The organism is Rhizobium sp. SYY.PMSO (genome assembly GCF_046840415.1).
Taxonomy (GTDB): domain Bacteria; phylum Pseudomonadota; class Alphaproteobacteria; order Rhizobiales; family Rhizobiaceae; genus Rhizobium.
The window spans coordinates 1,751,030-1,807,895 of record NZ_CP177349.1; the positions used below are offsets into that span (position 1 = coordinate 1,751,030).

Annotated in this window: 52 protein-coding genes and 1 other RNA gene (2 of these 53 cut by a window edge); 17 read left to right on the forward strand and 36 right to left on the reverse strand. The window is 61.3% G+C overall.

Going from position 1 to position 56,866, the window contains the following annotated elements; genetic code table 11:
- From fucP to ACJJVH_RS08475, 3 genes are all read left to right on the forward strand, one after another.
- On the forward strand, positions 1-1,047 hold the 3' portion of the coding sequence (fucP, locus tag ACJJVH_RS08465) for an L-fucose:H+ symporter permease (RefSeq protein WP_113356666.1). Its footprint begins 237 nt before the window's first position; 1,047 of the gene's 1,284 nt are visible here — the last part of the coding sequence; the start codon falls outside the window, past its left edge; the stop codon is at positions 1,045-1,047.
- Between the two features lie 108 nt (positions 1,048-1,155).
- Positions 1,156-1,779, forward strand: a complete 624-nt coding sequence (gene pncA / locus ACJJVH_RS08470) for a bifunctional nicotinamidase/pyrazinamidase (protein WP_412065080.1) — start codon at positions 1,156-1,158, stop codon at positions 1,777-1,779.
- Between the two features lie 82 nt (positions 1,780-1,861).
- Positions 1,862-2,947: a glycosyltransferase family 4 protein gene (locus ACJJVH_RS08475; RefSeq protein ID WP_412065081.1), complete on the forward strand. Its 1,086-nt coding sequence runs from the start codon at positions 1,862-1,864 to the stop codon at positions 2,945-2,947.
- A gap of 6 nt (positions 2,948-2,953) precedes the next feature.
- Here ACJJVH_RS08475 and ACJJVH_RS08480 read toward each other — a convergent pair whose 3' ends face one another.
- The 3 genes from ACJJVH_RS08480 to ACJJVH_RS08490 all read right to left on the reverse strand — a co-directional run bounded on the left by ACJJVH_RS08480 (position 2,954) and on the right by ACJJVH_RS08490 (position 5,054).
- On the reverse strand, positions 2,954-4,351 hold the full coding sequence (locus ACJJVH_RS08480; protein WP_412065082.1) for a hypothetical protein: 1,398 nt from the start codon (positions 4,349-4,351) through the stop codon (positions 2,954-2,956).
- A gap of 134 nt (positions 4,352-4,485) precedes the next feature.
- Positions 4,486-4,677, reverse strand: a complete 192-nt coding sequence (locus tag ACJJVH_RS08485; protein ID WP_112797941.1) for a helix-turn-helix transcriptional regulator — start codon at positions 4,675-4,677, stop codon at positions 4,486-4,488.
- Complete coding sequence (locus ACJJVH_RS08490; RefSeq protein WP_112797942.1) at positions 4,674-5,054, reverse strand: hypothetical protein; 381 nt, start codon at positions 5,052-5,054, stop codon at positions 4,674-4,676. The genes ACJJVH_RS08485 and ACJJVH_RS08490 overlap by 4 nt, the downstream gene beginning before the upstream one ends.
- 385 nt (positions 5,055-5,439) lie before the next feature.
- Between ACJJVH_RS08490 and panC the strand changes: the two genes are divergently transcribed.
- Together panC and panB are read left to right on the forward strand one after the other, a co-directional pair.
- A complete protein-coding gene (gene panC / locus ACJJVH_RS08495) occupies positions 5,440-6,315 on the forward strand; it encodes a pantoate--beta-alanine ligase (RefSeq protein ID WP_113434797.1) in 876 nt (291 codons plus the stop codon).
- Position 6,316: 1 nt separating this feature from the next.
- Positions 6,317-7,138, forward strand: a complete 822-nt coding sequence (gene panB, locus ACJJVH_RS08500) for a 3-methyl-2-oxobutanoate hydroxymethyltransferase (RefSeq protein WP_412065083.1) — start codon at positions 6,317-6,319, stop codon at positions 7,136-7,138.
- A gap of 7 nt (positions 7,139-7,145) precedes the next feature.
- Here panB and ACJJVH_RS08505 read toward each other — a convergent pair whose 3' ends face one another.
- On the reverse strand, positions 7,146-7,397 hold the full coding sequence (locus tag ACJJVH_RS08505) for a DUF2164 domain-containing protein (protein ID WP_112797946.1): 252 nt from the start codon (positions 7,395-7,397) through the stop codon (positions 7,146-7,148).
- 233 nt (positions 7,398-7,630) lie between these two features.
- Between ACJJVH_RS08505 and ACJJVH_RS08510 the strand changes: the two genes are divergently transcribed.
- Positions 7,631-8,353, forward strand: coding sequence for an AzlC family ABC transporter permease (locus ACJJVH_RS08510; RefSeq protein WP_112797947.1), 723 nt, complete (start codon positions 7,631-7,633; stop codon positions 8,351-8,353).
- 2 nt (positions 8,354-8,355) lie between these two features.
- The gene (locus tag ACJJVH_RS08515) at positions 8,356-8,667 is read left to right on the forward strand and encodes an AzlD family protein (protein ID WP_112797948.1); all 312 of its coding nucleotides are present in this window, start codon (positions 8,356-8,358) and stop codon (positions 8,665-8,667) included.
- A 48-nt stretch (positions 8,668-8,715) separates the two neighbouring features.
- Here the strand turns inward: ACJJVH_RS08515 and ACJJVH_RS08520 are convergent, their stop codons facing one another.
- On the reverse strand, positions 8,716-10,551 hold the full coding sequence (locus ACJJVH_RS08520) for an aminopeptidase P family protein (RefSeq protein ID WP_412065084.1): 1,836 nt from the start codon (positions 10,549-10,551) through the stop codon (positions 8,716-8,718).
- A 343-nt stretch (positions 10,552-10,894) separates the two neighbouring features.
- Between ACJJVH_RS08520 and ACJJVH_RS08525 the strand changes: the two genes are divergently transcribed.
- A complete protein-coding gene (locus tag ACJJVH_RS08525; RefSeq protein ID WP_169644998.1) occupies positions 10,895-11,035 on the forward strand; it encodes a hypothetical protein in 141 nt (46 codons plus the stop codon).
- A gap of 207 nt (positions 11,036-11,242) precedes the next feature.
- Here the strand turns inward: ACJJVH_RS08525 and ACJJVH_RS08530 are convergent, their stop codons facing one another.
- From ACJJVH_RS08530 to ACJJVH_RS08540, 3 genes are read right to left on the reverse strand one after another with little or no spacing between them, the layout of a single operon-like run.
- The gene (locus tag ACJJVH_RS08530; protein WP_112797950.1) at positions 11,243-12,121 is read right to left on the reverse strand and encodes a 50S ribosomal protein L11 methyltransferase; all 879 of its coding nucleotides are present in this window, start codon (positions 12,119-12,121) and stop codon (positions 11,243-11,245) included.
- A gap of 20 nt (positions 12,122-12,141) precedes the next feature.
- A complete protein-coding gene (locus tag ACJJVH_RS08535; protein WP_412065085.1) occupies positions 12,142-13,290 on the reverse strand; it encodes an FAD-dependent oxidoreductase in 1,149 nt (382 codons plus the stop codon).
- 7 nt (positions 13,291-13,297) lie between these two features.
- Positions 13,298-13,900: an SCO family protein gene (locus ACJJVH_RS08540; protein WP_113356655.1), complete on the reverse strand. Its 603-nt coding sequence runs from the start codon at positions 13,898-13,900 to the stop codon at positions 13,298-13,300.
- A gap of 445 nt (positions 13,901-14,345) precedes the next feature.
- Between ACJJVH_RS08540 and ACJJVH_RS08545 the strand changes: the two genes are divergently transcribed.
- Positions 14,346-14,810, forward strand: coding sequence for a chemotaxis protein CheW (locus tag ACJJVH_RS08545; protein WP_047633896.1), 465 nt, complete (start codon positions 14,346-14,348; stop codon positions 14,808-14,810).
- Between the two features lie 267 nt (positions 14,811-15,077).
- Here the strand turns inward: ACJJVH_RS08545 and ACJJVH_RS08550 are convergent, their stop codons facing one another.
- Positions 15,078-15,572, reverse strand: a complete 495-nt coding sequence (locus ACJJVH_RS08550) for a CreA family protein (protein ID WP_112797956.1) — start codon at positions 15,570-15,572, stop codon at positions 15,078-15,080.
- 391 nt (positions 15,573-15,963) lie between these two features.
- On the opposite strand from ACJJVH_RS08550, the gene ACJJVH_RS08555 reads away from it, so the two are divergent.
- Entirely contained in the window at positions 15,964-16,500 is a 537-nt protein-coding gene (locus tag ACJJVH_RS08555) for a GNAT family N-acetyltransferase (RefSeq protein WP_412065086.1), read from the forward strand.
- Positions 16,501-16,542: 42 nt separating this feature from the next.
- Here ACJJVH_RS08555 and ligA read toward each other — a convergent pair whose 3' ends face one another.
- The 9 genes from ligA to aqpZ form a co-directional block, all read right to left on the reverse strand.
- Complete coding sequence (gene ligA, locus ACJJVH_RS08560) at positions 16,543-18,693, reverse strand: NAD-dependent DNA ligase LigA (RefSeq protein ID WP_112797962.1); 2,151 nt, start codon at positions 18,691-18,693, stop codon at positions 16,543-16,545.
- Between the two features lie 121 nt (positions 18,694-18,814).
- Positions 18,815-20,488, reverse strand: coding sequence for a DNA repair protein RecN (gene recN, locus ACJJVH_RS08565; protein WP_113356653.1), 1,674 nt, complete (start codon positions 20,486-20,488; stop codon positions 18,815-18,817).
- 12 nt (positions 20,489-20,500) lie between these two features.
- Positions 20,501-21,370 (reverse strand): outer membrane protein assembly factor BamD, encoded by an 870-nt coding sequence (locus ACJJVH_RS08570; protein ID WP_412065087.1) that lies wholly within the window; start codon positions 21,368-21,370, stop codon positions 20,501-20,503.
- A 295-nt stretch (positions 21,371-21,665) separates the two neighbouring features.
- Positions 21,666-22,622: a UDP-3-O-acyl-N-acetylglucosamine deacetylase gene (lpxC, locus tag ACJJVH_RS08575; protein ID WP_112797968.1), complete on the reverse strand. Its 957-nt coding sequence runs from the start codon at positions 22,620-22,622 to the stop codon at positions 21,666-21,668.
- 330 nt (positions 22,623-22,952) lie between these two features.
- Complete coding sequence (ftsZ, locus tag ACJJVH_RS08580) at positions 22,953-24,701, reverse strand: cell division protein FtsZ (RefSeq protein ID WP_112797970.1); 1,749 nt, start codon at positions 24,699-24,701, stop codon at positions 22,953-22,955.
- A gap of 103 nt (positions 24,702-24,804) precedes the next feature.
- A complete protein-coding gene (ftsA, locus tag ACJJVH_RS08585; protein ID WP_112797972.1) occupies positions 24,805-26,136 on the reverse strand; it encodes a cell division protein FtsA in 1,332 nt (443 codons plus the stop codon).
- Positions 26,133-27,065, reverse strand: a complete 933-nt coding sequence (locus ACJJVH_RS08590; protein WP_113371360.1) for a cell division protein FtsQ/DivIB — start codon at positions 27,063-27,065, stop codon at positions 26,133-26,135. Before ACJJVH_RS08590 ends, ftsA begins: the two co-directional genes overlap by 4 nt.
- Entirely contained in the window at positions 27,053-27,979 is a 927-nt protein-coding gene (locus ACJJVH_RS08595) for a D-alanine--D-alanine ligase (RefSeq protein ID WP_113356650.1), read from the reverse strand. The genes ACJJVH_RS08590 and ACJJVH_RS08595 overlap by 13 nt, the downstream gene beginning before the upstream one ends.
- 300 nt (positions 27,980-28,279) lie before the next feature.
- On the reverse strand, positions 28,280-28,966 hold the full coding sequence (aqpZ, locus tag ACJJVH_RS08600; protein ID WP_112797977.1) for an aquaporin Z: 687 nt from the start codon (positions 28,964-28,966) through the stop codon (positions 28,280-28,282).
- A 256-nt stretch (positions 28,967-29,222) separates the two neighbouring features.
- Between aqpZ and ACJJVH_RS08605 the strand changes: the two genes are divergently transcribed.
- Positions 29,223-30,554, forward strand: coding sequence for an MFS transporter (locus ACJJVH_RS08605; protein WP_412065088.1), 1,332 nt, complete (start codon positions 29,223-29,225; stop codon positions 30,552-30,554).
- 91 nt (positions 30,555-30,645) lie between these two features.
- Here the strand turns inward: ACJJVH_RS08605 and murB are convergent, their stop codons facing one another.
- The 17 genes from murB to ACJJVH_RS08690 all read right to left on the reverse strand — a co-directional run bounded on the left by murB (position 30,646) and on the right by ACJJVH_RS08690 (position 49,239).
- The gene (murB, locus tag ACJJVH_RS08610) at positions 30,646-31,620 is read right to left on the reverse strand and encodes a UDP-N-acetylmuramate dehydrogenase (RefSeq protein ID WP_112797981.1); all 975 of its coding nucleotides are present in this window, start codon (positions 31,618-31,620) and stop codon (positions 30,646-30,648) included.
- The gene (gene murC / locus ACJJVH_RS08615; protein WP_112797983.1) at positions 31,617-33,032 is read right to left on the reverse strand and encodes a UDP-N-acetylmuramate--L-alanine ligase; all 1,416 of its coding nucleotides are present in this window, start codon (positions 33,030-33,032) and stop codon (positions 31,617-31,619) included. The genes murB and murC overlap by 4 nt, the downstream gene beginning before the upstream one ends.
- Complete coding sequence (murG, locus tag ACJJVH_RS08620; protein ID WP_412065089.1) at positions 33,029-34,150, reverse strand: undecaprenyldiphospho-muramoylpentapeptide beta-N-acetylglucosaminyltransferase; 1,122 nt, start codon at positions 34,148-34,150, stop codon at positions 33,029-33,031. Before murG ends, murC begins: the two co-directional genes overlap by 4 nt.
- A gap of 180 nt (positions 34,151-34,330) precedes the next feature.
- Positions 34,331-35,485 carry a putative lipid II flippase FtsW gene (ftsW, locus tag ACJJVH_RS08625; protein ID WP_112797987.1) on the reverse strand — a complete coding sequence of 385 codons (1,155 nt, stop codon included), beginning with the start codon at positions 35,483-35,485 and terminating at the stop codon, positions 34,331-34,333.
- 1 nt (position 35,486) lies between these two features.
- Complete coding sequence (gene murD / locus ACJJVH_RS08630; RefSeq protein WP_412065090.1) at positions 35,487-36,899, reverse strand: UDP-N-acetylmuramoyl-L-alanine--D-glutamate ligase; 1,413 nt, start codon at positions 36,897-36,899, stop codon at positions 35,487-35,489.
- Between the two features lie 7 nt (positions 36,900-36,906).
- Positions 36,907-38,028, reverse strand: a complete 1,122-nt coding sequence (gene mraY / locus ACJJVH_RS08635; RefSeq protein ID WP_112797991.1) for a phospho-N-acetylmuramoyl-pentapeptide-transferase — start codon at positions 38,026-38,028, stop codon at positions 36,907-36,909.
- 11 nt (positions 38,029-38,039) lie between these two features.
- Entirely contained in the window at positions 38,040-39,500 is a 1,461-nt protein-coding gene (locus ACJJVH_RS08640) for a UDP-N-acetylmuramoylalanyl-D-glutamyl-2,6-diaminopimelate--D-alanyl-D-alanine ligase (protein ID WP_113371364.1), read from the reverse strand.
- Positions 39,497-40,960 (reverse strand): UDP-N-acetylmuramoyl-L-alanyl-D-glutamate--2,6-diaminopimelate ligase, encoded by a 1,464-nt coding sequence (locus ACJJVH_RS08645; protein WP_412065091.1) that lies wholly within the window; start codon positions 40,958-40,960, stop codon positions 39,497-39,499. Before ACJJVH_RS08645 ends, ACJJVH_RS08640 begins: the two co-directional genes overlap by 4 nt.
- Before the next feature lie 66 nt (positions 40,961-41,026).
- Positions 41,027-42,778 carry a peptidoglycan D,D-transpeptidase FtsI family protein gene (locus tag ACJJVH_RS08650; protein WP_113434783.1) on the reverse strand — a complete coding sequence of 584 codons (1,752 nt, stop codon included), beginning with the start codon at positions 42,776-42,778 and terminating at the stop codon, positions 41,027-41,029.
- Positions 42,778-43,299 (reverse strand): hypothetical protein, encoded by a 522-nt coding sequence (locus ACJJVH_RS08655; RefSeq protein WP_112797999.1) that lies wholly within the window; start codon positions 43,297-43,299, stop codon positions 42,778-42,780. The genes ACJJVH_RS08650 and ACJJVH_RS08655 overlap by 1 nt, the downstream gene beginning before the upstream one ends.
- 1 nt (position 43,300) lies before the next feature.
- A complete protein-coding gene (rsmH, locus tag ACJJVH_RS08660; protein WP_412065092.1) occupies positions 43,301-44,326 on the reverse strand; it encodes a 16S rRNA (cytosine(1402)-N(4))-methyltransferase RsmH in 1,026 nt (341 codons plus the stop codon).
- 14 nt (positions 44,327-44,340) lie between these two features.
- Positions 44,341-44,781 carry a division/cell wall cluster transcriptional repressor MraZ gene (gene mraZ, locus ACJJVH_RS08665; RefSeq protein WP_412065093.1) on the reverse strand — a complete coding sequence of 147 codons (441 nt, stop codon included), beginning with the start codon at positions 44,779-44,781 and terminating at the stop codon, positions 44,341-44,343.
- Between the two features lie 429 nt (positions 44,782-45,210).
- Positions 45,211-45,609, reverse strand: an RNA gene (gene rnpB, locus ACJJVH_RS08670) — RNase P RNA component class A.
- A 67-nt stretch (positions 45,610-45,676) separates the two neighbouring features.
- A complete protein-coding gene (locus tag ACJJVH_RS08675) occupies positions 45,677-46,870 on the reverse strand; it encodes an NAD(P)/FAD-dependent oxidoreductase (protein WP_412065094.1) in 1,194 nt (397 codons plus the stop codon).
- A 78-nt stretch (positions 46,871-46,948) separates the two neighbouring features.
- The gene (locus tag ACJJVH_RS08680; protein WP_112798005.1) at positions 46,949-47,506 is read right to left on the reverse strand and encodes a transglycosylase SLT domain-containing protein; all 558 of its coding nucleotides are present in this window, start codon (positions 47,504-47,506) and stop codon (positions 46,949-46,951) included.
- A gap of 267 nt (positions 47,507-47,773) precedes the next feature.
- Entirely contained in the window at positions 47,774-48,535 is a 762-nt protein-coding gene (locus ACJJVH_RS08685; protein ID WP_112798006.1) for an N-acetylmuramoyl-L-alanine amidase, read from the reverse strand.
- Positions 48,532-49,239 carry a TerB family tellurite resistance protein gene (locus ACJJVH_RS08690; RefSeq protein WP_412065095.1) on the reverse strand — a complete coding sequence of 236 codons (708 nt, stop codon included), beginning with the start codon at positions 49,237-49,239 and terminating at the stop codon, positions 48,532-48,534. Before ACJJVH_RS08690 ends, ACJJVH_RS08685 begins: the two co-directional genes overlap by 4 nt.
- Before the next feature lie 273 nt (positions 49,240-49,512).
- Between ACJJVH_RS08690 and ACJJVH_RS08695 the strand changes: the two genes are divergently transcribed.
- The 3 genes from ACJJVH_RS08695 (at position 49,513) to ACJJVH_RS08705 (ending at position 52,745) form a co-directional block, all read left to right on the forward strand.
- Positions 49,513-50,724: a pyrophosphate--fructose-6-phosphate 1-phosphotransferase gene (locus ACJJVH_RS08695; RefSeq protein ID WP_412065096.1), complete on the forward strand. Its 1,212-nt coding sequence runs from the start codon at positions 49,513-49,515 to the stop codon at positions 50,722-50,724.
- A 100-nt stretch (positions 50,725-50,824) separates the two neighbouring features.
- A complete protein-coding gene (locus ACJJVH_RS08700; RefSeq protein ID WP_112798203.1) occupies positions 50,825-51,460 on the forward strand; it encodes a LysE family translocator in 636 nt (211 codons plus the stop codon).
- 133 nt (positions 51,461-51,593) lie between these two features.
- Positions 51,594-52,745, forward strand: a complete 1,152-nt coding sequence (locus tag ACJJVH_RS08705; protein ID WP_412065097.1) for a transglycosylase SLT domain-containing protein — start codon at positions 51,594-51,596, stop codon at positions 52,743-52,745.
- Between the two features lie 127 nt (positions 52,746-52,872).
- Here the strand turns inward: ACJJVH_RS08705 and ACJJVH_RS08710 are convergent, their stop codons facing one another.
- Positions 52,873-54,261, reverse strand: a complete 1,389-nt coding sequence (locus tag ACJJVH_RS08710; protein ID WP_112798014.1) for a serine hydrolase domain-containing protein — start codon at positions 54,259-54,261, stop codon at positions 52,873-52,875.
- Positions 54,262-54,452: 191 nt separating this feature from the next.
- Here ACJJVH_RS08710 and ACJJVH_RS08715 point away from each other — a divergent pair, with 191 nt between their 5' ends.
- The 3 genes from ACJJVH_RS08715 to ACJJVH_RS08725 all read left to right on the forward strand — a co-directional run.
- Positions 54,453-55,700, forward strand: coding sequence for a DUF3419 family protein (locus ACJJVH_RS08715; RefSeq protein ID WP_412065098.1), 1,248 nt, complete (start codon positions 54,453-54,455; stop codon positions 55,698-55,700).
- A 50-nt stretch (positions 55,701-55,750) separates the two neighbouring features.
- The gene (locus ACJJVH_RS08720) at positions 55,751-56,371 is read left to right on the forward strand and encodes a class I SAM-dependent methyltransferase (RefSeq protein WP_412065150.1); all 621 of its coding nucleotides are present in this window, start codon (positions 55,751-55,753) and stop codon (positions 56,369-56,371) included.
- Positions 56,372-56,585: 214 nt separating this feature from the next.
- Positions 56,586-56,866 carry the 5' end (the start) of a GH25 family lysozyme gene (locus ACJJVH_RS08725; RefSeq protein WP_412065099.1) on the forward strand. 511 nt of this gene lie beyond the right edge of the window, so 281 of the gene's 792 nt are visible here — the first part of the coding sequence; its start codon is at positions 56,586-56,588; its stop codon lies off the right edge, out of view.

A 56,866-nucleotide genomic window follows, 5' to 3' on the forward strand; every position in this document is an offset into this window, starting at 1 on the left:
CCGGCCGGAGCGCTGGTGAAGCGTATCACCTATAAGTGGGGCATCGTCGTCGGCCTTGCGATTGCGGCCGTTGGCTGCGCCCTCTTCATCCCGGCCGCCAGCTATCGCGTCTATGCACTTTTCCTGGGCGCGCTCTTCGTGCTCGCCACCGGCATCACCATCCTGCAGGTCGCCGCCAACCCCTATGTTACCGTGCTGGGACCGCCGGATACGGCCGCCAGCCGCCTGAACCTGACGCAGGCCTTCAATTCGCTCGGCACGACGATTGCCCCTTATTTCGGCGCGATGCTGATTCTGTCCGCAGCAACCGTCGCCGCCGCCAACGCTACCCCTGAACAGCTCGACGCCATGCGGCTTGCCGAGGCCGGCGCCGTAAAGTTTCCCTATCTGCTTCTTGCCGTGGCTTTTCTGGTGCTCGCAGCCGTCTTCGCGGCTCTCAAGCTTCCCGAAGTCGAGGATGAGGAAACCGTCGAGCCGATGCGCGGCGGCGGCTCCGCCTGGCAATATCGCCACCTCGTGCTCGGCGCTGTCGGCATCTTCGTCTATGTCGGCGCCGAAGTCAGCGTCGGCAGCTTCCTCGTCAACTTCCTCAGCCAGCCCGACATCGCCCATCTCTCCGAAGCCGATGCCGCCCACTACGTCTCCTACTTCTGGGGCGGCGCGATGATCGGACGCTTCGTCGGCTCGCTGATCATGCGTCAGATCGATGATGGCAAGGCGCTCGCCTTCAATGCCGCCATCGTTATCGTGCTGCTGCTGATAACCGTGTTCACCACCGGCCATGTCGCCATGTGGTCCGTGCTGGCGATCGGCCTGTTCAACTCCATCATGTTCCCGACGATCTTCAGCCTGGCGCTGCACGGCCTCGGCAAATATACGAGCCAGGGTTCGGGCATCCTGTGCCTGGCCATCGTCGGCGGCGCGGTCCTGCCGGTCATTCAAGGCAGCCTTGCCGATACGATCGGCATTCACCTCGCCTTCCTGATGCCGATCATCTGCTATGTCTACATCGCCTTCTACGGCCTCAAGGGTCACAAGCCCGCATAGCCGAAGCAGTCGCGCCCCGCTCGGTTCCTCCGGCGGGGCGCAAAGGGCTTGATCCGAAGCGCTCCGCTTGGCATCGTGCGGTGCAACAATGACGGAAGGATCGGCCCCATGAAAGCACTGCTGCTCATCGATATCCAGAACGGGTTCTGCCCGGGCGGCAACCTGCCCGTGCCGGATGGGGATCAGGTGGTGCCTGTTGCCAACACCCTCATCGACAGCGGCAAATACGACCTGATCGTCGCATCGCAGGATTGGCATCCGGCCGGCCACGGCAGCTTCGCTTCCGCCCATCCCGGCAAGAAGCCCTTCGAGATAGGCACGCTCTCGGGCAAGCCGCAGATGATGTGGCCCGACCATTGTGTCCAGAACACAAAGGACGCCGAGTTCCATCCCGGGCTCCATGTCGGCGCGGTCGATTTCATCCAGCAGAAGGGTCACAACCCCTCGGTCGACAGCTATTCCGCCTTCCGCGACAACGATCAGGCTGCCCTCACGGGCCTGGCGGCCTTTCTGCGCGGCAAAGGCGTCACCACGCTCGACCTCTGCGGGCTGGCAACGGATTACTGCGTGAAGTTTTCGGCGATCGACGCTGTCGAGATGCTGCCCGGTGTCGCCGTCCGCTTCATCGAGGATGCAAGCCGCGGCATCGATCCGGCCGGCGTCAGGGCGGCGATCGACGAAATGCGAACCCGCGGCGTCGCCATTATCCGCAGCCGGGATGCACTTGCCTAAAATCGCACGCGCCGGGCTAAACCTTCTCTAAACAAAATGATGCAAGCTGTTCCCGATCAAAGAAGTATCGGGAATCCTTCGCGTGCAGTCGATTGTCATCAACGGGCGTTTCCTCGGCCAGCCGCTATCCGGCGTGCAGCGCTTCGCGCGCGAACTGACGCTAGCGCTCGACCGCAAGATCTCCGCCGGCACCCTCCCCGCCTCGTTGAAAGACACGCGCTGGCGCCTGGTCGTACCGCGCGATACACCCGTCGATCTCGCACTCTCCGCCATAGAAATCGATCGCTTCGGTTCCGGCCCCGGTCACGTCTGGGAGCAGACATCGCTGCTTTCGCGCTCACGCGGCAGCCGCCTGATCGGCTTCGGCGGCAGCGGCCCGCTCCTGCATCGGCGTCAGGCTGTCGTCATCCATGACGTGACGATCTTCCGCCATCCGCAATCCTTCAAGCGCAGCTACCGGCTCCTGCACGGCGCGCTCGGCACCGTGCTGACGCGCACCGCCAAGATCGGCACGGTCTCCGAATTTTCGCGGCAGGAACTCGCCTCCGTCTTTCGGGTTTCTTCCGCGGGAATCGACGTCGTCTACAACGCCGTCGATCATTTCGCCGCCATCGAGCCCGATGAGGCCGTCATGCAGCGGCTTGGTCTGAAGACGAACGGCTTCTTCCTGCTCGTCGGCACGATGAAGCCGAACAAGAACCTCGATTTCGCCATCCGTGCCTTCGAGGCGCTCCATGACGAAAACCAGAAGCTGGTGGTCGTCGGCGGCTCCGCGCCGACCGTGTTCAAATCCGAAGGTCAGCAGTCAAACGGCAGCTTGCTATTTCCCGGCCGGCTCAGCGATGCCGAAATCGCCGCACTGGAGCGACACGCGACGGCTTTCGTCTTTCCGAGCCTCTACGAAGGCTTCGGAATCCCGCCTCTGGAAGCGATGACGCAGGGTTGCCCGGTGCTTGCGGCCGACATCCCCGCCGTGCGCGAAGCCTCCGGCGATGCCGCGCTCTACTTCGACCCCTCCACGCAGGATGAGCTCATTGCCGCCATGCGCAGAATCGCGGCGGACGACGCGCTGCGCGAGGATCTACGCCGCCGCGGCTACCAGAACGTCACGCGCTTCTCCTGGGACGGCAGCGCCAACCGCGTCCTGTCCATTCTGGAAGACCTCTGAGAAATTTCACGGCCGGGCCTGCGGCCGGATCATCTTGACGAAGTAGCTGTAGAGGCCGAGCAGGCAGAAGAAAGCGCCCCCGACCACGCCGACCGACACCGATGTCCAGAGCGAATAGCCGAAACCGGCGGTCGCCAGCACCGGCATGGCCAGCCCCATGGCGGAGAGGATGACGGGTGGCCAGACGAAATCGAAGGAAAGCGACGTCATGATCCGCACCCCGATCGCCAGGGCGCACAGGGCGCCGATCATGCCGCCGGCCATGAGCGCCGCATCGCTGAAAGACCCGAGATAACCGCCAGCCAGCACCCCGGCGTTCAGCAGCAGGCAATCCAGAGCCGCGAGCACGAATATCGCCAGAAGCCGATGCTGCAGATGCGCCGGCGTCGGCAGCATGTTGAACGTCAGCGCCCGGCATGCGGCCAGACCGATGACGAACGGTGCCGCGGCCAGAAATCCGCTGCGCAGGCCGGCGGAAATGACGAACTGGCCGACAGGTTGCAGCAACGCGAAAATCCCGGCCGCAGTCATCAGCGTTAGGCCTGTGAGCAGCGAATAATACTCTCCGAGCTGTCGTCTGAAAATCGGTGTGGCGCCTTCACGATCATACGTCGCGACGACGTCGGGATACTGGATCGCCTGCAAAGCCGAAACGATCAGAACGAAAGGACGCTGCAGCAGATCGAGCGCCAGCAATGCTCCGGCCGCAGCCCCCGCTCCGAGCATGGCGGTGAGGATCGCTTTCAGTCCCAATGGCGTCAGAATACCGATGACCGATGCCGAGGCGGCAACGCTGCCATAGACGAAATGCTTGCGAACCAGCGGCGTCTCGAAACGAGCCGCCTCGCTCAGAGTGTTGCGGGTCAGGAACATGGCCAGGAGACCGTAGACGAGATAGCCGGCCATCAGGCCAATGACCGTGCATGTGAAATTCGGGGCAACGGCGGCGCCCGCGAGCGTGCCGGCGGCCAGAATGGTGGCGCGCGAGCCCTGCAGCCGCGAGAAGACGCGAAACTCCTGGCGGAAGCGAAGCATGGTCAGATGCAAGTCGCTGCCACCCTGGAAAATGGCGACCAGGCCGCCAAGCACGGCGATCTCCGCCGGCACCGAAAAGACGATCGAGGCGAAGGCGGCAATCAGGCAGACCGCCGAACAGACAGCGAATTCGACGCTCAGCGCCCTGCGCTCCAGCGCTTCGCTTCCAGCTCCCTGCCCGGGATAGAAACGACTGCAGGCAAAACGGACCCATTCGAAACAGAAAATCGCTGCGAACTGACTGATCGAAATGAACAGCGAATAGGCAGCATAATCCGCCGGAGTGAGCAGATGCGCGACCGCGATCAGCAGCCCGAAAGCGACTGCCGCCTGATAGAAATATGCCGCCAATGCCACGATCTTCGCCATGTCGGCAGCTAACAGCAAAAGATTGAGGAAAGCGCTAATCCGGAACGGATAATGCGGGATTTGAAGCGCCGATCCCGCATGCACGATAACCTGTCAGACCACCCGGCGACGAACGCCGTCCGCGGGCCGAAAGATCATCGCTCTTCGAATATCTGCTCGATCGGCAAACCGAAGACCCGGGCGATCACAAAGGCGAGCGGCAGGCTGGGGTCGTAGCGCTCGTTCTCGATGGCGTTGACCGTTTGCCGGGAAACATCGAGCATGGCGGCAAATTCGCCCTGCGACCAGCCACGCTCGACGCGCAATGACTTAAGCCGGTTTTTCATCGATAGCGCCGATGGCTGATGATGCCGCCAATGATCCAAAGCGTCGACATGAGAGGCCACACGGCAAACATCGACAGCTTCGGATAGCCGACATTCTCAAGGAAACCATAGCTGAAAGTAATCAGCGCCGTACCGGCAAAGGCCAGTGAAAAGGCTTCCAGCTGAATCCTGCGCTGCAATTCGTCGATCCGCCGAAGGTGGCGCAGAATTGACATGGCCACCAGGAAGGCCGGCAACATCGGCGTCAGCGACAGGATCGTTTTCCAGACTGGATTTTCGACCATGCCATGATCGATGAGCCAGACCGACATCGTGAGCGCGGCGCCATAGGCGAGCATGCTGGCTCCCAATTCCACCAGATAGCGATATCTTGTCATTTCGACCTCCTGTAAAGCATGCTTTACATATCGCCATGGCAAGGCAGCTGTCAAGTATGCTTTACATATCGCTATCGACGCTTCGCGATAAGCGACTGCCGACAAAGGACAAGAAAGCCCATCAACCGCCCCTTGGACAACATCGGAGAAAGCAGTCCCGAGGCGGCAACGAAAGCCGTCTTGATCATGCCGGCCACGGCGTCATCACCGGGCAGCTTTCCGGCTGGGAGGATATGGTCGAGCCGTGTCGAAGTCCTCCCCGGTCCGTGATTGCAGTGCAATGCCATCGAATTGCTTTTTTGCACTGCACACGTTAGAAGGACCCGTAAAATTCAGGGAGAAAACGGGCAGTGTACGGCGGCGCAGCCTGGGGAGGAGTGCCAGCATGGAGATCATCGACACGATAGCCGGCCTGCGCGAGCGGCTCGGCGAACACCGCAGGAGCGGCGGGAAAATCGGTCTCGTGCCGACCATGGGCTTCCTGCATGCCGGCCATATGGAACTGGTGTCCCGCGCCAAGGCCGAGAACGATATCGTCGTCACATCCATCTTCGTCAATCCGCTGCAATTCGGCGCGAATGAGGACTTGGCAAAATATCCGCGCGATCTCGAGCGTGACAGCGCCATGCTGCGCGAAGGCGGCGTCGACTTTCTCTTCGCCCCCGGCGTCACGGACATGTACCCGCGACCGATGGAAACCGTTGTCGACGTGCCGAAACTCGGTATCGAGCTGGAAGGCGCGGTTCGCCCCGGCCATTTCGCCGGTGTCGCCACGGTCGTCACCAAGCTCTTCAATATCGTCCAGCCCGACAACGCCTATTTCGGCGAGAAGGATTACCAGCAGGTAGCGATCATCCGCCGCATGGTGGAGGATCTGGCGCAGCCCGTTCGTGTCGTGCCGGTGCCGACCGTCCGCGATACGGATGGCCTGGCGCTATCCTCGCGCAACGTCTACCTGTCGAAAGAAGAGCGCGCCGCAGCCGTCATCGTCCCGAAGGCATTGGCGGAAGCCGAAAGGCTTTACGAGCTCGGCGCAAACGATCCGGCAGCACTGGAAGAAGCGTTGCGCGTCTTCATCGGCATGGAACCGCTTGCAACAGCCGAAGTCGCCGCGGTTCGCGATCCCGACACGCTGGAACCTTTGGCAGAGCTGCAGGGTCGCCCTGTCCTCATCGCGCTCTTCGTCCGCATCGGCACCACCCGCCTGCTCGACAACCGCGTTATCGGCCGAGAACAATCCGGCAACGAAAAGGCAGCGTGAGATGAGCACCGTCGGACAGACCAGACGCATGACACCCGCCGCCATCGAAGCGATGAAGGGCACGCGTCCCATCGTCAGCCTGACGGCCTATACGACGCCGATCGCCCGCCTGCTCGACCCGCATTGCGACCTGCTGCTGGTCGGCGATTCCCTCGGCATGGTGCTCTACGGTATGGAAACCACCGTCGGCGTCACGCTGGAGATGATGATAGCCCACGGCCAGGCCGTCATGCGCGGGACAAGACATGCCTGCGTCATCGTCGACCTGCCCTTTGGCTCCTATCAGGAATCGAAGGAGCAAGCCTTTCTCAGTGCGGCCCGCATCCTGAAGGAAACCGGCTGTGACGGTGTGAAGCTGGAAGGCGGCGAGGAGATGGCCGAAACCGTTGCTTTCCTGACCAGTCGCGGCGTTCCCGTTTTCGGTCACGTCGGGTTGATGCCGCAGCAGGTGAACACGACCGGCGGCTATCGTTCACTCGGACGCACGAACAAGGAAGCCGACAAAATTCGCCGCGACGCCAGGGCGATCGCCGAGGCCGGCGCCTTCGCAATGGTGATCGAAGGCACGATCGAACCGCTTGCCCGCGAGATTACCGCCGCGATCGCCGTTCCCACCATCGGCATCGGCGCGTCTGCCGCCTGTGACGGGCAGATTCTCGTCTCCGACGATATGCTTGGCCTGTTCAACGATTTCAAGCCGCGCTTCGTCAAGCATTTCGCAGAGCTGGCGCCCCTGATCTCCAAAGCAGCCGAAGCCTATGCCGAGGATGTGAAGGCCCGCAGCTTCCCGGCTTTGGAGCATACGTTCCAGCCGAAGAAATGAGGCTGCATCAGCCCTTGGCCGGCTCCTTCTCCAGCAGATAGATTGCCTCGCCGAAATCCTCCATCTTGCTCACCAGCGCGGCATGCGCATCGCGCAGGCCCTGATTGTAGTAATACGGCCCGATCTCGGCCGTGAAGAAATCCAGCAGGAATTCGGCGGGCAGCGTGCCGATCTGCTGGTCGAGCTCGTCGGTGAAATATTGCTGAAGGCGGGCGACGACGGCCGCCTTCTCTTCCTTCGAAAAAGTGATCTTCTTCATCTCCGTCTCCCGTTATCGACCGCGTCCGCGCTACCGCTTCAACGAAATCAATTGATCCATCAAGGAAATTCAATTGCCGGTTTTGTATGCACGGCTTACTGCTCCGGCCATTGAGCGGCGGGGGAGCCGATGCGCGGGGCTGCGACCTTGGTTAAAGAGATGATTTGCGCCGCGGACTGCGAAGACAGCAATTCCGGCATATGCCGGATTTTCCATGAAGGACAGAGCGGACCATGAGTCGCGCGGAATTTCTAGACGGATTGAAAGGTGGCATTGCCGTCGGGCTCGCCGCAGCGCCTTTCGGAGCGCTTTTCGGAGCGCTCGCGCGCGATCAGGGCATGTCGCTCGGGGAGCTGACGTTGATGAGCGGCACGGTCTATGCCGGCGCCAGCCAGATGGTCGGGCTGGATCTCTTCGGCCATAACGTCCAGGCATGGCTCATCGTGCTGTCGATCCTGGCGGTGAACTTCCGGCATGTGCTCTATTCGGCGGCGATTGCGCGCTATATCAGGCATTTTTCCGCAGTGGAGAAATTCCTGACCTTCTTCCTGCTGGTCGATCCGCAATTTGCCGCGACAATCCAGCGCCATGAAAGCGGCAAGCCGGTGACGTTCGCCTGGTACATGGGCTTTGCCGCCATGGTCTACATTCCCTGGGTGCTGATCAGCCTGATTGGCGGCCTTCTCGGCAGTCTGATCGGCGATCCGAAGGCCATCGGTCTCGATATCCTGCTGCCGATCTATTTCCTCGGCATCGTCATGGGCTTCCGCAAGCGCGACAACTTCCTGCCCGTCGTGGCCGCCAGCGCCGTCGCATCCGCCATCGCCTATCGTTATGTCGGCTCGCCCTGGCATGTCAGCATCGGCGCCCTCGCCGGCGTTGCGCTTGCCGCAGTGCTGCCGCCGGTAAAGGCGAATCGCAAGCCCGACATCGCTCACGAAAACCACGAGGTCTGACCATGCTCGATTTCGATCCGCACATGGTCCTGCTGATTGCGGCCGCAGCCGTGGTGACTTTCCTGACGCGCGTCGGCGGCTACATCCTCATCGTCAAGATGACCCGCATTCCCCCGCGCGTCGAAGCGGCACTGAATGCCGTGCCCGCCGCCGTGCTGACGACCCTCGTCGCGCCCGCCTTCTTCATCGGGGGATGGGATACCAAGGTGGCGATGCTCGCTGCCCTTCTCGTCGGCCTGCGCTACCCCTCGACCTATATGCTGGTGGCGGGATGGATCGTCGTCATGGCGTGGCGCCATTCCATTGGCGCCTGAAAAACAGGACGCCCACCCCACTTTCGAGAGCGGGATGGGCGATGATTCTCAGTGGTTGAGCTCCAGCGTGGCATTTTCCAGCCAGGCCCGGACATCATGATCGTGGATCAGCGGCATGAGCGCCTCGCGCGTCCGGACGTGGTATTCGTTCAGCCAGTGCAACTCCTCATGCGTCAGTAGCTCGACAAGCACGAGACTGCGGTCGATCGGGCAGAACGTCAGGGTTTCGAAGCCCAGCATCGGCATGTCGCCGCCCTCGATTTCCTCCGGATCGCGAATGTAGATCAGGTTTTCGATACGGATGCCGAAATGGCCGGGGCGATAGTAGCCCGGCTCGTTGGAGAGGATCATGCCGGGAAGCAGCTCCTGCACTGCGAGACGCGCGATGCGCTGCGGCCCCTCATGAACGGAAAGATAGGAGCCGACGCCATGGCCCGTGCCATGCGCGAAGTCGACACCGGCCTTCCAGAGCGCGATGCGCGCCAGCGGATCGAGATCGCAGCCGCGCGTGCCCTTCGGGAAGCGCGCCGTGCTGATGGCTATCATGCCCTTCAGAACCAGCGTGAAAAGACGCTTCTGCTCCTCCGGGACGGCACCGATGCCGACCGTGCGGGTGATATCGGTGGTGCCGTTGATGTATTGCGCGCCGGAATCGATCAGGAACATCTCGCCGGCCTGGATCAGCCGGTCGCTTGCCGTCGTCACGCGATAGTGCATGATAGCCGCGTGCTCGCCGGCGCCGGAGATCGTATCGAAGGAAATGTCTTTCAACGGGTTCTGCATGCTTTCGCCGACGCGGGCGCGGCAGGCTTCCAGCCGTTCGGCAGCGGCGATTTCCGTCACCGTCCCCGGCTTGCTCGTCTCCAGCCAGTAGAGGAACTCGACCATGGCGGCACCGTCTTGCAGATGAGCGGCCGCCGATCCATTGATTTCGGCGGCATTCTTGCAGGCGCGCGGCAGCTTGGCAGGGTCGTTGCCTTCCACGACCTCGCCGCCCTCATGCCGGATGATGTCCGTAAGCGCATAGGAAGCAAGATCCGGATCGACAAGAATGCGCCCGCCATTCGCAGATACAGCGGCCAGCCGCCTGACGAGTTCGGAGGGCGGCAGCTGCTTGCAGATCTGGGTCAGATAGGCTTCGGCCTCGACCTTGGTCTTGCGCTTGTCGAGAAACAGCTCGGCTTCACCATCCGCATAGATGATGGCGCGCGCCAGAGGATGCGGCGTGTGCGGCACGTCGCTGCCGCGGATATTGAAGATCCAGGCAACCGACGAGGGATCGGTGATCAGCACCGCCTTGAGATTCTTCTCCCTGAGGCCATTCGAAATGGCCGCAAGCTTGTCCCTCGCCAGTACGCCGGCCTGGCCGATATCCTGAATGATGACCCCGCCGAGCGGTTCCGCCGGCCGATCCTTCCAGAGCTTGTCGAGCGGATTGTGCGGCAGGAATACCAGCTTGCCGTCGATCTCGGCCAACGCCTTTTCCAGCCGGCGCACTTCGGCACCCGTATGCAGCCACGGGTCGATGCCGAGCCGGAAGCCTTTCTTGGCGTGGCGCGGCAACCAGACATGTGGCGGTTCGTTCACCAGATCGCCGCCGGTGAAGACGCTGCGATCCACCTGCTCGGCAAGCTGCGTCACATAGCGGCCATCCACAAACACCACGGCCTGGCTGTGTGTCACAAGCGCAACACCCGCCGATCCAGTGAAGCCCGTGAGCCATGCGAGGCGCTCCGAGCATTTGGGCACATACTCGCCCTGATATTCGTCGGCACGCGGCACGAGGAAGCCGTCAATGCCAAGATCGCCGAAGGCGGCGCGCAAATTGGCGACCCGTTCGCGACCGAATTGCGGGGTGGAAGTGACGTCGAAAGACTGAAACATGGCCTGATCCAAAACTGGTGGAGAATCCGTGAAACTGAATGCTGCCAGTATGTTAGAGCATGATGGGCGGAAGTGCGACGTGATTTTCAGTCAGCGAGACGATATGCGCGGCAAAGGGCATATCGCGCCGTTCCAGGGCGTCACATCTCAGTATCTCGCCGTTAACGAATCCGCCCATTTCATGAGCATCACTCGGCAAATATGACATCTTCGCGGCACGAAACATGCATGGAACGCATAGCTCCCATGAAATCACCCCCCTGCCAAGCCAAAAGACGAATCGCTATATCCGGCGCATCGAACGGGTTCACGAAGAACCAGCACAAACCAAGGACTTAAGACAATGCCTATCACCCGCTCCGCTTATGTTAGCCCGGCGCTGGCTGGCGAGCGTCGCACCGTACGCCACTCCGTCGGCTCGCTTCGTCAGCTCGAAGTCGAAACCGCAAAGGCAATCGGCGCCAGCCGCGGCGGCCGCCGCTAAGAAGTTTACGAGCTACGCGTTCTAAGCCGATCGCAATCCGGTTCTCCTCCTCCCTCCCGGATCGCGATCAGAACGCTAGAGCCCGCTTGAGCACTCTCCTCCTCCACACGCTCGCGGGCAAAGATTGGCGAAAGCCGATCTTCAAGGCGGTGCTTCGGCACCGCCTTTTTTATTTGCCTGCAACCGGATCGGCGGGGTGAGACCGGCTCAAGGCCGGTCAAGATGGATTGTCACCCAGCCATTGCGCCAGATGGTGCGGACATGGCGCAGCTTTGCGCCGTTATAGGCGGCAAGGACCTTCCAGCGCTGCTCGGCCAGAATGCCCGACAGAATGACCGAGCCGCCCGGCGCCAGATGGGCAACCAGCTGCGGCGCCATTTTGATGAGCGGACGCGCAAGAATATTGGCGATGATCAGGTCGAAGGGACCGTGACGGGAAAAAGCCGTGGAATGAAAGCCCGGCGCGGTCTCAAGCGTGATGCCCGAAGCGATTCCGTTGCTGCGGACATTGTCCCGGGCGACGCGAACGGCAACCGGATCGATATCCGTCGCCAGAACCGGAATAGCGCGCAGCTTGCGCACGGCAATCGCCAGAACGCCGCTGCCGGTGCCGAGATCGAGCGCGTTGCGCACGCGGCGGCTGGCGACAACCTTCTCGATCGTTTCCAGGCAGCCAGCCGTCGTCCCGTGATGGCCGGTGCCGAAAGCCTGCCCGGCTTCGATCTCGATAGCGATATCGCTCGAGCCGACCTTGTCGCGATCGTGCGAGCCGTGCACGAGGAAACGGCCGGCGCGCACCGGCTTCAGCCCTTCCAGCGACTTCGCGATCCAGTCGATATCGGGAAGGACTTCCCTTTCAATGGCAAGTTCGGGGAAGACAGGCTTCAAAAGCGCTTCGAAACGACCACGGACCTCATCCTCGTCCACGGCATACAGATAGATCGAGGCCTCCCAGACATCGTTCTTCTCGTCGACTTCCGTCGTCGCAATCGGAAACTCTTCATCCTCGAACACCGGCGTCATCAGATCCAGAATCTGCTCGGCCTTCTTCTCGGTCGTCGTCACATACAGGCGAATTTCACTCAACTCGTCGCTCTTTCTCGTTCCTATTCGGCCCAGTCGATCCAAGGCGGCCTTGGCGTGTCGTAGCCGGCTACACTCCGAAGCAATGTCCGACGCGCCGGGCCGAAGCGCAGGAGCAGCGGCGCAAAGAGATTGCGTGCTGCAATCGCCAGCGGATTTCTCATCGTCACCAGCCGCGTCAGTCCGTAGGTCTGCTTCAATACCTGTTTCACGGCAGGAATTCTGAGGCCCGAATACTCTTGTTCGCGGCCTTCCGCAATGAGCCAGGCGAGCCAGCAGGCATCTTCGATACCGAGATTCATGCCGCGCGCGCCGGCCGGCGAATGAATATGCGCGGCGTCGCCGGCCAGGAAAACATTGCCCCTGGCGATAGGCTCGACATGACGGAAGTGAATGCGGAACTGCGAGGCCCAGGTCTTTTCCGCAACGGCGGCCGGATGAACGATACGGCTTTCGAAATCCTCCAGCGTCGAAATATAGCGGATGGTGTCGGCCGATACCGGCAGGCGCGCAATCAGGCCGGGATCGAAGATCGAGACTTCGCCATAATGCGTATCGACCGGGCCGGAATAACGAAAATCGGCGAGATAGAAGAAAGCCTCCAGCGCCTCGCCGGGGAAGCCGGCGCCGAGCGCCTTGCGAACGACCGAATGCGCGCCATCCGCGCCGATCAATATATCGGGCAGAACCGTTTCCATGGTGCCGTCCCCGCGCCGCAGCACGACCTCCGGCTTGTGAACGTCGGCTATGGTTTCCGCTACGACCGCAGTCCGCCATTCGGGCGCGATGCCGTGAGCCGCAAGCGCCTCTATCAGCAGCCGTTCGGTGGCGCCCTGCGACAAGGCCCGAATGGCGCTGAAGCGGCCTTTTACGTTTCGGGTATCCAGCTGAACGAGTATCCTCTCGCCCGAGCGAGCGCGAAAACGCTCGATCGGCTGCGCGGCGGCGACAATGCGCCCTGCAACGCCCGACGGAGAGAGCAGCGTCAGCGTACGGGCATTGACGCCAAGCGCCCTGCTCTCCTCCAAAGGGATCGGGCCGGCGCCAGCGTCGACGATGCGCGGCGCGAAACCACGCCGGGCAAGCTCAAGGGCCGCAGTGAGACCCACCGGCCCCGCTCCAGCGATCAATATGGATCTGGACCTTCCCTCTCCGTCGATCCTTTCGGCCATGCAGGCCCTATCCCTTCTTGATCAGGTTCTCCAGCTTCTTCACCGCCACGTCAGGATCTTCTTCATAGGCGATGGTTCCGGCAAAGCGGCCCGCCGAGTCCAGCAGGAAAACGGAAGCGGTATGATCCATCGTATAGTCGCCGTTCGGCTGCTTTTCGTCCACCGGCACCTTCTTGGCATAGACGCGGAACCCTTTGACCATGTCCATGACCTTGGCTGGATCGCCGGAGATGCCTGTGATGCGTTTGGAGACGTTGGACACATACTGGTCCATGATGGCAGGCGTATCGCGATCGGGATCGACAGTCACGAAATAGGCATTGAGCTTGCTGCCGTCGGGATCGACTTTCTGCAGCCAGCCGTTCAGTTCGAACAGTGTCGTCGGGCAGACATCCGGGCAATGCGTATAGCCGAAGAAAACGGCCGAAGGCTTGCCGCGCAAGGCTTGCTCGCTGATTGGCTGACCGCTTTGCGAAACGAGCGTGAAGGGCACGCCATAAGGGCCGGATGCCGCCACATCAGGCGCCTTGCCGCCGCCAAAGCTCAGCCAGCCCAATATACCGGCCACGATCAGCACCGCCACCCAAACCACAATTCGCACGCTTTTCATGACCGCCATTCCTCGCCAATCCGGCGACCGCGCCTGCAAGGCGGCACGCTCGACCTCCTAGCCGATGTAACGACTCGGCGCGGAGGACGCAATTCAAGAAGATGTTCAGAGAAGGCCGAAAACGTCGCAGCCCGCCATCCGGGATCTCTCATTGCCCGATCGCAAGGTTTCACACTCTTCCCGGCTCGAACAACAAATCTGCATGGATGTTAAACCAATCCTAACCAGTCCGGGCGAACATTCCTGCAAAAGTCGAGCTCGACTTCGCCCGCCGCCTGAAAACGCGGCAAACCTCTTTACTCCAGAAGGGCATGACGCCCGCCGGAAAGCCAGGCGCCTTGCGCCGAAGCACCGAACGCTGCGCTGCCCCAAGCCGCTCCAGCCGATCACTTTTTTCAATCGAGAGCGTCGCTTGCCGGCGATGCCAACCGGGAAATCCTCGAACATGACGAACGCCATCAAGCAATCGGGCGCCTATCTGGAAATCGTCTCCTTCCACCTTGGCGATCAGGAATTCTGCATCGACATCATGGCCATCCGCGAGATCCGCGGCTGGGCGCCGGTAACGCCGATGCCGCATACGCCGCCTTACGTGCTTGGCCTCATCAACCTGCGCGGCGCGGTGATCCCGGTCATCGACATGGCCTGCCGCCTCGGCATGAAGATGACGGAGCCTTCCGAGCGTTCCGCGATCATCGTCACGGATATCGCCGGAAAGCTCGTCGGGCTCCTGGTCGAGCAGGTATCGGATATGATGTCCATCAAGAGCGAGGATCTGCAGCCTGCACCGGAAATCATCCCGGAAGCGCAGCGCGCCTTCTGCCGTGGCATCGTGGCGCTGGAAAAGACCATGGTCTGCTTTCTCAACCTCGATACAGTCATTGCGGATCAGCTGGCACAAGCCGCCTGATTTCAACAGGTTGGCGCATAAAAGAAGATCGCCCCGGAGCTCGGCTCCAGGGCGATCGTTTTTTATATGACCGGCCTTGGCAGGGGTGTAGCCATAGTGCCGGTTTGCAGGCCGTGAACAGGGGCGAGAGTCGCCTCGCTGTTCGTCTCCAAAATTGCATCAAAAAGATGCAAACCGGAAGCAACCAGAAGGAATTCGACAACCCAAGAGTAAGACTTTTTTTGGTATTATTCTTCTACCTGGCATATATGAGGCACCACAATACCACTACTTCGGCTTGCCGCTCTTCCATGTGACCTGCTGGCCGAACAGGGGGATGGTCGAAATGGCCATTTTGGCGGAACCGTTCGTCAACTGGCGCGAATGGATGAGGTAAACCAGCGTGTCGTTCTTCTTGTCGTAGATTCTGGTGACGACCAGCTTCTTCCAGATGAGCGACAATCCGGCGCGAAACACCTCCTCGCCACTCTGCGACAGGCTGATATCGCCGATCTCGATCGGGCCGGTCTGGCGGCAATCGATCGAATTGTTGGAAGGATCTTCGAACCAGTTGCCCTTGCGCAACCGGTCGATAACGCTGCGATCGAAATAGGTTACATGGCATGTTACGCCCGAGACTTCCGGGTCCGGCACGGCATCGACCAGAATATCGTTGCCCGTCCAGTCCACGCCGACCTTGCCGACAATTTCGGCGGAAGCGGTAACGGGTGCAAGGGCCAGAAAAGACGCTGCAATGGCGGCAAAAATTTTGGGTGAACCCATCGATCATCCTCCAACAATAGCCGCAGGGAGCGAAAGCGGCATCGCTAAGGTAAGATGGCCGATGAGCGATGCAAGATAGGCTGGCTTCCCATAGTGTGCAGACAAGCTCTTGAATGGGGAAAACAGCGATGAGCGGCGCCGTCACTTTGCTTCAAGGCCGAGCAGCACTCCCGAAAATCCGGCAGAAGCGATTGACAACGCTCACGCCCCATCGGATCATCCGCGCATGATCGCGAACCGCACCATCACGATGCAGCTTCACACCATCTCACCCTTTGCGGGGCGAGTGGACGGCGTGTTGCATTGAGTTAACCGCGATCCATCTCAACCCTGCCGAGGCGAGCAGGGTTGAAGCCTCCTTGCTCTCCTCATCGATATCCAAGGAGAGTCCATGTCCTTCGAAGAGCAAGAACCCGTCAGGCGACGATCAGGCGCAGCAGGTCCCATCGAGATTCGTGCGGCGCGCCTGTCCGATGCCGAAGCCATCGCGGCGATCGCCAATCTCCCCGGCTTTCGCGCCGGCACCTTGCGCCTGCCCTTTCAAAGCGTCGAGGAAACGCGGCAATGGCTGGACAAGCATGATCCCGCTGCCGTCAGGCTCGTCGCCGCGCTTGACGGTCAGATCGTCGGCAATGCCGGCATGCAACGCCTTGCGGGACGGAAGATTCACAGTGCCAACATCGGCATGGGCGTGCACGACGATTTCACGGGCTGCGGCATCGGCTCCGCGCTTCTTGCTGCGCTCATCGACACCGCCGACAACTGGCTGGCGATCAAGCGCCTGGAACTCACCGTCTATGTCGATAACGCGCCGGCGATCAGGCTCTACGAGAAATTCGGGTTCGAAACCGAAGGACGGCTGCGCGCCTTTGCATTCCGCAACGGCGACTATGTGGATGCATTCACGATGGCGCGCCTGACATTCTGAAACGATACTGGCGGCGGATCGTCAGCCCGCCGCCATCCATTATCAGCCGATCAGGTCCAGCCACTCGTCCTCGGTCATGACCTGGACGTTGAATTCCCGAGCCTTGTCCAGCTTCGAGCCTGCGCCAGGCCCTGCGACGACGATATCGGTTTTCTTCGAAACCGAGCCGGATACCTTGGCACCCAGGCTCTCCGCCTTCGCCTTGGCCTCGTCGCGGGTAAACTTTTCCAGTGAGCCCGTGAAGACGACCGTCTTGCCGGCAACCGGGCTGCCGGACGTCACCGGCTGCTCGGCCTCCTGCGGCTGAACCTCTTCCAGCAGCTTTGCGATGACCTGCGTATTGCGAGGCTCCTTGTAGAATTCGACGATGGCGCGCGCCACGACCTCGCCGATGCCCTCGATATTATTGAGGTCGTTCCAGGCATCGCCCGCAAGCGGAGCCGCTTCCTTCATCGCGGCCTCGAAGGCTTCGTAAGTGCCGTAGGAGCGGGCAAGCAGCTTGGCCGTCGTTTCGCCCACATGGCGGATGCCGAGCGCGAAGATGAAGCGATGCAGGGCGATCCGCCGCCGCTCGTTGATTGCGGCATAGAGCTTTCCGACGCTGACCTTGCCGAACCCGTCGATATTTTCCAGCTTCGTCAGCGAAGCCTGCTGTCGCCGCTCCAGCGTGAAGATGTCGGGCGCGGTCCGCACCTGCAGTGCGGGGTCTTCGCTTTCGAAGAAAAAGTCGATCTGCTTCGAGCCCAGCCCCTCGATATCGTAGGCGTTTCGCGAGACGAAATGCTTGAGATGCTCGGTCGCCTGCGCGCGGCAGATAAAGCCGCCGGTACAGCGGGTGACGGCATCGACCTTGCCGGTCTTCTCGTTGATGTCGCGCACCGCATGGCTACCGCAGACAGGGCAGACTTTCGGGAATTCGTAAGGCACGCTGGACGCGTCGCGCTTCTCCAGTACGACATCGACGATCTGCGGAATGACATCGCCTGCCCGCTGCACGATCACCATATCGCCGACGCGGATGTCGCGGCCGTCGCGGATGGACTCGCCCTTGTTGCCGATGCCCTTGATGTAATCGGCATTGTGCAGCGTCGCATTGGTCACGACGACGCCGCCGACGGTGATCGGCTCCAGTCGCGCGACCGGCGTCAGCGCCCCCGTGCGGCCGACCTGGATGTCGATATCGACCAGACGTGTGAATGCCTGTTCGGCCGGGAATTTATGTGCCGTCGCCCAACGCGGCGAGCGCGAACGAAAGCCGAGGCGAGCCTGGAGTTCCAAGCTGTCGACCTTGTAGACGACGCCGTCGATATCATAGTCGAGGTCGGGCCGCCGCAGGCCGATTTCCTCGTAGTGGCCGAGGATGTCGGCCACCGAATTCAGCCGTTCCATGAGCGGATTGACCGGGAACCCCCAGGATTTGAAGACCTGCACCATGCCGTATTGCGTGTCAGCCGGCATGTCCGACATCTCGCCCCAGGCATAGGCGAAGAATTTCAGCTTGCGGCTGGCCGTCACCTTCGCATCGAGCTGGCGCAGCGAGCCTGCGGCCGTGTTGCGCGGGTTGACGTAAGTCTGCTTTCCTTCAGCCTCCATCTGCGCATTGAGCGCCAGGAAGTCGCTCTTGGCCATATAGACCTCGCCGCGCACCTCGACCACCGCAGGCGCCCCCGCAGGCAGGGTCTGGGGGATTTCCTTGATGGTTCTGATATTGGCGGTAACGTTTTCGCCGGTCGTACCGTCGCCGCGCGTCGCGGCATTCACCATGCGGCCATTCTCGTAACGGATGGACATCGAAAGCCCATCGATCTTCGGCTCGGCGGTGAAGGCAATCGAGTTGTCGGGAAGACGTCCAAGGAAGCGATAAACACCGGCGACGAAATCCTCCACGTCCTCCTGCGAGAACGTGTTGTCGAGCGACAGCATCGGCCTTGCATGCACGACTGGCGCAAAGGTCTCCGACGGAGCGGCCCCGACCCGGCGCGACGGGCTGTCGGCGCGAATCAATGCGGGAAACCGCGCTTCGATGGCATCGTTGCGCCGCTTCAGCGCATCGTAATCCGCATCCGAAATCTCCGGCGCATCCTTGCTGTGATAAAGCGCATCGTTGCGCGCGATCTCCGCGGCCAGATAGGCAAGCGCTGCCGCCGCTTCCTCTTCGGTCAAGTCCTCGACGGGTTTCTGTTCGGTGCTCATGAATCTACACTCCCCGATTTCGGAGATGTTTTAGAGTACTTCCCGGAAAAGTGGGAAGCGGTTTTCAAAATGGCATGTGTAAAAACAAAGGGAAAACCGGGCGATGCCAAGAGCCCTGAGGTCAGCCGTTTCCGGCCAGCAAACGCTTGGCCGCCGCCCTCGCCTCTTCCGTGACCGAAGCGCCTGCGAGCATGCGGGCGATTTCCTCGGTGCGGTCCTTCGGCTCCATGGTCGCGACCCGCGTGGAAATCTTTTCCGAGCCATCCGCAACCGGTCCCTTGGAAATCAGCAGATGCGTGGCAGCGCGTGCGGCGACCTGCGGCGCATGCGTGACGGAAAGCACCTGTACGCGGTCGGAGAGGCGCTTCAGCCGCTGGCCGATCGCATCCGCGACCGCACCGCCGACGCCGGTATCGATTTCGTCGAAGACGAGGGTCGGTGCCGAGCCGCGGTCGGCAAGCGCTACCTTCAGCGCCAGCAGGAAGCGCGATAGTTCCCCCCCGGACGCGACCTTGGTGATCGGCCCGGGACGGGTGCCGGGGTTGGTCTGCACATGGAATTCGACGATATCGATGCCGTCGGCCGTCCCGGCCTCCGGATCGCTGGTGATCTCCACCATGAAGCGCGCCCGCTCGAGCTTCAGCGCCGGCAGCTCCGCCATGACGGCCCCGGCAAGCGCCTCTCCGGCATGGTGGCGCTTCTGCGACAGGCTGCGCGCGGCAGCATCATAATCCGCCTTGGCCGCGGCGAGCTCGGCGTCCAGCCGCACCAGCCTCTCTTCACCGGCATCGACATCGGCAAGATCGGCAACCATGCGCTCCGCCAATGCCGGCAGTTCAGTGACCGGCACCGAGTATTTTCGCGAGGCTGCCCGCAGCGCGAACAGGCGCTCTTCGACCCGCTCCAGTTCGCGCGGATCGTATTCCGTTTTACGGAGCGCAGCCTCCACTTCCATCTGTGCGTTGGAGAGCTGGTCGAGAGCGGCATCGAGCAGCGCCACGGTGTCTTCCAGCAGGCCCGGCGCCTCATGGCTCTTGCGCTCGAGCCTGCGCACCAGCGATGCGATATGCGGCACGGGCGATGCATTGCCGTTGAGGAATTCCGAAGCTTCGGCGATATCGCCGGCGATGCGCTCGGCCTTCATCATCCGCGAGCGTTTTTCGGCCAGCTCGTCCTCTTCGCCGTCCTGCGGCGAGAGCTTTTCCAGCTCCTCGACGGATGCACGAAGATAGTCCGCTTCGCGCGCGGCCTTCTCCACCTGGTCCCTGTGCTTCTTCAGCGTGCGATCTATATCGCGCCAGACCTTGTGAAGCCTGCCGACTTCCTGCGCGTCTTCGGCAAGACCGGCGAAAGCATCCAGCAAGGTGCGATGCGCGTCGGTATCGACGAGCGCGCGGTCGTCATGCTGGCCGTGGATCTCGACGAGAAGCTGCCCGATCTGGCGCATGAGCTGGACGCTGAGTGCCTGATCGTTGACGAAAGCCTTGGTGCGGCCATCGGCGGACTGGACCCGGCGGAAAATCAGATCGCCATCGTCGTCGAGACCGTTTTCGCGCAGGAGCTTGCGGGCCGGATGCTGCATGCCGACATCGAAAACCGCAGTGACCTGGCCGCGATCCTCGCCATGGCGCACGAGACCGCCATCGCCACGCCCGCCAAGGGCCAGCGACAGGCTGTCAAGCAGGATGGATTTGCCCGCGCCCGTCTCGCCGGTCAGCACCGAGAGCCCGGATTCGAAGGCAAGATCCAGCCGCTCGATCAGAACGATATCGCGGATCGAAAGCTGGATCAGCATCTGCGCTCAATCTCACGTCCCGAGAAGAAGTTTCTTGCCCGCTCTGGAAATCCAGGAACCCGAGTTCTCGCTCGGCTCGACGCCACCCTTCTGCAGCAGCTGATAGGAATCCTTATACCAGCGGCTGTCCGGATAATTGTGACCGAGAACGGCGGCTGCCGTCTGGGCTTCGGGCACGATACCCATTGCATAGTAAGCTTCGACCAGGCGCGCCAGCGCTTCCTCGATCTGGTTCGTCGTCGGATACTGTTCCACCACCACGCGGAAGCGGGAGATGGCGGCGAGGTAATCCTTGCGCTCCAGGTAGTAGCGACCGATCTGCATTTCCTTGCCAGCCAGCTGGTCGCGCGCAAAGCGGATTTTTTCCTGCGCGTCGCTGACATATTGCGACTTCGGATAGGTATTGACGAGCTTGGTCATCGCCTCGATCGTCTGCTGTGCCGCACGCTGGTCCTGCGTCACGTCGACGATCTGCTTGGCAAAGGACGAGCCGACGAGATACTGAACGTAATCGGCATCCTCTGAGCCCGGATATTGCTTCAGGTAGCTGTTGCCCGTCTGCACGGCATCGTCATATCGGCCGGTGCGATACTTGACGAAAGTGCTCATCACCATTGCCTTGCGCGCCCATTCGGAGAATGGCTGCTGCTGGTTGATGGCATCGAACTTGCGCCCGGCCTCCGTCATGTTGCCTGCCTTGATATTGGCAAGACCCTGGTTGTAGAGCATTTCCGGCGGATCCGTATCGACGCCGAGCTTGGTGATGTCGATGTCCTTCTTCGTATTGCAACCTGTCACCACCGCACCGGTACCGGCCAGAAGGAGCGATACGAGCAAAGCCCGTGCTGTGATATTCATGCGTTCAGACCTTGCATAACCCATCGGATGACTGTCCCACTAACCGTCGTTGCGGAGACGGCGTTCTCTCGCTGGCGTTTCTAGCCGCAAAAACACCATCAGGGCAACGCATTGATGATGCATTAACGCATTTTTGTGGCAAAGGCCGCATATAGGCAGCCTTTAATCACTGTTTTGACAGAGGATTCTCATCCAGATCCGCACTGTCTGCCTGCCTTGCCGGCTCGCAAGGCCCAAGAGCAAATCATGCGAGTCGCCCGCCAAAAAAAGAGCCGCCCCTCATCGGAGCGGCGGCTTTTCTCATCTCAGCCCCGAACGATCACGCCGACCAGGGAGCGAATTCGGGAGCGTTGACCGCGACGAAATCGCGGCTGTGAACGCGCTGACGCGGAGCCGAGGTTTCAACCACGTCATAAGCCGTGGAATCGCTGAGCAAGGCCTTCAGAGCGTTCGCATTCATGCGATGACCGCCGCGATAAGAGCGGTAACAGCCGATGAATTGCGCGCCGGCCAGCGCCAGGTCGCCGACGGCGTCCAGCGTCTTGTGACGAACGAACTCATCCTTGGCGTAACGCAGGCCTTCGACATTGATGACCGTGTTGTCGTCGGAAATGACGACGGAGTTTTCCAGCGACGACCCCAGCGCATGACCCGAAGCCCAAAGGCGCTCGACATCGCGCATGAAGCCGAAGGTACGGGCACGCGACAATTCGGTCTTGAAGGTCTCGGCGGTCAGGTCGCCTTCCCACTTCTGGCGGCCGATCAGCGGGCATTCGAAATCGATCTCGACTTCGAAGCGCGTACCGTCATAGGGACGGAATTCGCACCAGGAACCGCCAGCCTCGATCCGCACCGGCTTGTTGACGCGGATATAGCGGCGCTTGACGCCGAGCGACTTGATGCCAGCCTGCTCGATCGCCTCGATGAACGGATAGGAGCTGCCGTCCATGATCGGCATTTCCGCACCCGTGACTTCGACAACGACGTTATCGAGGCCGATCGCATAGATGGCAGCCATGACGTGCTCGACTGTCGCGACCGAGCGCGCCGGAGAAAAACCGAGAACCGTGCAGAGGTCGGTATTGCCGACCTGAGAGGAAACGGCGCGCAGCTCGGTCACGTCGCCATTGTCGTGCAGACGCTGGAAAACGACGCCGGTGCCGGCTTCGGCCGGATAGAAAGTGATCGACACGTTGGCACCGGAATGAACGCCGATACCCGAAAGTGTCACGGGGTTTGCAATGGTGGTCTGAAAACCAAGCAATCCGATTGCCATGTAATTCTGCCTTCGTCTGTCTGATCCTGGCCGGACGGTCATCTTCGGACGCTGCCCTTCATCGCCGGTTCAGTCTGTTAACTACGCCGCGCACGTCACATACATTCATGATCGAATGTGATTCCGCAGGCTTGCTTGGTATCTACATACGCGCCGGGGCATCGCATTCCAAATCACTGTTTCTTTCGTTTTGTTACGAAAGCAGTCAGTTGAATTCGTTGGATAATTTCAGATACGACAACAGGTCTAAAATAAGGAAATCCGGGGCCTTTCGGCCCCGGATTTCATCAGGATGGTTAGCAACCTATTAAAAGGCCGCTTCGCATCAGGTCAGTTCGACTGGCGGCGCAGGAAGGCCGGAATCTCGAGCTGGTCGTCCTCGTGGCTCGTCATCCGTGCCTGCGGAGCCTGGCGACCGTGATCGTCGAGGTTGCCGCGACGCGGAGCGTAGAGGCTTGCTTCCGGCGACGGCGCACGGCGCTGCTGCGGAGCCGGTGCGTTGGTCGGAGCCATCATATCGTCGAACGCCGGGTCTTCCTCGCGACGGCCGAGCGAATTGGTGATTCGCTTCAGCAGGCCCATCGGACCCCGTTCTTCGGTAGCCTGAGCAACGGCCGGCTGGGCGCGGTGTTCCATTTCGGCCTTAACGACCGGCGGGAAATCCTCGACCTTCGGCATGCGGACCTGCTCGGGAGCCTGCCGGATGATCGGCTGCTGATGCATGACCGGCGCCTGCTGCTGAGGCTGCGCTTGCGGCTGAACCGGAGCCTGACGAACCGGCTGGGCTTCCGGAGCGGCTGCGAAGATGCGGCTCTGCGGACGGAAGTTGTCTTCCGGCGCTGCGGCTTGCTGCATGGCCGGCTGCTGCTGGACGGGAGCCTGGCGGCTCATCTGGATTTCCAGCTCACGCTCGAGATCGGCCTCTGCCGCACGAATGGTCTGGGCAACCGGGTCCACGGTACGGGGAGCCGGAGCGGCAGCCTGTGCGGTATGGGCCTGCGCGACGTGGGCAGGCTGAGCTGCGGCCGCTGCCGGAGCGGCGGCCGCGGAGGGACGCATAACAGGCTTGGCAGCCGGGCGGAATTCCATGCCCCTGTCGGATGCTTCGTTCATCGCACGGTCGATGCCCGTTGCGACGACGGAGACGCGGATGATGCCTTCCAGCGATTCGTCGAAAGTGGCGCCGAGGATGATGTTGGCGTCCGGATCGACTTCTTCGCGGATACGCGTTGCGGCTTCGTCGACTTCGAACAGGGTCAGATCGCGACCGCCGGTGATCGAGATCAGCAGGCCCTGTGCGCCCTTCATCGAGGTCTCATCGAGCAGCGGGTTGGCAATGGCGGCTTCGGCAGCCTGCATCGCGCGGCCCTGGCCGGAAGCCTCGCCGGTGCCCATCATGGCGCGGCCCATTTCGCGCATGACCGAACGGACGTCGGCGAAGTCGAGGTTGATGAGACCTTCCTTCACCATCAGGTCGGTGATGCAGGCAACGCCCGAATAGAGAACCTGGTCGGCCATCGAGAACGCGTCGGCGAAAGTCGTCTTGTCGTTGGCGATGCGGAAGAGGTTCTGGTTCGGAATGACGATCAGCGTATCGACCGACTTCTGAAGTTCCTGGATGCCCTGCTCGGCGAGACGCATGCGGCGGCCGCCTTCGAAATGGAACGGCTTGGTGACGACGCCGACGGTCAGGATGCCCTTGTTGCGGGCGGCCTGTGCGACGACCGGCGCGGCACCCGTACCCGTGCCGCCACCCATGCCGGCGGTAACGAAGCACATATGCGTGCCGTTCAGGTGATCGATGATTTCATCGATGCACTCTTCGGCGGCTGCACGGCCGACTTCCGGCTGCGAACCGGCACCGAGACCTTCCGTGACGTTGACGCCGAGCTGGATGATCCGCTCCGCCTTCGTCATGGTCAGTGCCTGCGCATCCGTGTTGGCGACGACGAAATCGACGCCCTGCAAGCCTGCCGTGATCATGTTGTTGACGGCATTGCCGCCGCCGCCGCCAACACCGAAGACGGTGATTCGCGGCTTAAGCTCGGTGATATCTGGCTTATGCAGCTTGATAGTCATTGTACCCGTTCCTTCTCTTTATGGCCGCATCGCCACGCCGGCCAATTCACTCGATTTCACTTGCCTGACGCTTGCCCCGGAATGACTTTCCGGGATCAGGCACTCAAAAACTTTCCTTCAGCCATTGGCCGACACGGCCAATCCGGCTGTTGTTACCCCCAAGCGACGAGAGCAGACCGCTGCTCGGCGCATGTGTCTCCATGTCCGCGACCTGCGGATAAATCATCAGACCGACCGCCGTCGAAAAGGCCGGCCCCTTGGCCGCCGTCGGCAGGCCGGACACACCCATCGGACGGCCGATGCGAACGTTGCGGGCAAGAACGCGGCGCGCCACATCGGGCAGGCCGGTCAGCTGGCTGGCGCCGCCGGTGAGGACGACACGCTTGCCGACGATCGGGCTGAAGCCCGAACGCTGGATGCGATCGCGAATGAGCTCGAGGGTTTCCTCGATGCGAGCCTTGACGATGCGCGACACCAGGGCCTTCGGCACCTGCGTCGGCTGGTCACGCTCGTCCTCGCCGATCGGCGGGATGGAAATCAGTTCGCGCTCTTCCGAAGAATTCGCCAGCGCCGAGGCGTGGACGACCTTCAGCCGCTCCGCATCCTCGATGCGGGTGGAAAGGCCGCGGGCAAGATCCGTGGTGACGTGATGACCGCCAAGGCTGACGGCATCGGTATGCACCAGCTTACCCTCGGCAAAGACCGAGATCGTCGTCGTGCCGCCACCCATATCGATCGCGGCGCAGCCAAGCTCGACCTCGTCGTCGACGAGAGCGGCAAGGCCGCTGGCATAAGGCGTCGCCACCATGCCCTCGACCGAAAGATGGGCGCGATTGATGCAGAGTTCGAGGTTTCGCAGAGCCGCGCGTTCCGCCGTCACCACATGCATGTCGACGCCGAGCGCATCGCCGAACATCGCCAGCGGATCGCGAATGCCGCGTTCGCCGTCGAGAGAATATCCGGTCGCCAGCGAGTGCAGCACGGCGCGCTCCTGACGGATCGACTGCTGGCAGGCTGCGGCGAGAACCTTCTTGAGATCGTTGGCCTCGACTTCCTGCCCGCCGAGATCGATGGTGGCGGTATAGATGTCGCTGCCGAGACGACCGGCCGAAACATTGACGATCAGGCTGTCGACGGTGAGACCCGCCATGCGCTCCGCAGCGTCGACGGCAAGGCGGACGACACCCTCCAGCGCGTCGAGATCGGCGATGACGCCGGTCTTGATGCCGCGCGAGCGCTGATGGCCGATGCCGATGATCTCGATATTGTGCGTGCGGTTGGGAAGAACCTGACTTTCCTCGCGCGGCGTCAGACGACCGATCATGCAGACGACCTTGGTCGAGCCGATGTCGAGCACCGACACGATATGCGACCGCTTCGAAGAAAGCGGTTTCAACCGAGGCAGGCCGAAATGAGACGAACCGAATAAGCTCATGTATCCTGCCCTGCTTTCTTCAAAGCCTTGTTTCTCGCATCGACGGCAGCCTGACGGCGAACCGCGGCATCCGGGGTTAATTCAATCGCGGTGCGATCATCGAGACGAAGATCGACCGCAGCGATATCGCGCTGCAGAAGGCTTTCATCCTTGTCGAGCTTGGTCAGCCGCGCGAGCGCACCATCGATATTGTCTTCCGGCAATTTGATGATCACGCCGTTGTCGAGATAGAGATCCCAGCGGCGGCCGGCGACGCGCACGAACGCCTTCACATGGCTGCTGACATCCGGCCACTTGGCAAACTCGCCCTCGACTGACGCGGCTGCGACTTCCGCATCGCGGCCGACGAAGAGCGGCAGCTTTGCGAATTTATTGTCGCGCAGCGGAGCGATGACACTGCCGTCCTTCTGGATCAGCGAAAGCTCGGAGCCGTGCTGCCAGATGGCGTAGGCCTTGCGTTCCTTGAGCTTCACCTCGACAGCCTTGGGGTAGACCTTGCGAACTTCCACACTTTCGACCCAGGGCAGGTTCGCGATCTTCTGCCGGGCCGCATCGGCATCGAGAGCAACGAGCGACGTCGTGCCATCGAGGCCGAGAAGCTGCAGGATCTCGATTTCCGACGTCTCGTCATTGCCCGAGACCTTCACGTCCTCGATGGCAAAACCGGCAGCCGAGGTGGTTGCCTCGGCAACGGCCTGCGTGTGACCGCCGGCCGACATGCCGTAGAGACCCGTCGCAGCGAGCAGTGCGAAAGCGGAAACCGTACCCGTGTGAGACGGAATATTGACGCGACCCGAACCAAGGCTGACCAGGAAACGGACGACACGGCGCAGCGGACGCGGCAAAACGAAGGCGTCCTCGACATCATCGATGGCAAGCGGGACGCGATGGCGGGATCGCCTAATATTTTTGAGCGTCAGCGCAAACAAGACGCGTCCTCCACCATCCACCGGAGAAATTCACCAAAAGAGTAGCCGGCATGAGCGGCCATTTCAGGCACCAGGGAGGTAGGAGTCATGCCGGGCTGGGTATTGACCTCCAGCCAGACAAGTTCGCCCTCTTCGGAAAAGCGATCGTCGAAGCGAAAGTCGGATCGACTAACGCCGCGGCAGCCGATAGCTTCATGCGCCCTTAACGATAATATTTGTATCTTTTGGTAAAGATTCGGTGAAATTTCCGCCGGCAAGACATGTTTTGACCCACCCTTGGCGTACTTGGCGTCATAATCATAGAAGCTGTGGCCGAGCGGTACGATCTCGGTAACACCGAGGACCTTGCCGCCCATGACGCCGCAGGTCAGCTCCCGCCCATAGACATAACGCTCGACCAGCACCTCGTCGCCATAACGCCACTCCGCCGACGTCACGATCTGCGGCGGATGCGCCTGATCTTCCTTGACGATCACGACACCGAAACTGGACCCCTCGCGCACCGGCTTGACGACATAGGGCGGCTCCATGGGGTGCTCGCCGACGATATCGAAGCGGTTCATGACCATCGAGCCCGCGACCGGAATACCGGCCGCCGCAGCAACCGTCTTGGCGCGCGACTTGTCCATAGCAAGCGCCGAGGCAAGCACGCCGGAATGCGTGTAGGGGATCTGCAGGTACTCCAGAATGCCCTGGATCGTTCCATCCTCGCCGAAGGGACCATGCAGCGCGTTGAAGACGACGTCCGGCTTCAATTCGGCCAGGCGGCTGGCGACATCATGACCCACGTCAACGCGGGTAACCTGAAAGCCCTCGGCTTCGAGGGCATCGGCGCATGCCTTCCCCGAAGAAAGGCTGACAGGCCTTTCCGAGGAAAATCCGCCCAGAAGGACAGCCACATGCTTGCCACCCATTAACTACCCCCGACTTCACGGTCTCTGCTCTGCTTTTGCGGGACCTCGCCTGATCGCGATTCTCGCCGCTTTTCAATAGGCCGATTAGAACGACATTAAGGTTAATGAAGCGTTTACTTTCGTTAACTTTCGGCCGCCCCGCCGATGGTCGAATGGTTCGAATCAAATCGGCTTAAAGAATTCTGCCATTGGAATCAGAGAGTTGCTACTTTTGAAATTGCTACATTTAGATTTTTTTAAACAAAGAGCCCCGCATCGAGGGATCGATGCGGGGCTGAAGGCCTTGAAATCAGGCCTCTATCACTCGCTGTCGTCGACCAGTTTCCAGACGAGCCCGCCCAATGCACCGCCGACGATCGGCGCGACCCAGAACAGCCAAAGCTGCTGCAGCGCCCAGCCGCCGACGAACAGGGCCTGCCCCGTCGAACGGGCGGGATTGACCGACGTATTGGTGATCGGGATCGAAATCAGGTGGATGAGCGTCAGCGCCAGGCCGATGGCGATCGGCGCGAAGCCGGCAGGCACCTTGCTGCTCGTCGAGCCGAGAATCACGACGAGGAAAAACAAGGTCAGCACGATCTCGGCCACCAATGCCGAGACCATCGAATAGCCGCCCGGCGAATGTTCCCCGTAACCGTTCGCAGCAAAGCCGCCGAGTTGGAAATCGGCCTTGCCGCTGGCAATCAGATAAAGCACGGCGGCAGCGGCGATGGCGCCGATGACCTGCGCGACGATATAGGGAACAAGCTGCCCGCCAGGAAAGCGGCCAGCCACCGTCAGGCCGACCGAAACGGCCGGATTGAAATGCCCTCCCGAAATGCCCCCCACGGCAAAAGCCATGGTCAGCACTGTCAGACCGAACGCAAAAGCAACACCTAGAAAACCGATACCCAGGCTCGGAAATGCCGCCGCAAAGATTGCGCTGCCGCAGCCGCCAAATACGAGCCAGAATGTCCCAAGAAACTCAGCTATGAGTTTTTTCTGCATTAACCCCTTCTCCTTTGCCCTCAACCGCAGCGAAAATCAGCCATCTATGAAAAAGATTCCGGGAAGGACACGCCGGAGGTACGCCCACTCAACGGCAAACGATCGCCCAATTGCTCACGAATCGACAATTGCGGCTAAATAATAGCACGCAACCGCTGATTTCTTGCGCGTTTGACGTTTGCGTCGAACAAAAATTACGCTAAGGACACCCCTTACCTAATAAGCAAACCTTAGCACCTTCTAAAATGGTGGGATCATGACTGACGCGATATCTCCTTTATCGCCGCCCCCCTCGTCATCGAACAGCGCTGTTGCGAACTCCCCGGCACGCGTTCTGATCGCGAGTCTCATCGGCACAACGATCGAGTTTTTCGATTTCTATGTTTATGCGACGGCGGCGGTTATCGTCTTTCCGAAGCTCTTCTTCCCCGCAAGCGATCCGACCTCTGCGACCCTGCAGTCCTTCGCTACCTTTTCCATCGCCTTCTTCGCGCGCCCGATCGGGGCGATGATCTTCGGTCACTTCGGCGATCGAATCGGCCGCAAGGCGACGCTCGTCGCGGCTCTGATGACCATGGGCCTCTCGACGGTCGTCATCGGCATGCTGCCGACCTATGAATCGATCGGCGTCCTCGCACCGGTGCTGCTGGCGCTTTGCCGCCTCGGCCAGGGTCTCGGCCTCGGCGGCGAGTGGGGCGGCGCGGTGCTGCTCGCCACGGAAAACGCCCCGGAAGGCAAGCGCAGCTGGTACGCCATGTTCCCGCAGCTCGGCGCTCCCATCGGCTTCATCCTGTCGGCCGGCCTTTTCCTGATCCTGCGCGAAAGCATGGATGACGCGGCCTTCCTCAACTACGGCTGGCGCGTTCCCTTCCTGATCAGCATCGTGCTCGTTGCCGTCGGCCTCTATGTCCGCCTGAAGATCACGGAAACTCCGGAGTTTCAGCGCGCGATCGAGAAGGAAGAACGGGTTTCTGTCCCGATCGCCGTCATCTTCCGCTCGCACTTCCGCAGCCTTGTCCTCGGCACCATCATAGCCGTCGCGACCTTCGTGCTGTTCTATCTGATGACGGCCTTCACGCTGAGCTGGGGCACCCGGCCCCCGGGCAACGGGCCGCTGCCGGCAGGCCTCGGCTATTCTCAGGGCCAGTTCCTCGTCGTGCAACTCGTCGGCGTCGTGTTCTTCGGCTTGATGATTCCACTGTCCGGCCTGCTGTCGGACCGCTACTCGCGCCGGCTGGTTCTGATCCTGACGACCATCGGCATCCTCATCTTCGGCCTGTTCTATTCGTCGCTGCTAACGGCCGGCCTTGCCGGTGCCTTCGCCTGCTCGATCATCGGTCTGGCCCTGATGGGCTTCACCTATGGTCCGATCGGTGCGGCATTGGCGGCCCCCTTCCCGACGACCGTGCGCTATACAGGCGCCTCGATGACCTTCAATCTCGGCGGCATCGTCGGCGCATCCCTGGCCCCCTACATCGCCACATGGCTCGCGACGACCTACGGCCTCGTCTATGTCGGCTATTACCTGGCCGCCGCAGCGATACTCTCGCTGATCGGCATCCTGCTCTCGGGCAATGACGAAGTCTGAGAAAACAGGCATAACCAATTGAAAAGGCCGGGTGAAAACCCGGCCTTTTTGTTGAATCGAATTATGAGGTCACGCCGGTTACAGCAGTAGCCTACTCGGTCGTAACGCCTTGGAACGGACGGACTTCCCGGCCCGGCATGAAGCAGCCAAGGCGCTTGATTTCCCATTCCAGCTTGACGCCGGACTTCTCGAAGACCTCGCGGCGCACCTGCTCGCCGAGATACTCCAGGTCGTAGCCTGTCGCCTGCTCCATATTGATCATGAAGTTGCAGTGCAGCGACGACATCTGGGCACCGCCGATCACGAGGCCGCGGCAGCCGGCTTCATCGATCAGCTTCCACGCGGAAAGTCCTTCGGGGTTCTTGAAGGTCGAGCCGCCGGTCTTTTCCCGAATCGGCTGCACCGTTTCGCGATGCGCGCGCACCGCATCCATCTCGGCGCGAATTTTGGCCCGATCCTCGGCATAGCCTTCGAAAAGGACATGCGTGAAGATCAGCTCTTCCGATGCGTCCGAATGGCGGTAGCTGTAACCCATTTCGGCATTGCTGAGCACATGCTTGCCGCCCTTGCGGTCGACCGCATGAACCTCGACGACCCGATCGCGGGTCTCCGCACCGTTGGCGCCCGCGTTCATCCGCGCAGCGCCGCCGATGCTGCCCGGAATACCATAGTAGAAGTGGAAGCCGCCGATGCTGTTGTCCATCGCCATGGCTGCGACATGCTTGTCCGGGCAAATGGCGCCGGCCAGAATGCGATTCTCGCCGGCAAGCTCGACCGAGCCGAAGCCCTTGGCCGACAGCCTGAGGACGACGCCCGGAATGCCGCCGTCGCGCACCAATATATTAGACCCCACGCCGACCACCGTCAGCGGCACCTCTTCCGGCAGGATCTTCAGGAAGGCGATGAGGTCGTCCGTGTCATGCGGCTGGAACATCAGCTCCGCCAACCCGCCGGCGCGGAACCACGTCACACGATCCATCGGCGCGTCCGGCGTCAGCCGGCCCCTGATGTCCTTTACACCGTCGCCGAGCGACGCCAGAAGCTTTTCTCCGTTTACCTGTTTCATGCGGACTTACCCGAGAGGCCTTCCAATTCCTTTGGCAATGATGCTGCCCAATATGTGATGCTGCCAGCCCCCAACAGAACCACAAAATCACCCGGTCGTGCAATCTCCGCAACCATGGCGGCAAGATCTTCCTGCGATGGCAGGTAGCGCGCGTCGCGATGGCCGCCGGCCTTGATGCGCGAAACCAGCGTCTGCGAATCGACGCCCTCGATGGGGTCCTCGCCCGCGGCATAGACCGGTGCCAGGAAGATGCTGTCGGCATCGTTGAAGCACGCGGCGAATTCCTCGAACAGGCTCGACAGGCGCGTAAAGCGATGCGGCTGATGCACGGCGATGATGCGGCCCTTGCAGGCTTCGCGCGCCGCCTTCAGCACCGCCTTGATTTCGACGGGGTGATGGCCGTAGTCGTCGAAGACCTTGACCCCGTTCCATTCGCCCGTCAACGTGAAGCGGCGCTTGACGCCACCGAAGGACGCCAGCCCCTTGGCGATCGCCTCGCTGGAAATCCCGAGCCGGTTGGCAACGGCAACCGCGGCCGTCGCATTGGAAATATTATGGCGGCCCGGCATCGGCATGACGAGATCCTTGATGTGGATCACCTTGCCGGTGCGGCGCCTGCGAATCTCGACATCGAACAGCGAGCGCGTGCCGTCGATGCGCACATTCGAAAAGCGCACGTCCGCCTGCGGGTTTTCGCCATAGGTGATGACCTTGCGGTCCTCGATGCGGCCAACGAGCGACTGCACTTCCGGATGGTCGATGCACATCACGCCGAAACCGTAGAAGGGCACGTTCTCGACGAACTGCCGGAAAGCGGCACGCACGGCATCGAAATTGCCATAATGGTCGAGATGCTCCGGATCGATATTCGTGACGACGGCGATATCGGCGGGCAGCTTCAGGAAGGTGCCATCCGATTCGTCGGCCTCGACCACCATCCACTCGCCGGCTCCCATGCGCGCATTCGTGCCATACGCATTGATGATGCCGCCGTTGATGACGGTGGGGTCGAGCCCACCGGCTTCCAGAAGCGTCGCCACCAGCGAGGTCGTCGTGGTCTTTCCGTGCGTGCCGCCGATGGCGATCGCATTGCGGAAGCGCATCAGCTCGGCGAGCATTTCGGCTCGGCGCACTACCGGCAGCAGCTTTTCGCGCGCGGCCATCAGTTCCGGATTGTTCTTCTTGATGGCGGTGGAGACGACGACGACTTCGGCATCGCCGAGGTTTTCCGCCTTGTGGCCGATATGAACCGGAATGCCCTTGTCGCGCAGCCGCTGCACGTTGGCGCTTTCCGATTGATCGGAACCCTGCACGCGATGGCCGAGGTTATGCAGCACCTCGGCTATGCCGCTCATCCCGATACCGCCGATACCGATAAAATGCACAAGGCCGATTGCCTTCGGCAGCTTCATGCGCCTGCCCCCTTGAATTGCTGAATTGAACGTCCCGCGGCAATAGCCTCAACCATGTCGGCAAGCAAGTTTGCCGCATCCGGCCTGCCCGCCTGCTTGGCGGCGGCGGCCATCTTTGCGAGTTTTTCCGGCATGGTCATGGCGCCGCGCAGAATGGTGGAAAGCTTCTCGGAGGTCAGCTCCGACTGCACGATGACCTTGACGCCGCCCGTCGCCGCCAGCGCGGCGGCATTGGCCGCCTGATCGTGATCGAGCGCATGCGGATAGGGCACGAGGATCGCCGGGCGGCCGATGACGGCAAGCTCGGAAACCGTCGAAGCTCCGGAGCGGCAGAGAACGAGATGCGCGGCACCGATACGCTCCGCCATATCGTTGAAGAACGGCGCGACATCGGCGCCCATATCAAGCTTTCTCGTGCAGCTGTTGACCGTCTCCATATCCTCGGGGCGCACCTGCTGGGTGATCCGCAGGCGCTTGCGCAGCGGTTCTTCAAGCAGGCTGATCGCCGTGGGAACGGCCTTCGAGAAATACTGTGCGCCCTGGCTACCGCCGAAGACGACCAGGTTGAACGGGTCTTCCGGGCCGGACGGCACATAAGGACGTTTGGCAGCCTCGATGACGGCCGGGCGCACGGGATTACCCGTCGTCACCGTCTTTTCGGCGAATGCGCCGTTTTCGGTGAGGAAGCCGCCCGCTATCGCGCGAACGCGCGTTGCCAGCATCTTGTTGGCCCGGCCCATGACCGCATTCTGCTCATGCAGCATGGATGGCACACCCATGCGCGTCGCAGCCAGAAGCGGCGGAACGGTCGGGTAGCCGCCGAAGCCGACGACGCAGACGGGCCTGATCCGCTGGATCAGCTTGCGAGCCGCGCGCATGCCGGTCCACAGCGTCCAGAGGGCCTTCGCGACTTTCAGCGGGTTCTTCGAGCCGATCGTTGCCGAGGGCACGACATGAATCTCGTCAGCCGGAAACTTGCCGGCATAGCGTTCGGCACGGCTGTCGGTAACGAGGTGCACGGAATAGCCGCGCTCCTTCAGCTTGTAGGCCAGTGCCTCGGCCGGAAATACGTGACCGCCGGTTCCGCCGGCGGCAAGAAGGACAATGCCTTTACTCATAATTTCGCTCCCGCGAACACCCCGCTAGCCGGGGCATCTCCCTGATATAGGAAGTCGCCATGGCCGCGTCATCGGCGCGGGCCAAGCCCCCCTCATAGCCCGCCGCCTCATGAAAAGCGACCGCAGAATGAAGGGCAGGCAGGCGATGGCACGAGCAGATGGCGGATAGTCCCAAGACGATCACTCCGCCGGCAATCCGTGCGTGACGCGGAACATGGTGCGATCCTGCGCACGCTTTTCCGGCCTGTGACGCGTGAGCGCCAGGATGAAGCCAGCCGTTACGCAGATCGCGGTCATCGACGAGCCGCCGTAGGAAATCAACGGCAGCGTCATGCCCTTTGCCGGCAGGAGCTGCAGGTTGACCCCGATATTGATGATCGACTGAATGCCGATCTGCAGAACGAGACCGGCGACGGCAAAGCGGTTGAAATCATTCTTTTCCTTATAGGCATGCGACAGGCCGCGCAGCACGAGGAAGGCGAAGATCAGCACGAGCACCATGCAGAAGATGGCGCCGAATTCCTCGGCCGCAACCGAGAAGATGAAGTCCGTATGCGCGTCCGGAATGATGCGCTTGACAGTACCTTCGCCGGGGCCGACGCCGAACCAGGTGCCGTGAACGATCGCTTCCTTGGCGGTGTCGACCTGGAACGTATCGCCCTCACCCGTCAGGAACTTGTTCACGCGTTGCGCGACGTGATCGAAGACGTAATAGGCGGTCACGAAACCGCCGGCGCCAAGACCGCCGAGCACGATGATCCAGAGCCAGGGCATGCCCGCCATGAAGAACATGCCGCCCCAGACAGCGGTGGTCAGGATGGTCTGGCCAAGGTCAGGCTGCGCCACGAGCAACGCCACGACGATGCCGAAGAGGATGATGGCGAAGAGGTTGCCCGGGATTTCCGGCTGGCGAGCATGCTCGGAAAACAGCCAGGCGCAGACGACGACGAAGGCGGGCTTCATGAATTCCGAAGGCTGGATGGACAGCGAGGCAATATTGACCCAGCGCCGGGAACCCTTGACTTCGACACCGAAGAACAGCGCGAACAGCATCATCGCCAGTGCCACGATCAACAGGATGACCGCCGTCCTTCGCACCTGTCTGGGCGTCATGAAGGAAATGCCGATCATCGTCGCAATCGCCGGGACGAGGAACAGCGCGTGGCGCTTGACGAAGTGGAACGGCTCGAGCCCGATGCGCTCCGCCACGGCGGGCGACGCCGCGAAGGACAGCATGAAACCGATGCCGATCAACAGGATGAAAAGGGCGAGAAATACGCGGTCGATGGTCCAGAACCACTCGGCCAAGGCCCCACGTTCAACGCGGCTTACCATATCATTTGCCTCCAGCTGCTGAACCGATCAGCATGGTGACGCCATCGATCGCCGCAACATGGCTGACGAAGGCGTCGCCCCTGACCTCGAAATTCTTATACTGATCGAAGCTTGCGCAAGCCGGTGACAACATCACGGCCGCAGCCTCGTGTTCGTCGCCGTCCGCATCGGCGGCGGCATGCGCGACGGCACGCTCCAGCGTGCCGGAAATTTCATACGGCACCCGGTCGCCGAGTGTCGCGGCAAAGGCCGGTGCCGCCTCGCCGATCAGATAGGCCTTGGCGACTCGCGAAAAGAGCGGCGCCAGGCTGGCGATACCGCCCTCTTTCGGCAGGCCGCCGGCGATCCAGTAGATATTCTCGTAGCTCGAAAGCGCGGGCGCCGCCGCATCCGCATTGGTCGCCTTGGAATCGTTGACGAAGACGACCCGGCCGCGCCTTCCGACAGGCTGCATGCGATGCTTGAGGCCGGGGAAGGACTTCAACCCGGCCCGAATCTCGTCGGCGGAGACACCGACCGCTAGGCAGGCGGCAATCGCCGCCGCAGCGTTCTGTGCGTTATGACCGCCGCGCAGGGTCTGGATGCCGTCGAGATCGGCAATCTCGCTCGCGGCACCGCTCGATGCCTGCATGATGCGGCTGCCCTCAGCATAGAGACCATCCGCCAGAGCATGCCGGCGCGAAATCCGCATTACCTTTCCGCCCGCCCGCTCGACGCGGTCGGCAATCAGCGAAGAATAGCTGTCGTCGACACCCACCACGGCAACGTCGCTGCCCGCGACGAGCCTTTCCTTGATATCGGCATAATGCTGCATCGTGCCGTGCCGGTCGAGGTGATCGGGCGTCAGGTTCAGCAGAATGCCGGCCGAAGGATCGAGCGTCGGCGCCAGATCGATCTGATAGGAAGAGCATTCCACGACATAGAAGCGTCCGGCTTTCGGCGGATCGAGCGTCAGCACGGCCGTACCGATATTGCCGCCAAGCTGCGTGTCGCGCCCGCTCGATTGCAGGATATGGGCGATCAACGCCGTCGTCGTCGATTTGCCGTTCGTTCCGGTAATGGCGATGAACGGGCAGTCCGGGGCATGCGCCCGCCGTTCCCTGACGAAAAGCTCGACATCGCCGATAATCTCGACGCCGGCCGCGTGCGCGAGATCGACGGTCCAATGCGGTTTGGGATGCGTCAGCGGCACACCGGGCGACAGGACGAACACCGACAGGCTGTTCCAGTCGATCGTCCTGAGATCGGCAACCGCTATTCCCTCGGCAGCCGCCTTGGCCGCGCTGTCCGGATTGTCGTCCCAGGCCGTGACCTCGGCGCCGCCGGCGACGAGGGCGCGCGCCGTCGCAAGGCCCGAGCCGCCAAGACCGAAGAGAGCGACCTTCTTTCCTTTCAGCGTGGTGACGGGGATCATCTCTGCCTCACCGCAGCTTCAGGGTGGACAGGCCGACCATCGCCAGGATGACAGCGACGATCCAGAAACGCACCACGACCTGGCTTTCCGTCCAGCCCTTCTTTTCGAAGTGATGATGGATGGGCGCCATCAGGAAGACGCGACGCTTGGTCATCTTGAAGAAGCCGACCTGGATGATGACGGAAAGCGCCTCGAGCACGAAGAGACCGCCGATGATCGCCATGACGATTTCGTGCTTGGTGGCAACCGCGACCGAACCGATCATGCCGCCCAGCGCCAGCGAACCGGTATCGCCCATGAAGATAGCCGCAGGCGGCGCATTGAACCAGAGGAAGCCGAGGCCAGCGCCGATGACCGCGCCGAGGACGACCGCCAGTTCGCCCGTGCCGGGCACGAAATTGATCGCCAGATAGTCGGCAAAGACGAAGTTGCCGGCGAGATAGGAAATGACGCCGAAGGAGGCGGCGGCAATCATCACGGGCACGATTGCAAGCCCGTCGAGACCGTCCGTCAGATTGACGGCATTGCCGGCGGCGACGATGACGAAAGCCCCGAACAGGACGAAAAACATGCCGAGATTGAGCAGCAGGCTCTTGAAGAAGGGAAAGGCGATCGACGAGCCGAAGGTGGAGCCGGCGGGGCCGGAGGACAGCGCCGTCGTCATCATGAAGTAGACGGCGATAGCGGCGATGACGAATTCGATGCCGAGGCGGGCGCGGCCGGAAAAGCCCTTGTCGCTCTGCTTCGTGACCTTGAGATAGTCGTCATAGAAGCCGATCGCGCCGAAGCCGAGCGTCACGAGCAGCGTGGCGACGACATAAACGTTGGCGAGATCCGCCCAAAGGAGCGAAGAGACGACGATGCCGGCAAGAATCATCAGACCGCCCATGGTGGGCGTGCCGGCCTTCTTGAAGTGCGTCTGCGGTCCGTCGGCACGAATCGGCTGCCCCTTGCCCTGGCGCACGCGCAGGGAGGAGATGATTCGCGGCCCGAAAAGAAAAACGATCAACGCTGACGTGAACAGAGCGCCGCCGGTACGAAACGTGATGTATCTGAACAGATTGAGAAATCTGAAATGAGTAGTGAAAAAATGAACGTGGTCCGACAGTTCGGCAAGCCAGATCAGCATAAGAGCCCTTTCTAAAGCCCCTGATGGGCGTGAGGGCCCGTGTCGGAAAATGCGGGAAACTTGTCAAGCAAGCCCGCCACGATCTTTCCAAACCCCATTCCCAGCGACGATTTCACCATCAACACGTCGCCGGAAGCGACTGAATTGAGCGCGAATTCCGAGAGTTCCTCCGTCGTCTCACGATATTCGACATGAACACTTTCGGGCAGCTCATCCCTCAAAGCCGCCATCTCCGGACCGGCCAGCCAGACATGCTCGATACCGGCCGCAAGCAACGGGCCGGCAAGATTTGCATGCACGCGCTGGGCATAATCCCCCATTTCCAGCATGTCGCCGAGCACGGCGATCCGCCTGCCCTGCCGTCCACCAGGCCCCGCATGGGGCGACGTGGTCGCCAGCAGCGCGATTGCCGCGCGCATGGACGCAGGATTGGCGTTATAGCTTTCGTCGATCAGCGTGAAGTAGCCGTTGGCGATTGCGCGCTTGTGGCGCTGTCCCCTGCCCTTTTCCGGCCGCAGATCCGCCAGGGCATCGATGGCGCTGTCGAGATCGGCCTCCATGAGCATGACCGCGCCGAGGACGGCAAGCGCATTTTCCGCGATATGGCGGCCCGGCGCGCCAAGCGCCACCTCCATGGTCTCGCCGCCGATCGTCAGCCAAAGCGTGGAGTTCTCTTCCGAAGCGTTGAATTCGGCCAGGCGAACATCGGCCTTGGCATGCTGGCCGAAGCTGTGCACATGCTCGATACCGGCCGCCGTCGCAGCCCGCTCCAGCATCTCGAACTGATCGTTGTCGTGATTGAGAATGGCATGACCGCCCGGCACGACACCCTCGAAAATTTCCGCTTTCGCAGCCGCGATTTCGCCGATGCTGTTGAAATTGCCGAGATGAGCCGGCGCGATCGTGGTGATGATCGCCACATGCGGCTGCACCATCTGGACGAGCGGGCGAATTTCTCCGGGATGGTTCATGCCGATCTCGAAAATACCGAAATCCGTATCTTCCGGCATGCGCGCCAGAGTAAGCGGAACACCCCAGTGATTGTTGAAGGAAGCGACGGAGGCATGCACCTTACCCGACGGGGTGAGTGCCCGGCGCAGCATCTCTTTCGTGGTCGTCTTGCCGACCGAGCCCGTGACGGCGACGATCTTGGCCTGCGTACGCTGGCGCGCCGCCACACCGAGCCGCGCCAGCGCCGCCAGCACGTCATCCACCACGATCTTTGGAACGGTCAAGCTGCCCATCGCCGGCAGACGCGCCTCGCTGATCACGATAAACGCCGCACCGTTCGCCATAGCCAGATTGGCATAGTCATGGCCATCGACGCGATCGCCCTTGATAGCGAAAAATGCCTCGCCCGGCTTGATGGAACGACTGTCTATGGAAATGCCCGTAATGCCTTCCGGCAGCGTTCCGAAGGAGCGGCCGGAGATTGCGGCGATCAGATCCTCAGTTGTCCATAGCCAGTTCAAGACGCCAAACCCTCCAGTGCTTTGCGCAATTCGGCATGATCGGAGAACGGCAGCGTGATGCCGCCGATCGTCTGACCTTCCTCGTGCCCCTTGCCGGCGACGATCAGCGTGTCGCCGGATTTCAGCAGGTCAACGGCCTTGCGGATCGCTTCGGCCCGATCGCCGATTTCCGTCGCGCAGCCAGCGGCCGCCATGATCTCGGCGCGGATCGCGGCCGGATCTTCCGAGCGCGGATTGTCGTCGGTAACGATAACGACATCTGCCAGACGGCAGGCGATCTCGCCCATGATCGGACGCTTGCCGCGATCACGATCCCCGCCGCAGCCAAAGACGACGACGACGCGGCCCGTCGTGAACGGGCGTACGGAATTCAGGACGTTTTCAAGGGCATCCGGTTTGTGGGCGTAGTCGACATAGGCCAGGGCGCCGTCATGCGTGTGGCCGACAAGCTCGAGCCGGCCCGACGCGCCGACGAGTTTCTCAAGGGCCGCCATGGCAACCGGCGCCGCAACGCCCGTGGAAATGGCCAGACCGGCCGCAACGAGAGCATTGGCGATCTGGAAATCGCCGGCGAGCGGAATATGAACCTCGAAGATGTCGCCGCCGATATGCACCTCGGCGATCTGCTTGTGACGGAAGTGCTCGACGCGCTTCAGCGTCAGAAAATTGCCCTTGCGTCCGACGGTGCGAACGTCCTGCCCGGCATCGCGCGCGGCCGAGATTGCCTGGGGAGACCAGGCATCGTCGGCAAAGATGACGGCTGGCGAGCCCTTCGGCAGCAGATCCCGGAACAGCCGCATCTTCGCGGCCATATAGTCCTCGACCGTCGGATGATAATCCATGTGGTCGCGGCCGAGATTGGTGAAGGCGGCCGCAGCGAGCCTCACGCCATCGAGCCTGAACTGATCGAGGCCATGGCTGGACGCTTCCATGGCCGCGTGGGTAACACCCTCGTCGGCAAGCTCGGCAAGCAGCTTGTGCAGCGATACCGGATCGGGCGTCGTCAGCGCGCCATACTCGTTGCGGGTCGGCGAAACGACGCCTGTCGTGCCGATCATGGCGGCCGGATGGCCGGCATGATCCCAGATCTGCCGCGTGAAGGAAGCGACCGAGGTCTTGCCGGCAGTGCCCGTCACGGCCACCATCGTATCCGGCTGCCGCCCGAAAAACCGCGAGGCGGCGATGGAAAGAAACCGGCGTGGCTCGGAAACCTGCAGCAGCGGTACATTGCCGGCATCGGCCCCATGGCCAGCAATCACGACGGATGCCCCGCGCGAAACGGCATCGGCGATGAAACTCGCTCCGTCGGCCTTCGTGCCGGCCACCGCGACAAACGCCATGCCGGACGACACGTTTCGGCTGTCGGCGGAGATCCCGCTTATCTCAAGATCGCCAAGCGCCCCGCCAATTTGTGTGTTGAGTTCCGGAAACGCGTTTCCGGCAATATCCCGCAAGTTCATCGAATGTACTTTTCGCCTTCTCGATCAGTCCGCCCCTCGCGAATCGACGTGTGTATTGTTTCACGCTTAATAAGACACCAGCAAGGCCGAGTTGCCGTTTCCAAAACTTGGCTGAATGCCGAGGATCGGCGCCGCCCGGGCGATGATGTCGCGCGCAATCGGTGCTGCCGTATAGGCCGAGATCGTGCCGCCGTGCTCACCGGTCTTCGGCTCGTCGCAGAAGGTCATGATGATGTATTGCGGATCGTCGATCGGGAACACGGCCATGAAGGTGTTGAAGTTCAGCGTGTGCGAATAGCGGCCGTTGACGACCTTGTCGGCCGTACCGGTCTTGCTGCCGACGTCGTAGCCCGGCACGCGGGCAGCACGGCCCGAACCCTTCGAACCGTTGAAGTCGAGCAGGAAGCGCACATCGTCGCTCGTGCTCTTCTTGATGACGAGCTTGGCGATATCGTCCGCCTCGTCGCGGGTACGCGGCAGGAAGGTCGGCTCGATCAGCTTGCCGCCGTTGACGAGCGCCGCACCGGCCACAGCCGTTTGCAGCGGCGTCGTCGAGACGCCGTGACCGAAGGAAATCGTGATCGAGTTGATCTTTTTCCACACGCGCGGCTGCGATGGCATCTTCACCTCGGGCAGCTCGGTCTGCATCTTGCTGAGCAGTCCGATGCGGGTGAGGAATTCCTTGTGCGCATCGATGCCAACGAGGTCGGCGATCTTGGCCGTGCCGATGTTGGAGGAGTACTGGAAGATTTCCGGAACCGTCAGCACGCGATGCTGGCCGTGGAAGTCGTGGATGGTGAAGCCGCCGATCCGGATCGGGTTCGTGGCGTCGAAGGCGTCGCGTAGCCTGACCTTGCCGGAATCGAGCGCCATGGCCATCGTGAACGTCTTGAAGGTCGATCCCATTTCGAACGTGCCGTTCGTCATGCGATTGAGCCATCCCTCGGCAGCGCCCTCGTTCGGATAGTTCGGATCGAAATCGGGGGCGGATGCCATGGCCACCACCTCGCCGGTATGAACGTTGAGAACGGCCGCCCCAGCCCCCTTGGCCTGGAAGTTCTTGACGGCGTTGACGACCGCGTCATGGACGATGTCCTGCACCCGCAAATCGACGGAGAGCTTCACCGGCTGCAGCGGCTGATCGTTGGTCATGCCGGCTGCGGCAAGATCGGCAAGCCCCAGGTCGTCGATATATTTCTCCATGCCGGCAACGCCGCGGTTGTCGATATTCACGTAACCGAGAATATGGGCGGCGGTGGAGCCGCCGGGATAGAAGCGGCGCTTCTCGGGGCGGAAGCCGATGCCGGGAATGCCCAGTGCCAGGATCTGGCTCTGCTGCTTCGGCGTCAGCTGCCGGCGAAGCCAGGCAAAATGCGAGGATTTTGTCGAGAGCTTCCTGTAGGTGGATTTGGCATCGAGGTCCGGCAGAACCTTGCGCAGTTCCTCGACGGCCTCATCCGCATCGATGATCTTGTTCGGCTCGGCAAACAGCGAGACGGTGCGGATATCGGTGGCGAGAAGTGCGCCGTTGCGGTCGACGATATCCGGGCGCGAGGCCATCAATCGGTCCGGCGGCAAAATGCTCGACGTCGTATCCGGCGGCGTCAGGGCGAACTGCGCAAGGCGGCCGCCGATCACGCAGTAGACGGCGACAAAACTTGCAACCAGCAGCACGACACGGCTTTTCGCCTGGTTTGCCTTGCGTTTGCGGACCCCTTCGAACTTTGTGCGGGAAAAACCGTCGCTCGGGCGATTATTGCCGTCGGTGGCGAAATGCGCCTTGCTCTTCAGGACCATGATGCGAGAAAGAAAAGACATTATTCCGCCACCGATCCCGTTGCCATGTTGTCGACATTCGGCTTCTTGCGCTTGGCAAGAGCGGGCGATTTCGGTCGCGGTGCGGGGGCAGCAGCCACATCCGCTATGGCCTTCCTGATCTGCGCATCCGTCGTATCGCCACTCTTGGAGGCTACCGATGCGCCGCCCTTGGCGCTGCCCGCCTTGCCGCTCTTGGGATCGTTCGATGCCGTCACCGTTGGCGGAGGAAGCTGCGAACGCAGCATCGGCAACTCGCCGGGCTGGACGATCGCGGTCGAGAGCGTCGGCTGCAGCTGCAATTCGTTGTTATAGTTGTTGACCAGCCGCTCCAGGCGGTTCGGCTGGGAAACCAGCGCCCAGTCCGCCTTCAAAAGTTCGATCGTGTCCTTCTCGAGCTTGATTTCGGATTCGAGGCGATGAACCTCTTCCAGCTTCATCTCGGCACGATGCTTGATCGTATAGGTCACGCTGGCCATGGCCGTCATGACGCCGATCAGCACGATGTCAAAAGTCTTCAGCATTTCAACCCCCGAGCTTTCCGAGACTGGCGAGACTTGGCAGATCGAAGATCGAAAGATCTGCCGCCTCGGCCGGAGCCAAAGTGCGCGCCCCCGCACGCAGCTTGGCTGAACGAGCGCGCGGATTGGCTTCCGCCTCGGCGTCGCTCGCAGAGATCATCGGCTTGCCGACCGGCTCGAACGTGGCCGGTCGCTCATTCACTATAGGCATGTGACGCGACCCGCCGGCACGGCCGGAGCGATCGGCGAAGAATTTCTTGACGATCCGGTCTTCAAGCGAATGGAAGGTCACGACGACAAGACGACCGCCCGGCTTGAGCACGCGCTCGGCGGCAAACAGCGCCTGGGCCAGTTCGCCGAGCTCGTCATTGACGAAAATTCGCAAGGCCTGGAAAACCCGCGTTGCAGGATGGATCTTGTCCTTCGCCTTTCGCGGCGTCACGACCTCGATGAGCCCAGCCAGATCGCGGGTGGTCACGAAAGGAGCCTCCGCACGCCGCTTCTCGATCGCATGAGCGATGCGCGGCGCCTGCTTTTCCTCGCCCAGAAACACGAAGATGCGAATGAGGTCGGCCAGCTTGGCACGGTTTACGACATCCGCGGCCGACACGCCGCTTGCCGACATACGCATATCGAGCGGACCGTTCTTGTTGAAGGAAAAGCCGCGCTCGGCCTCGTCGATCTGCATGGAGGACACGCCGATATCGAGCACGACACCGTCAAGGCCGCCCGCTGGCGCATGCTCGGCCAGCCGGGAAAATTGCGACTGAATAAGACTAAGGTGCCCGGCATGGGCCGAAACGAGCGCCTGCCCCGCCGCGATTGCCGTCGGGTCGCGGTCGAGCGCGATCACGTCGGCGCCGCCCGCCAGGATAGCCGAGGTATAACCGCCAGCCCCAAACGTTCCATCGAGAATGATCTTGCCGGGCGCAGGAGCCAGCGCATCGAGCACTTCGGAAAGAAGAACCGGAATGTGACGAACCGGTCCGCCACCGGCATCAGAAAAACCTCCGCCTGAATTCGCCGCCATTCCGTTTCCCCGCTTTATTCCGAGCGCCTGCCCGCCAGCCTGCGCTCCTCTCGTGCCTGCGACTGCAAGGCCAGAAAGGCCTCCGGCCGCCATAATTGAAAATGATCCGCCCGACCGACGAAGGTCACTTCGTCTGCAATTCCGGTGAAGTCGCGGATGAAACCCGTGACCATCAACCGCCCTTCCGCATCGAGCTTCATGAAGACCCCGCCCCCGTGAATAAGGAGCGACATCTGGTTCGCTGCCGGCGAAAACGGGTCGTCCGCCGCAATCTGCCGCTCGAATCGATCGAGCAGATCGAGACCGCCGACGCTGATCGCCGGAAACACAAAATCCTGAAAGCAGTAAAGCTCCTGGATATTGCGCTCGGCCAGCACGGAACGAAACGCCGCAGGCACGGAAACCCGCCCCTTGGCATCGATCCGGTTGGTCGCATTCGACAGGAAGCGGTTCATGACGCGAAACACCCGTCCCCCATGACCCGCAAGCAGCTACACGCTCGCAGGCACAGCCAAAATCGGACACAGCTTCGCAAGCCGAAAGAGCGGACGCCCTTTCGACACTCCCGGGACGGGAGCGATCATGGCTTTGCGATGATTGGGCTCTGATCTGCCCGTATGCAGTGTTCTTTTGGGATACCATGGGACCATATGGGCGTCAATGGGATGAAGCCACGTCAGCCATGGCAACAGCTCGAATATTCATAAGCCGTTAAGTTTAACGAAAGGTTAGGATCGGGTTCAGGCGACGTCCCGAAACGGGTTGTTTTCACAGGCGAAAACCCGTGCCCGTCAAGGCGGCGGAGCCTGTAAACGGAGGCATTCGGCCGCTCACGAAATTATTTGCAGAAAGCGGGAGGCACGCCTTTCGTCAAAGCGTGATGATTTGCCAGTTGGCCTGTAAGCCGGGTTCTGTATGGCTCCGGCCGAGGCCGGAACGTGGCAGCCATTCATCTGGGACGGCGCTTGCGCGACGCCTCGTGCAACCCACCCGGATGACAGGCCTGGAAACAGGCTGGAGCGCTTGCGCGCTCCGCGTCATCCCTATTCGGTTTTGCTCCCGGTGGGGTTTTCCGTGCCGTCGCTGTTGCCAGAGACGCGGTGGGCTCTTACCCCACCCTTTCACCCTTACCCGGCTCGAGGCCGGGCGGTTTGCTTTCTGTGGCACTTTCCCTGAGGTTGCCCTCGCCGGACGTTATCCGGCACCGTGTTTCCGTGGAGCCCGGACTTTCCTCACCTCATCGCCTTTCGGCATTGATGAAGCGCGGCTGCCCGGCCAACTGGCACTGGCTCATTAACCGAGACGGTTCACAATTGCCACCTAAATATACGGCTTTGCACCGAGCCGGTATCAATTCCGGAAATGCGCAGAGAAATCCGTGCCGTAGCCCTCGTCCCTGATTCGACCTGTGAGCAGCAGCTCCGCCCCCAGCCGGCCGATTTCATCGGAGCTCTTGGCCGCCGTGCCGCAGCCGCCCGTCAGAACGGCGATCCGCGGCGAAGAGGTATAGCCGATCATGGGATAACCGGTCGGCGAATAGGAAACGGCGCAGGAATTGGTGAAAGCCGCCGGCCGCTGCACGTCCGGAACGAGCGTGTGGAATATCCGCGCCAGGTGTTCACGAGCCTTGTCCCGGCCGGCACTGCGAAACCAGGCCCGCAGTTCCGCTTCGCTTTCGAATTCAAGATCGTCCGGATCGCCGCCGATCTTGATATAGTGCTTGCCGTCGGGATAGCGGATCGGCGGCAGCATATAGATGCTGTCTGCATCGTCGGAGCTCACCGATATCAGCGAGGGCATGCCGGAAAGAGCCTCTGCCTCCGCTTCACCGACCTCGAAGAACGTGACCGTGCGGCCATAAACCTTCATCTCAACAGGTTGGGGCAAGAGATTCTCGGCAATGGAAAAACCGCCGGCAGCCAGCAGGATCTTTTCGGCGCTGTAGGTCTCGCCCTCGGCCGTCGTCACGATCGCAAGGCCGCCATCCTCGCGGATCGACAATGCGGTCTGCTTGATCACCCGCGCACCGGCTTTTTCCGCGAGGAGCGACTGCGCCTTCACCAGCCGGCGCGGGCTGATATGGCCCGCCCCATGCAGTTCGAACACGCCTTCGCTTCCCGGCGCGAAGGAAAAGAAAGGAAATCTTGCCTTGAGCGCCGCATCGTCGAGGATTTCCACCTCGGCCCCGAGCCGGCCTGCCGCTGCGACGACATTGCCGACATAAGGCGTTTCGCCGCCTCGCTTCGGGCCGGTGACGAGGCAACCGACCGGCGCATAGAACCGAATGCCGCTATCCCGTTCGATTTCCGCATAGCGGCCGATCGAACGGTTTGCGAGGCGGGCCCAGTCCGTGTCGGGATCGATCGTGCGAGTAATGCGGCCTTCGTCGTAATGGCTGCCGAAGACTCCCCGATGATTGGCGCGATCCTCCGGCTCATCCGGTCCGATGACGGCAATGCCGTCCGTCTGCCTGGCAAGATGACGGGCAGCGGCAGCTCCCATCATACCCCGACCGACGACGATGAACCTGAAATCCGCTGTCATGGCGCAACCCTCATCCATAATCGCGGCTTCGATAGCACGGAAAGCGATTCCGCCCTACCCGAAATCCGGCCGCAGGCATCAGTCCAAAAGCGCCAGCACCTTGCCGCAATAGCGCTTCGAGATCGGATTCATGCGCGTGGCACCATGGCCGGCATTGTATTTGAGGATGGTATTGCAGGTCGGGCCGCCGCCGAGATCCTGCGCCATGGCAAGATATTTCATGCCGAACTTGATATTCGTCTCGGGATCGTAAAGCCCCTTGGCCCGGCCGCTATATCCCATCAGCCGGGCGGTTGCCGGCTTGATCTGCATCAGGCCGATCTCGCCTGCGCTTCCGCGAGTTTTAGGATTGAAGTTGCTTTCGATCTGAATGACGGCAGTGGCCAGCTCGACGGCAACGCCGTTCTGCCTGGCGTATTTGGCAATCAATGCGGAATAGCGATTTTGCCGCGTAAAGGAGGCCTCGGCATCCCGCAATTCGGCGGGAACGCTGGGCATGGGAAAGCCGGTGGTGCGGCTGACGATCTTGAGCGGAACGGTCTTCTGCTTTACGTCGCGCTGGCCCGCAAAGGCACAATCATATCCCACCAGCAGCACGCCTGCGCATGCTACAGCCGCAACAATCAAATTTTTCATGTAGTCTTTTGTCTCCAGGAGCGGGACCGCGGACGGCGCAAGCCGTCACGCCCGGCTGGAGGCAAAAAAGAGCCGCCGGAGTGCACAGTCCCCATTAGTCGTCTACGGCCGCGCGACACACAAACTCAGACGGCGCGACCGCCGTTCAGCGAGCGCCGTTAGACCAATGCAATGCGGAGATAATAGGGAAAAGGTGTGGCATAGCAGGGAGTTACGCGTTTTCTCATCCATAGCCGGCTATAAATACAGGCAGCCAAGCCCGGAATGCTACGAATAGCGGGGCAACGCGGAAAGGAGGCGATGAAGCGTGTCGATGGTGGAAAAATCGGCGATGCCGTCTACGCGTTCCTGACGGAAGTGACGCTGGAAGGCTTCAACGTCTCCCTTCAGCTTTTCCGAGAATTCGCCCGTTATTTCAGTGCCGTAGCCATATAGCGAAAGCATGGATTGCAATGCTTCGATCGGCTGACCGACATCGCCCTTCTGAAAGAATCGGCCGCCGGTGATGGGCGCCGGCTCCACCCAATGGCCCACACCCGCCCTGGCCAGCCTGGCCCACGGAAATTTCTCGCCCGGATCCACCTTGCGCACAGGCGCTACATCGGAATGTCCGAGCACCCGTTCGGGCGCGATTGCCCAGCGTTGGCCGCAATCGCGACACAGTTCGATGACCGCTTCGATCTGCTCCTCGGGGAAATCCGGCAGGCCGCCGGGATGGCCGGCATTGGCGATCTCGATGCCGATCGACCGCGAATTGATATCGTCATCGCCGTGCCAGGAACTCTTGCCGGCATGCCAAGCCCTGCGCTCCTCCGGAACGAGTTGCATGACGCGCCCGTCCTCGAAGACGAAATAGTGGCTCGACACCTGGCTCTCCGGGCGACAGAGCCAATCGAGAGCGCCTTCGGCCGTGCCCATGCCGGTGTAGTGCAAAAGGATTATATCCGGGCGACGGCCGTCCCGCCGTTCGCCATGGTTCGGTGAAGGCTGCACATGGGCGCGAGCGAAATCGGCCTTGAATGCACTCATGCTGCGCGGCGTTCTTTCTCGATCTCGGCATAAGCCGCATTCAGAGCCGCCATGCGCTCATTGGCGATGGCGTGGAACTCCTCCGGCACGCCGCGCGACACGAGGCGATCGGGATGGTTCTCGTAGACGAGGCCATGATACCGACGGCGGATCGTCGGAAAATCGTCCTGCCGCGATACGCCGAGCACCTTGTAGGGATCACGTCCGCCGCTGACATGGCGTGCCCTGATCTGCTCGAACCGCTCTTCGCTCATATGGAAGAACTCGGCGACATGCAGAAGGAAGGCCATTTCCTTCTCATGAATCAAGCCGTCGGCCTTGGCGATGTGAAACAGGCCGTCGAGCACGTCCTCCAGCACCGGGCAATTCTTCGTGCAGGTTTCGCACAGAGACGCGAGCCGCTCCGCATAGGCTTCGTAGCCGGCCACGTCCTGACGTGCCAGATTATAAAGGCGCGCGACGTTCTTGGCCTGGTCGGGCGGAAATTCAAAGATCTCGCGGAACGCATTGACCTCGTTTTCCGTCACGACGCCGTCTGCCTTCGCCATCTTGGCCGAAAGGGCAATTATCGCAACGGAGAACGCCACCTTGCGGCGAGTTTCGGGATCGCCTTCGAACACGGTGCGAATCGCCTCGACCACCGCCGACAGGGCATTGCCGGCCGTGCTACCGATGGCATTCAGCAATTTTTCCCAAAACGACATCGTGGTCCCAACGGCTTCCGAACAGTACAACACCTTGATCAAATTATGGTTGCCATTGCAAGCAGTCCATTCGTCGCAAGGCCGAAAACACTTTTCACAATTTGGTAACGATTGCGTACTTCCGACCTCATCCAATCGTGCATCGGCCACCCTCCGGCGACAAAACAATCCGCGGATTTCTTAAATTCTTTACTTTACACCCATGCCCGCCTGTCGCATCCATTCCCACCGCAACCATTGAAATGAAGCAGCTTGACTGCGAGGAGGATCCCCATGGCCAAACAGAAAGTCGCAATGCTCACTGCCGGCGGATTGGCGCCCTGCCTGTCCTCCGCCGTTGGCGGGTTGATCCAGCGCTACACCGACGTGGCTCCCGATCTCGACATCGTCGCCTATCGCTCCGGCTACCAAGGGGTTCTGCTCGGCGACAGCATCGAAGTGACGCCGGCCATGCGCGAACGGGCTTATCTGCTGCACCGTTATGGTGGCTCGCCGATCGGCAACAGCCGCGTCAAGCTCACCAACATAGCCGACTGCGTCAAGCGCGGCCTGGTCAAGGAAGGTGAAAACCCGCTGCGCGTCGCGGCCGAACGGCTCGCCTCCGACGGCGTCACCATCCTTCACACGATCGGCGGCGACGACACGAATACCACGGCGGCCGACCTTGCCGCCTATCTCGGCGCCAACGGCTATGACCTGACCGTCGTCGGCCTGCCGAAGACCGTCGACAACGACATCGTACCGATCCGCCAGTCTCTCGGCGCCTGGACGGCGGCCGAAGTCGGCGCGCACTTCTTCGATAACGTCAGCAACGAACAGACGGCCGCGCCGCGCACCCTCGTCATTCACGAAGTGATGGGTCGCCACTGCGGCTGGCTGACGGCGGCGACCGCCCGCGCCTATATCCAGAAGAGCAGCGCCAACGAATATGTCGAAGGCTTCATGATGAACGCCGAGATGAAGAGCATCGACGGCCTCTATCTGCCGGAAATGGCATTCGACATCGAAGCGGAAGGCGAGCGGCTGCGTGCGATCATGGAAAGGACCGGCCAGGTCACGCTCTTCGTATCGGAAGGCGCCGGCCTCGACGCCATCGTCGCCGAACGCGAAGCCTCCGGCGAAAGCGTGAAGCGCGATGCCTTCGGCCATGTGAAGATCGACACCATCAACGTCGGCGGCTGGTTCCAGAAGCAGTTCGCCGCGATCATCGGCGCCGAACGTTCCATGGTGCAGAAGTCGGGCTATTTCGCACGCTCCGCTCCGGCAAACGGCGAGGATCTCCGTCTGATCCAGGGCATGGTCGACCTCGCTGTGGAAAGCGCGCTCAATAAGGTATCCGGCGTTACCGGACATGACGAAGGCCAGGGCAGCAAGCTGCGCGCCATCGAGTTCCCCCGCATCAAGGGCGGCAAGGCCTTCGATATCTCCACGCAATGGTTCGCCGATGTCATGGATCACATCGGGCAGAGATATACACAGGCCTGATCGATCGATCATCATGCTGCCTGATCTGTGATCAAGCGGATTGACGGATTGCAAATCCGATGTCTTTGCTGGCGGCGAAAAAGGAATAGAGGAGGATTCCATGTCCATCGAAACCTGGCTCGCTTTCGCCGCCGCATCCTGCATCATGCTGGCCATACCGGGTCCGACCATTCTCCTTGTCATATCCTATGCGCTCGGCCATGGCCGCAAGACGGCCCTGGCGACCGTGACCGGCGTCACTTTGGGCGATTTTACGGCAATGACCGCCTCGCTGGCCGGTCTGGGCGCCCTCCTTGCCACATCGGCGACACTATTCACGATTCTCAAACTGATCGGTGCGGCCTACCTCGTTTTCCTCGGAATCAAGCTCTGGAGAGCCCCTATCGTGACGGGCCCGATGGGCGATAACGACAATCTCCCGGAGGAAAAACCGTTAAAAATCATGTTGCACGCCTACGTTGTAACCGCTCTCAATCCGAAGAGTATCGTTTTCTTCATTGCGTTCGTGCCGCAATTTCTGGACATGTCGAAGCCGTTTCTTGAGCAAACGCTTATTTTGGAGGCAACTTTCCTCACTTTGGCGGCATTGAACTCGTTGGTCTACGTATTCGTAGCCGACATGGCACGCGGCTTCATCCGCAAGGCAAGCGTGCAACGCGCCGTCAACAGAACGGGCGGAACCCTGTTGATTGCAGCCGGTGCCGTGACCGCCGGATATCGCCGGATGGCTGCCTGAGGCGGTGCAGGGTTGCGGCGCGATCACGGATAGGTTAATGGGGATTCATAATTTTATCGATCCTGTGACCGAATTTGGCGGTCCTGTGGCCGAATTGCATCGAAATTAGGTTTGGCTTTTCGAAAGTGACAGAATGGTAGCGATCGGATTTCCCAGCCTGAAGCGCAGCGTTGCCTTGTCGGCGATGATGTGCGGCGCTCTCGCCGGGTGTGCAAGCACTCAGCAGCAGACGTCTCAGGCAGAACTCCCGTCGGCACACACCAATGTGCCGCATCCGAATACGGCCCTGACCGCAACCGGTACAGCCTCCCCCGCGCGCGGCGCCACAACGGTTGCGGCAGTGCCGGCATCTGCTGGACAGCAGCAACAGGCGGCATTGGCAAAATCCGGCCGCGTCACGCCCGGCATGATGAATAACGGCACCGTAAATCAGCAGCAGATCGATGCGGCGCAGGCTCGCCTGGGCGCCTCTGCGGCAACGGCGGTGAATGCCCCCAACCAGGGGACCGCCGCAATTGCCGCGGCGACGGGTGCGACTGCCGCCGATCCTTCGACGGCTGCGGCCTATGCGTCATCCGATGTGCCGCTCGTGCCGTCCGTGGTCGCCATCCCCGTGCCCAATCCGTCACGCCCCGGCGATGCCGCTTTGACGCCGGTCTCGGCTGCCATGGCTCAGGGTGAGCCGACCATTCCGATGACGTCGGATGTCGCCGCCATTCAGGTTGCCGTTCCGACGCCGCGTCCCGATTCCGTGGCGCAGGCCGAAGTCGCCTTCGCCACACCGGCGCAAATGGGCCTCGCGCACTATGCGGACAACCGCATGCGTTATGACTTCAATTTCGACAGCAGCGGCCCGACGGTCGTTCCTGCGGTGATGACCATACCGAATTACGATTCCGACGTGCCGGCAGAGGAAAAGAGCTACGTCTCGAAGCTCATCCAGAAATACGCCAAGCTCTACGAAATCCCGGAATCCCTGATCCATCGCGTGGTTCACCGCGAGAGCCGCTACAATCCGAAGGCCTACAACCGGGCGGGTTATTTCGGCCTGATGCAGATCAAGTACAATACGGCCAAGTCCATGGGCTACGAAGGTCCGCCATCCGGCCTCCTCGATGCCGAAACCAACATCAAATACGCCGCCAAATATCTGCGCGGCGCCTGGATGACGGCGGACAGCAAGGCCACGAACAAGGAAACCAACGCTGTCCAGCTCTATGCTCGTGGCTACTACTACGATGCCAAGCGCAAGGGCCTGACGGACGTCGCCAACGGCAATTACTGATTGACCCGGATACTCTGAAAATTGGCCTGAAGCGCATCGCGATCCCGTTTGAGTCGCAGGTTGCGCTTCAGGCCTTTTAAGTCTTGCGCGCAACTGCCGGAAAACCGACGTTCGCGCCCGACATGCCTTAGTTGGAAACCGGCTTTATCGCATCCATGATCCGCTTCAGCAGGATTTGCGGCCGATAATCGGCCCATTCCGGCGTCAACCCCATGCGCACGACGACTAGATTGGCCGATGGTACGATGGCGACCGTTTGGCCATCGTGACCGCTCATCCAGAACGTATCCGCCGGCAGGCCGAATTGCGCATTCGAACCGCCGGGACCCGCAAGCCAGGCCTGAACCTGCGAATAGACGCCCTCCGAAGCCTTTGTCGGAGTGCGCATGGCTCCGACAAATCCCTCCGGCAGCAGGCGCCGCCCATTCCAGACCCCATCCTGTAGCAGAAACAGGCCAAAACGAGCCCAATCGCGGGCGCTGGCGTAGAGATAGGAGCTTCCGACGAAGGTTCCGCGCTCATCCGCCTCGAAAACGGCGCTGTACATGCCGAGCGGCCCGAAAAGTGCCTCGCGCGGATAGGAAATGGCGGCGCTCAGATTAGGCAGCCGATTCATCCAGAGGCGTGAAAGCAGGGTTGCGGTGCCGCTGGAATAGTTGAAACGTTCGCCGGGTGCGGCCACCTGGCGGGCATTGGCCGTGATGCTGGTCGTATCCGGATCGAGATAGAGCATGCGCGTCACATCCGACACGCTGCCATAGGACTCGTTGAAGGCAAGGCCGCTCTCCATGGCGAGGAGGTCGCTGAGCTTGATATCCTTGCGCGAGTCCGCGTTCCACTGCGGCAGGAGGTTTTGATCGTCGAAAGACATGCGTCCGGCCAGCATAAGGCGACCGATGATGGCGGCATTCACCGTCTTGGTCATCGACCAGCCGATCAGCGGCATTGCTTTGTTGAAGCCATCGCCATAGGCCTCGGCGACGATATGCCCGTTCTTGACGACGACGATCGCGCGCATCGCCGGCCCTGCGAGTTCCGGATTCGACACGAGATCGGCAAGCTTCTCCCCCTCTTCGCCCTGCCCGACATTGACCGCCTCGCCGTTCGGCCACAGCGCATCGCTTTTCGGCACCTTGACCTTGTTCAGGAAAACGGCGCTGCGAGCGGCCTGCAAATCGCCGTCGGGCACGGTCGCGCAGCCGAGTGCCCCGCGATAAAGCGCATGGTTCGGCGCAAACAATCCCAGGAAACGAGCCGTGACGACGCCTTCGTCGCGATCGACGGACACGCGAATGAGCTTCAGCGCCGGATTGCCGGGGGCCTGCACGTCCTCGTCCAGCACCGCATCCGGATCGCGTTTGGCAACGAAGGTATTCGAGCAGACGATCTTGGCCGCATAGCCGTCGCCGACCTTGAGCAGTTCCGGCGGATAAATGGAAAGCCAGATGGCTCCGCCGGCGACAATGATCAGCAGCAAAACAGCAAGAGCCCCGATCACTCTCAAGATCAAGCGCATGTAACACACCCTCCAGAAGGTACGCGGAGACAATCAGGAAACCTAGCAAGATGAAAGGGCCTATCATAGCTGCAGCTTCCCCCATATATGCCGGAGCGCATTTCCACCGATCCGCCAACAGTCCACGTCATCAGACTGTAGCATTGCCGGGTTACACGCCCTGAAACTCTCAAATCGGTGACAAGACTCAGATGACGGAATTCGCCCCGGATGCCGGTCTCCAGAAGAACCGGAAACTCAAGGACGCTCTGCTGCAGCACAAGGCTCTGTCCAAGGCGGGCTTCTCCGAGCGCCTGTTCGGGATGTTGTTTTCCGGTCTCGTCTATCCGCAAATATGGGAAGATCCCGACATCGACATGGAAGCGATGGAGCTTCAATCGCATCACCGTATCGTCACCATCGGCTCCGGCGGCTGCAACATGCTCGCCTACCTCTCTCGAACCCCGGCATCCATCGACGTCGTCGATCTCAATCGTCACCATATCGCGCTGAACAAACTGAAACTCGCGGCCTTCCGCCTCCTGCCCGGCCACGCGGATCTCGTGCGCTTCTTCGGAACGCCGGACATCGCGGCCAACAGCCAGGCTTACGACAGCTTCATCGCACCGCGCCTTGACACGGCAACCGCGGCCTACTGGGGTGGCCGCGACGTCTATGGCCGCCGCCGTATCACGGTCTTCAATCGCAACATCTACAAGACCGGCCTGCTCGGGCGCTTCATCGGGGCGGCCCATGTCCTGGCGCGCCTGCACGGCGTTCGCCTCGACAGGATGACGGAAGCGCGCACCATGCGCGAGCAGCGCCAGTTCTTCGAAGAGGAAATCGCCCCGATCTTCAACAAGCGGGCGGTCCGGTGGCTGCTCGGCCGCAAGAGCTCGCTCTTCGGCCTCGGCATTCCGCCGCAGCAGTACGACGAACTCGCAAGCCTTGCCGGCGACGATTCCATCTCCTCGGTGCTGAAGCACCGCCTGGAGAAGCTTGCCTGTCACTTTCCGATGCGCGACAATTATTTCGCCTGGCAGGCGTTCGCACGCCGCTATCCCGGCCAGCATCAAGGCCCGCTGCCCACCTATCTCAAGCCGGAAAACTATGCCGCGATCCGCGCCAATGCCGATCGAGTGGATGTGCGTCATGCCAACTTCACGGAATTGCTGGCCTCCAAGCCCGCAGCGTCGCGTGACCGTTATATCCTCCTCGACGCACAGGACTGGATGACCGACGAACAGCTCAACAGCCTCTGGGCCGAGATAACCCGCACGGCGCGCGAAGGCGCGCGCGTTATCTTCCGCACAGCAGCGGAAAAGAGCATCATCGAGGGCCGCCTGTCTCCGGCCATTCGCGACCAGTGGGTTTACTTCGAGGAGCGCTCGCGGGAGCTCAACGCGCGCGATCGCTCCGCCATCTACGGCGGCTTCCACATCTATGGGAAAAAAGCGTGAGCCGGGCGGATACGAGCGCAGAAACCGGCGTGAACAGCCATGCCAGGCTGATGGACGGCATGTACCGCTATCAGCGCCATATCTATGATCTCACTCGCAAATACTACCTCTTCGGGCGCGATCGCACCATCGAGCATCTGGATGTGCCCGTCGGCGGTTCGCTGCTGGAAGTCGGCTGCGGGACGGGCCGCAACATGTTGCTCGCTTACCGACGCTTCCCCTCCGCCCGCTTTTACGGACTCGATATTTCGCGGGAGATGCTGATCTCGGCACGCAGCAATTTCCGTGGCCTGAAGCAGATGCCGGATTTCCGCGTTGCGGATGCAACGGCTTTTTCACCCGCCGATTTCGGCGTTGGCGGCTTCGATCGCGTCATGATCTCCTATGCCCTGTCGATGATCCCCGAGTGGCAGAAAGCTGTCGATGCATCGCTCGACGCGATTGCGCCGGGCGGCGAGCTGCATATCGTCGATTTCGGTCAGCAGGAAGGCTTGCCGGGCTGGTTCAGGGCCGTGCTCAAAGGCTGGCTGAAGAAGTTCCACGTCACGCCCCGCGCCGATCTCCTGAACGTTCTGGAAGAAAAAGCCCTGGCCCGGGGGATGATGCTGAAGATCGAGAAAATCGGCCGCGGCTATGCCTGGAGAGCCGTTGTCATCCGGCATGGCGCCTGAGCAGCAGCGGATTCCGGCGGGAAATCCGGCCGCGGAATAGGCCAAGCATAAGAATTTGCTTGAAGATAACGCATTTTTTACGTTGATATGGTGAATAAAGTGGCAAGATCGGCTGGCAGCAGCATGGTCCACCGCTCTTTCGGATTTCAGGGGACCATATTACGGAAGCCAAGCCTTGGGGCAACAAGATCACTCGCGCCATAACAGGATACCCATGCGCCGGCTTCTGGCATGCTTACTGCCGCTCGCCTTTTTGTTGAACGGCTGCACGACGGGTTATGACGCCCTTTCGACGACAGCCATTCCCAAGACCAGATTCAGCGATACGAAGCCGCAGGATTTCGGCCGCGATCATCCGCAGCGCCATCCCATCCATGGCATCGATATTTCCAAATGGCAGGGCGATATCGACTGGCAGGCCGTCAAGGGTGCGGGGGTTGCCTTCGTCTTCATCAAGGCGACGGAAGGCAAAGACCGGATCGATCCGCGCTTCAC

Excerpts from the sequence above, each read along its gene's own strand:
- pncA (WP_412065080.1), top strand. The coding sequence starts at position 1,156 with ATGAAAGCACTGCTGCTCATCGATATCCAGAACGGGTTCTGCCCGGGC.
- ACJJVH_RS08480 (WP_412065082.1), bottom strand. The coding sequence starts at position 4,351 with ATGGCGAAGATCGTGGCATTGGCGGCATATTTCTATCAGGCGGCAGTC.
- ACJJVH_RS08485 (WP_112797941.1), bottom strand. The coding sequence starts at position 4,677 with ATGAAAAACCGGCTTAAGTCATTGCGCGTCGAGCGTGGCTGGTCGCAG.
- ACJJVH_RS08490 (WP_112797942.1), bottom strand. The coding sequence starts at position 5,054 with ATGACAAGATATCGCTATCTGGTGGAATTGGGAGCCAGCATGCTCGCC.
- panC (WP_113434797.1), top strand. The coding sequence starts at position 5,440 with ATGGAGATCATCGACACGATAGCCGGCCTGCGCGAGCGGCTCGGCGAA.
- panB (WP_412065083.1), top strand. The coding sequence starts at position 6,317 with ATGAGCACCGTCGGACAGACCAGACGCATGACACCCGCCGCCATCGAA.
- ACJJVH_RS08505 (WP_112797946.1), bottom strand. The coding sequence starts at position 7,397 with ATGAAGAAGATCACTTTTTCGAAGGAAGAGAAGGCGGCCGTCGTCGCC.
- ACJJVH_RS08510 (WP_112797947.1), top strand. The coding sequence starts at position 7,631 with ATGAGTCGCGCGGAATTTCTAGACGGATTGAAAGGTGGCATTGCCGTC.
- ACJJVH_RS08515 (WP_112797948.1), top strand. The coding sequence starts at position 8,356 with ATGCTCGATTTCGATCCGCACATGGTCCTGCTGATTGCGGCCGCAGCC.
- ACJJVH_RS08520 (WP_412065084.1), bottom strand. The coding sequence starts at position 10,551 with ATGTTTCAGTCTTTCGACGTCACTTCCACCCCGCAATTCGGTCGCGAA.
- ACJJVH_RS08525 (WP_169644998.1), top strand. The coding sequence starts at position 10,895 with ATGCCTATCACCCGCTCCGCTTATGTTAGCCCGGCGCTGGCTGGCGAG.
- ACJJVH_RS08535 (WP_412065085.1), bottom strand. The coding sequence starts at position 13,290 with ATGGCCGAAAGGATCGACGGAGAGGGAAGGTCCAGATCCATATTGATC.
- ACJJVH_RS08540 (WP_113356655.1), bottom strand. The coding sequence starts at position 13,900 with ATGAAAAGCGTGCGAATTGTGGTTTGGGTGGCGGTGCTGATCGTGGCC.
- ACJJVH_RS08545 (WP_047633896.1), top strand. The coding sequence starts at position 14,346 with ATGACGAACGCCATCAAGCAATCGGGCGCCTATCTGGAAATCGTCTCC.
- ACJJVH_RS08550 (WP_112797956.1), bottom strand. The coding sequence starts at position 15,572 with ATGGGTTCACCCAAAATTTTTGCCGCCATTGCAGCGTCTTTTCTGGCC.
- ACJJVH_RS08555 (WP_412065086.1), top strand. The coding sequence starts at position 15,964 with ATGTCCTTCGAAGAGCAAGAACCCGTCAGGCGACGATCAGGCGCAGCA.
- ligA (WP_112797962.1), bottom strand. The coding sequence starts at position 18,693 with ATGAGCACCGAACAGAAACCCGTCGAGGACTTGACCGAAGAGGAAGCG.
- recN (WP_113356653.1), bottom strand. The coding sequence starts at position 20,488 with ATGCTGATCCAGCTTTCGATCCGCGATATCGTTCTGATCGAGCGGCTG.
- ACJJVH_RS08570 (WP_412065087.1), bottom strand. The coding sequence starts at position 21,370 with ATGGGTTATGCAAGGTCTGAACGCATGAATATCACAGCACGGGCTTTG.
- lpxC (WP_112797968.1), bottom strand. The coding sequence starts at position 22,622 with ATGGCAATCGGATTGCTTGGTTTTCAGACCACCATTGCAAACCCCGTG.
- ftsZ (WP_112797970.1), bottom strand. The coding sequence starts at position 24,701 with ATGACTATCAAGCTGCATAAGCCAGATATCACCGAGCTTAAGCCGCGA.
- ftsA (WP_112797972.1), bottom strand. The coding sequence starts at position 26,136 with ATGAGCTTATTCGGTTCGTCTCATTTCGGCCTGCCTCGGTTGAAACCG.
- ACJJVH_RS08595 (WP_113356650.1), bottom strand. The coding sequence starts at position 27,979 with ATGGGTGGCAAGCATGTGGCTGTCCTTCTGGGCGGATTTTCCTCGGAA.
- aqpZ (WP_112797977.1), bottom strand. The coding sequence starts at position 28,966 with ATGCAGAAAAAACTCATAGCTGAGTTTCTTGGGACATTCTGGCTCGTA.
- ACJJVH_RS08605 (WP_412065088.1), top strand. The coding sequence starts at position 29,223 with ATGACTGACGCGATATCTCCTTTATCGCCGCCCCCCTCGTCATCGAAC.
- murB (WP_112797981.1), bottom strand. The coding sequence starts at position 31,620 with ATGAAACAGGTAAACGGAGAAAAGCTTCTGGCGTCGCTCGGCGACGGT.
- murC (WP_112797983.1), bottom strand. The coding sequence starts at position 33,032 with ATGAAGCTGCCGAAGGCAATCGGCCTTGTGCATTTTATCGGTATCGGC.
- murG (WP_412065089.1), bottom strand. The coding sequence starts at position 34,150 with ATGAGTAAAGGCATTGTCCTTCTTGCCGCCGGCGGAACCGGCGGTCAC.
- ftsW (WP_112797987.1), bottom strand. The coding sequence starts at position 35,485 with ATGGTAAGCCGCGTTGAACGTGGGGCCTTGGCCGAGTGGTTCTGGACC.
- murD (WP_412065090.1), bottom strand. The coding sequence starts at position 36,899 with ATGATCCCCGTCACCACGCTGAAAGGAAAGAAGGTCGCTCTCTTCGGT.
- mraY (WP_112797991.1), bottom strand. The coding sequence starts at position 38,028 with ATGCTGATCTGGCTTGCCGAACTGTCGGACCACGTTCATTTTTTCACT.
- ACJJVH_RS08645 (WP_412065091.1), bottom strand. The coding sequence starts at position 40,960 with ATGAACTTGCGGGATATTGCCGGAAACGCGTTTCCGGAACTCAACACA.
- ACJJVH_RS08650 (WP_113434783.1), bottom strand. The coding sequence starts at position 42,778 with ATGTCTTTTCTTTCTCGCATCATGGTCCTGAAGAGCAAGGCGCATTTC.
- ACJJVH_RS08655 (WP_112797999.1), bottom strand. The coding sequence starts at position 43,299 with ATGCTGAAGACTTTTGACATCGTGCTGATCGGCGTCATGACGGCCATG.
- rsmH (WP_412065092.1), bottom strand. The coding sequence starts at position 44,326 with ATGGCGGCGAATTCAGGCGGAGGTTTTTCTGATGCCGGTGGCGGACCG.
- mraZ (WP_412065093.1), bottom strand. The coding sequence starts at position 44,781 with ATGAACCGCTTCCTGTCGAATGCGACCAACCGGATCGATGCCAAGGGG.
- ACJJVH_RS08675 (WP_412065094.1), bottom strand. The coding sequence starts at position 46,870 with ATGACAGCGGATTTCAGGTTCATCGTCGTCGGTCGGGGTATGATGGGA.
- ACJJVH_RS08680 (WP_112798005.1), bottom strand. The coding sequence starts at position 47,506 with ATGAAAAATTTGATTGTTGCGGCTGTAGCATGCGCAGGCGTGCTGCTG.
- ACJJVH_RS08685 (WP_112798006.1), bottom strand. The coding sequence starts at position 48,535 with ATGAGTGCATTCAAGGCCGATTTCGCTCGCGCCCATGTGCAGCCTTCA.
- ACJJVH_RS08690 (WP_412065095.1), bottom strand. The coding sequence starts at position 49,239 with ATGTCGTTTTGGGAAAAATTGCTGAATGCCATCGGTAGCACGGCCGGC.
- ACJJVH_RS08695 (WP_412065096.1), top strand. The coding sequence starts at position 49,513 with ATGGCCAAACAGAAAGTCGCAATGCTCACTGCCGGCGGATTGGCGCCC.
- ACJJVH_RS08700 (WP_112798203.1), top strand. The coding sequence starts at position 50,825 with ATGTCCATCGAAACCTGGCTCGCTTTCGCCGCCGCATCCTGCATCATG.
- ACJJVH_RS08705 (WP_412065097.1), top strand. The coding sequence starts at position 51,594 with ATGGTAGCGATCGGATTTCCCAGCCTGAAGCGCAGCGTTGCCTTGTCG.
- ACJJVH_RS08710 (WP_112798014.1), bottom strand. The coding sequence starts at position 54,261 with ATGCGCTTGATCTTGAGAGTGATCGGGGCTCTTGCTGTTTTGCTGCTG.
- ACJJVH_RS08715 (WP_412065098.1), top strand. The coding sequence starts at position 54,453 with ATGACGGAATTCGCCCCGGATGCCGGTCTCCAGAAGAACCGGAAACTC.
- ACJJVH_RS08720 (WP_412065150.1), top strand. The coding sequence starts at position 55,751 with ATGGACGGCATGTACCGCTATCAGCGCCATATCTATGATCTCACTCGC.